54 protein-coding genes, 1 pseudogene and 2 riboswitches are annotated in these 57671 nt (G+C 42.8%); of the genes and pseudogenes, 28 read left to right on the forward strand and 27 right to left on the reverse strand.

What is annotated here, in order from left to right:
- The first annotated feature begins 453 nt into the window (after positions 1-453).
- Positions 454-576, forward strand: a complete 123-nt coding sequence (locus tag FS666_RS05250; RefSeq protein WP_120074395.1) for a small acid-soluble spore protein P — start codon at positions 454-456, stop codon at positions 574-576.
- Positions 577-691: 115 nt separating this feature from the next.
- On the opposite strand, the gene FS666_RS05255 is transcribed toward FS666_RS05250, so the two are convergent.
- Both FS666_RS05255 and FS666_RS05260 read right to left on the reverse strand, forming a co-directional pair.
- A complete protein-coding gene (locus FS666_RS05255; RefSeq protein ID WP_144460986.1) occupies positions 692-1510 on the reverse strand; it encodes an arylamine N-acetyltransferase family protein in 819 nt (272 codons plus the stop codon).
- Positions 1503-2318 (reverse strand): arylamine N-acetyltransferase family protein, encoded by an 816-nt coding sequence (locus FS666_RS05260; protein WP_144460985.1) that lies wholly within the window; start codon positions 2316-2318, stop codon positions 1503-1505. Before FS666_RS05260 ends, FS666_RS05255 begins: the two co-directional genes overlap by 8 nt.
- Positions 2319-2531: 213 nt before the next feature.
- On the opposite strand from FS666_RS05260, the gene ectA reads away from it, so the two are divergent.
- From ectA to FS666_RS05290, 6 genes are all read left to right on the forward strand, one after another.
- On the forward strand, positions 2532-3098 hold the full coding sequence (gene ectA / locus FS666_RS05265) for a diaminobutyrate acetyltransferase (RefSeq protein WP_244943850.1): 567 nt from the start codon (positions 2532-2534) through the stop codon (positions 3096-3098).
- Positions 3099-3124: 26 nt separating this feature from the next.
- Positions 3125-4405 (forward strand): diaminobutyrate--2-oxoglutarate transaminase, encoded by a 1281-nt coding sequence (gene ectB, locus FS666_RS05270; RefSeq protein WP_144460984.1) that lies wholly within the window; start codon positions 3125-3127, stop codon positions 4403-4405.
- Between the two features lie 17 nt (positions 4406-4422).
- Positions 4423-4809, forward strand: coding sequence for an ectoine synthase (locus FS666_RS05275; protein ID WP_144460983.1), 387 nt, complete (start codon positions 4423-4425; stop codon positions 4807-4809).
- A gap of 136 nt (positions 4810-4945) precedes the next feature.
- Positions 4946-5974, forward strand: a complete 1029-nt coding sequence (locus FS666_RS05280; protein ID WP_144460982.1) for a LytTR family transcriptional regulator DNA-binding domain-containing protein — start codon at positions 4946-4948, stop codon at positions 5972-5974.
- A gap of 241 nt (positions 5975-6215) precedes the next feature.
- Positions 6216-7064 carry an ABC transporter ATP-binding protein gene (locus FS666_RS05285; RefSeq protein ID WP_144460981.1) on the forward strand — a complete coding sequence of 283 codons (849 nt, stop codon included), beginning with the start codon at positions 6216-6218 and terminating at the stop codon, positions 7062-7064.
- The gene (locus FS666_RS05290; RefSeq protein WP_144460980.1) at positions 7061-7768 is read left to right on the forward strand and encodes an ABC transporter permease; all 708 of its coding nucleotides are present in this window, start codon (positions 7061-7063) and stop codon (positions 7766-7768) included. The genes FS666_RS05285 and FS666_RS05290 overlap by 4 nt, the downstream gene beginning before the upstream one ends.
- A gap of 569 nt (positions 7769-8337) precedes the next feature.
- Here FS666_RS05290 and FS666_RS05295 read toward each other — a convergent pair.
- Complete coding sequence (locus tag FS666_RS05295) at positions 8338-9612, reverse strand: ArgE/DapE family deacylase (protein ID WP_186306515.1); 1275 nt, start codon at positions 9610-9612, stop codon at positions 8338-8340.
- A gap of 243 nt (positions 9613-9855) precedes the next feature.
- Positions 9856-9973, forward strand: a riboswitch (SAM riboswitch).
- 203 nt (positions 9974-10176) lie between these two features.
- On the opposite strand from FS666_RS05295, the gene FS666_RS05300 reads away from it, so the two are divergent.
- The 5 genes from FS666_RS05300 (at position 10177) to FS666_RS05320 (ending at position 15038) form a co-directional block, all read left to right on the forward strand.
- Positions 10177-11016, forward strand: coding sequence for a MetQ/NlpA family ABC transporter substrate-binding protein (locus tag FS666_RS05300; protein ID WP_120074376.1), 840 nt, complete (start codon positions 10177-10179; stop codon positions 11014-11016).
- A 60-nt stretch (positions 11017-11076) separates the two neighbouring features.
- Positions 11077-12114: a methionine ABC transporter ATP-binding protein gene (locus FS666_RS05305; RefSeq protein ID WP_144460978.1), complete on the forward strand. Its 1038-nt coding sequence runs from the start codon at positions 11077-11079 to the stop codon at positions 12112-12114.
- Positions 12089-12760, forward strand: a complete 672-nt coding sequence (locus FS666_RS05310; protein ID WP_186306516.1) for a methionine ABC transporter permease — start codon at positions 12089-12091, stop codon at positions 12758-12760. Before FS666_RS05305 ends, FS666_RS05310 begins: the two co-directional genes overlap by 26 nt.
- 56 nt (positions 12761-12816) lie before the next feature.
- Positions 12817-13653, forward strand: a complete 837-nt coding sequence (locus FS666_RS05315) for a MetQ/NlpA family ABC transporter substrate-binding protein (protein ID WP_144460977.1) — start codon at positions 12817-12819, stop codon at positions 13651-13653.
- 137 nt (positions 13654-13790) lie between these two features.
- On the forward strand, positions 13791-15038 hold the full coding sequence (locus FS666_RS05320) for a cysteine desulfurase-like protein (protein ID WP_164876373.1): 1248 nt from the start codon (positions 13791-13793) through the stop codon (positions 15036-15038).
- A gap of 43 nt (positions 15039-15081) precedes the next feature.
- Here the strand turns inward: FS666_RS05320 and FS666_RS05325 are convergent, their stop codons facing one another.
- A complete protein-coding gene (locus FS666_RS05325; protein WP_120074367.1) occupies positions 15082-16425 on the reverse strand; it encodes a DUF4910 domain-containing protein in 1344 nt (447 codons plus the stop codon).
- Between the two features lie 240 nt (positions 16426-16665).
- Here FS666_RS05325 and FS666_RS05330 point away from each other — a divergent pair, with 240 nt between their 5' ends.
- A complete protein-coding gene (locus tag FS666_RS05330; RefSeq protein ID WP_120074365.1) occupies positions 16666-17232 on the forward strand; it encodes a biotin transporter BioY in 567 nt (188 codons plus the stop codon).
- An 18-nt stretch (positions 17233-17250) separates the two neighbouring features.
- On the opposite strand, the gene FS666_RS05335 is transcribed toward FS666_RS05330, so the two are convergent.
- On the reverse strand, positions 17251-18228 hold the full coding sequence (locus tag FS666_RS05335) for a M20/M25/M40 family metallo-hydrolase (RefSeq protein WP_120074363.1): 978 nt from the start codon (positions 18226-18228) through the stop codon (positions 17251-17253).
- Positions 18229-18365: 137 nt separating this feature from the next.
- Positions 18366-19772 carry a vWA domain-containing protein gene (locus FS666_RS05340; protein ID WP_186306517.1) on the reverse strand — a complete coding sequence of 469 codons (1407 nt, stop codon included), beginning with the start codon at positions 19770-19772 and terminating at the stop codon, positions 18366-18368.
- A 270-nt stretch (positions 19773-20042) separates the two neighbouring features.
- On the opposite strand from FS666_RS05340, the gene FS666_RS05345 reads away from it, so the two are divergent.
- The 4 genes from FS666_RS05345 to FS666_RS05360 are packed head-to-tail and all read left to right on the forward strand — an operon-like array spanning position 20043 to position 23419.
- Positions 20043-20945 (forward strand): ABC transporter ATP-binding protein, encoded by a 903-nt coding sequence (locus FS666_RS05345; protein ID WP_144460974.1) that lies wholly within the window; start codon positions 20043-20045, stop codon positions 20943-20945.
- Positions 20946-21680: an ABC transporter permease gene (locus FS666_RS05350; protein WP_144460973.1), complete on the forward strand. Its 735-nt coding sequence runs from the start codon at positions 20946-20948 to the stop codon at positions 21678-21680. It abuts the gene before it with no gap.
- Positions 21681-21686: 6 nt separating this feature from the next.
- Entirely contained in the window at positions 21687-22817 is a 1131-nt protein-coding gene (locus FS666_RS05355; protein ID WP_144460972.1) for a sensor histidine kinase, read from the forward strand.
- A complete protein-coding gene (locus FS666_RS05360) occupies positions 22817-23419 on the forward strand; it encodes a response regulator transcription factor (protein ID WP_120074351.1) in 603 nt (200 codons plus the stop codon). Before FS666_RS05355 ends, FS666_RS05360 begins: the two co-directional genes overlap by 1 nt.
- A 192-nt stretch (positions 23420-23611) precedes the next feature.
- Here FS666_RS05360 and FS666_RS05365 read toward each other — a convergent pair whose 3' ends face one another.
- From FS666_RS05365 to FS666_RS05375, 3 genes are all read right to left on the reverse strand, one after another.
- Complete coding sequence (locus FS666_RS05365) at positions 23612-24187, reverse strand: hypothetical protein (protein ID WP_120074349.1); 576 nt, start codon at positions 24185-24187, stop codon at positions 23612-23614.
- Positions 24188-24199: 12 nt separating this feature from the next.
- Complete coding sequence (locus FS666_RS05370; protein ID WP_120074347.1) at positions 24200-25375, reverse strand: ParM/StbA family protein; 1176 nt, start codon at positions 25373-25375, stop codon at positions 24200-24202.
- Positions 25376-25809: 434 nt separating this feature from the next.
- Positions 25810-26544, reverse strand: a complete 735-nt coding sequence (locus FS666_RS05375) for a gamma-glutamyl-gamma-aminobutyrate hydrolase family protein (RefSeq protein WP_186306518.1) — start codon at positions 26542-26544, stop codon at positions 25810-25812.
- Between the two features lie 139 nt (positions 26545-26683).
- Between FS666_RS05375 and FS666_RS05380 the strand changes: the two genes are divergently transcribed.
- The 4 genes from FS666_RS05380 to FS666_RS05395 all read left to right on the forward strand — a co-directional run bounded on the left by FS666_RS05380 (position 26684) and on the right by FS666_RS05395 (position 29832).
- Entirely contained in the window at positions 26684-27370 is a 687-nt protein-coding gene (locus tag FS666_RS05380) for a Crp/Fnr family transcriptional regulator (RefSeq protein WP_144460970.1), read from the forward strand.
- Positions 27371-27564: 194 nt separating this feature from the next.
- On the forward strand, positions 27565-27687 hold the full coding sequence (locus tag FS666_RS05385; protein ID WP_120074341.1) for a cytochrome C oxidase subunit II: 123 nt from the start codon (positions 27565-27567) through the stop codon (positions 27685-27687).
- 22 nt (positions 27688-27709) lie between these two features.
- Positions 27710-28183 (forward strand): cytochrome c oxidase subunit II, encoded by a 474-nt coding sequence (locus FS666_RS05390; protein WP_144460969.1) that lies wholly within the window; start codon positions 27710-27712, stop codon positions 28181-28183.
- Positions 28180-29832, forward strand: coding sequence for a b(o/a)3-type cytochrome-c oxidase subunit 1 (locus tag FS666_RS05395; protein ID WP_144460968.1), 1653 nt, complete (start codon positions 28180-28182; stop codon positions 29830-29832). The genes FS666_RS05390 and FS666_RS05395 overlap by 4 nt, the downstream gene beginning before the upstream one ends.
- A gap of 165 nt (positions 29833-29997) precedes the next feature.
- Here the strand turns inward: FS666_RS05395 and hprK are convergent, their stop codons facing one another.
- A complete protein-coding gene (gene hprK, locus FS666_RS05400; RefSeq protein ID WP_120074335.1) occupies positions 29998-30918 on the reverse strand; it encodes an HPr(Ser) kinase/phosphatase in 921 nt (306 codons plus the stop codon).
- A gap of 323 nt (positions 30919-31241) precedes the next feature.
- Here hprK and FS666_RS05405 point away from each other — a divergent pair, with 323 nt between their 5' ends.
- Both FS666_RS05405 and FS666_RS05410 read left to right on the forward strand, forming a co-directional pair.
- Positions 31242-31685, forward strand: a complete 444-nt coding sequence (locus FS666_RS05405) for a DinB family protein (protein WP_164876370.1) — start codon at positions 31242-31244, stop codon at positions 31683-31685.
- A gap of 195 nt (positions 31686-31880) precedes the next feature.
- Complete coding sequence (locus FS666_RS05410; protein ID WP_244943851.1) at positions 31881-32741, forward strand: fructosamine kinase family protein; 861 nt, start codon at positions 31881-31883, stop codon at positions 32739-32741.
- Positions 32742-32798: 57 nt separating this feature from the next.
- On the opposite strand, the gene FS666_RS05415 is transcribed toward FS666_RS05410, so the two are convergent.
- The gene (locus tag FS666_RS05415) at positions 32799-34649 is read right to left on the reverse strand and encodes an SLC13 family permease (protein WP_144460967.1); all 1851 of its coding nucleotides are present in this window, start codon (positions 34647-34649) and stop codon (positions 32799-32801) included.
- A 165-nt stretch (positions 34650-34814) separates the two neighbouring features.
- On the reverse strand, positions 34815-35522 hold the full coding sequence (locus FS666_RS05420; protein ID WP_144460966.1) for an MOSC domain-containing protein: 708 nt from the start codon (positions 35520-35522) through the stop codon (positions 34815-34817).
- Positions 35523-35709: 187 nt separating this feature from the next.
- On the opposite strand from FS666_RS05420, the gene FS666_RS05425 reads away from it, so the two are divergent.
- Complete coding sequence (locus FS666_RS05425) at positions 35710-35919, forward strand: hypothetical protein (protein ID WP_120117816.1); 210 nt, start codon at positions 35710-35712, stop codon at positions 35917-35919.
- A 131-nt stretch (positions 35920-36050) separates the two neighbouring features.
- Here the strand turns inward: FS666_RS05425 and FS666_RS05430 are convergent, their stop codons facing one another.
- From FS666_RS05430 to FS666_RS05445, 5 genes and pseudogenes are all read right to left on the reverse strand, one after another.
- Complete coding sequence (locus FS666_RS05430) at positions 36051-37037, reverse strand: IS3 family transposase (protein WP_313957126.1); 987 nt, start codon at positions 37035-37037, stop codon at positions 36051-36053.
- A 122-nt stretch (positions 37038-37159) separates the two neighbouring features.
- Positions 37160-37504: pseudogene (locus FS666_RS20175) on the reverse strand (transposase); the annotation flags it as partial.
- A gap of 456 nt (positions 37505-37960) precedes the next feature.
- Positions 37961-38560 (reverse strand): class I SAM-dependent methyltransferase, encoded by a 600-nt coding sequence (locus FS666_RS05435; protein ID WP_144460964.1) that lies wholly within the window; start codon positions 38558-38560, stop codon positions 37961-37963.
- 2 nt (positions 38561-38562) lie between these two features.
- Positions 38563-39180 (reverse strand): class I SAM-dependent methyltransferase, encoded by a 618-nt coding sequence (locus FS666_RS05440; RefSeq protein WP_144460963.1) that lies wholly within the window; start codon positions 39178-39180, stop codon positions 38563-38565.
- A gap of 129 nt (positions 39181-39309) precedes the next feature.
- Positions 39310-41268 (reverse strand): sensor histidine kinase, encoded by a 1959-nt coding sequence (locus tag FS666_RS05445; protein ID WP_144460962.1) that lies wholly within the window; start codon positions 41266-41268, stop codon positions 39310-39312.
- 353 nt (positions 41269-41621) lie between these two features.
- On the opposite strand from FS666_RS05445, the gene FS666_RS05450 reads away from it, so the two are divergent.
- Both FS666_RS05450 and FS666_RS05455 read left to right on the forward strand, forming a co-directional pair.
- A complete protein-coding gene (locus FS666_RS05450; RefSeq protein WP_144460961.1) occupies positions 41622-42308 on the forward strand; it encodes a response regulator transcription factor in 687 nt (228 codons plus the stop codon).
- Positions 42309-42523: 215 nt separating this feature from the next.
- Entirely contained in the window at positions 42524-42646 is a 123-nt protein-coding gene (locus FS666_RS05455) for an anti-repressor SinI family protein (protein WP_306428779.1), read from the forward strand.
- Positions 42647-42761: 115 nt separating this feature from the next.
- Here the strand turns inward: FS666_RS05455 and psiE are convergent, their stop codons facing one another.
- Positions 42762-43199 (reverse strand): phosphate-starvation-inducible protein PsiE, encoded by a 438-nt coding sequence (gene psiE, locus FS666_RS05460; RefSeq protein ID WP_144460960.1) that lies wholly within the window; start codon positions 43197-43199, stop codon positions 42762-42764.
- A 561-nt stretch (positions 43200-43760) separates the two neighbouring features.
- On the opposite strand from psiE, the gene FS666_RS05465 reads away from it, so the two are divergent.
- Positions 43761-44375, forward strand: a complete 615-nt coding sequence (locus FS666_RS05465; protein WP_144460959.1) for a superoxide dismutase — start codon at positions 43761-43763, stop codon at positions 44373-44375.
- A 102-nt stretch (positions 44376-44477) separates the two neighbouring features.
- Here FS666_RS05465 and FS666_RS05470 read toward each other — a convergent pair whose 3' ends face one another.
- From FS666_RS05470 to FS666_RS05480, 3 genes are all read right to left on the reverse strand, one after another.
- Positions 44478-45929: an alanine/glycine:cation symporter family protein gene (locus FS666_RS05470; protein ID WP_144460958.1), complete on the reverse strand. Its 1452-nt coding sequence runs from the start codon at positions 45927-45929 to the stop codon at positions 44478-44480.
- A 405-nt stretch (positions 45930-46334) separates the two neighbouring features.
- On the reverse strand, positions 46335-47696 hold the full coding sequence (locus FS666_RS05475; protein WP_144460957.1) for a PFL family protein: 1362 nt from the start codon (positions 47694-47696) through the stop codon (positions 46335-46337).
- Positions 47697-47711: 15 nt separating this feature from the next.
- Positions 47712-47987 (reverse strand): ACT domain-containing protein, encoded by a 276-nt coding sequence (locus FS666_RS05480; RefSeq protein WP_120074315.1) that lies wholly within the window; start codon positions 47985-47987, stop codon positions 47712-47714.
- A 94-nt stretch (positions 47988-48081) separates the two neighbouring features.
- Positions 48082-48158: riboswitch (glycine riboswitch) on the reverse strand.
- Positions 48159-48580: 422 nt separating this feature from the next.
- On the opposite strand from FS666_RS05480, the gene FS666_RS05485 reads away from it, so the two are divergent.
- Complete coding sequence (locus tag FS666_RS05485) at positions 48581-49180, forward strand: 3D domain-containing protein (protein WP_144460956.1); 600 nt, start codon at positions 48581-48583, stop codon at positions 49178-49180.
- A 296-nt stretch (positions 49181-49476) separates the two neighbouring features.
- On the opposite strand, the gene FS666_RS05490 is transcribed toward FS666_RS05485, so the two are convergent.
- The 6 genes from FS666_RS05490 to FS666_RS05515 form a co-directional block, all read right to left on the reverse strand.
- Positions 49477-50238 (reverse strand): SDR family oxidoreductase, encoded by a 762-nt coding sequence (locus tag FS666_RS05490; RefSeq protein WP_144460955.1) that lies wholly within the window; start codon positions 50236-50238, stop codon positions 49477-49479.
- 38 nt (positions 50239-50276) lie between these two features.
- Positions 50277-50912 carry a GTP cyclohydrolase I FolE gene (folE, locus tag FS666_RS05495; protein ID WP_144460954.1) on the reverse strand — a complete coding sequence of 212 codons (636 nt, stop codon included), beginning with the start codon at positions 50910-50912 and terminating at the stop codon, positions 50277-50279.
- Positions 50913-51232: 320 nt separating this feature from the next.
- The gene (gene speB / locus FS666_RS05500; RefSeq protein ID WP_144460989.1) at positions 51233-52090 is read right to left on the reverse strand and encodes an agmatinase; all 858 of its coding nucleotides are present in this window, start codon (positions 52088-52090) and stop codon (positions 51233-51235) included.
- Positions 52091-52210: 120 nt separating this feature from the next.
- Positions 52211-54088, reverse strand: coding sequence for a molecular chaperone HtpG (htpG, locus tag FS666_RS05505; protein ID WP_120071426.1), 1878 nt, complete (start codon positions 54086-54088; stop codon positions 52211-52213).
- A gap of 134 nt (positions 54089-54222) precedes the next feature.
- A complete protein-coding gene (locus tag FS666_RS05510; protein ID WP_186364683.1) occupies positions 54223-55617 on the reverse strand; it encodes a polysaccharide deacetylase family protein in 1395 nt (464 codons plus the stop codon).
- A gap of 835 nt (positions 55618-56452) precedes the next feature.
- A complete protein-coding gene (locus tag FS666_RS05515; protein WP_120076025.1) occupies positions 56453-57628 on the reverse strand; it encodes an IS256 family transposase in 1176 nt (391 codons plus the stop codon).
- Positions 57629-57671: the final 43 nt, after the last annotated feature.

Consider the following 57671-nt stretch of genomic DNA (forward strand, 5'->3'; position numbering starts at 1 on the left):
GCGGTCAAGCGTGGATCCACCCGCTTTTGGGTCTCCCCCGCCTGTGCTTTCGCTGCTGTTTCCACAGGCGCTAAGCATTACCAACAAGCCGACAACGGCTATAAAAAACCACTTCTTCAAAAATAAAACCCCCTCATTTTTTCTTTTATTTCGAAAGATTCCAATAAGTGAAAGCGTGATTCTACCTTGTTTCCGCCACTATTTAAGCATGATTTTTTGCCTAAACAGAAAGCGGAAATTGGAAGCGCTTTGTATAACAGTCTACGTGAACAGGCAATGAGGTTCAAACAGCATAATATTGCTTTAATTGCGGTTATACGGGCTCTCGTTGCGTGAGCCCAATATCGTACAAGAGATACTCAACATTCATGGAGTATGCTCCCATTTCCTCACTCATATGGTTTGAAATAAAACGCTCGGAAGAAGACATAATAACGAATGGAGGTGTCTAAAATGGGAAATGAATCTAAGGGTAAAAAGCAGGAATCGAATCAGCCAAAACCGTTAAGCGGCTCCCACAAAGTAAAAAACAGGAACCATTCAAGGCAAAACAAAAACCCCGGGCATGGAATGTAATGTAGCAGGAAAGGCGAAGGCGCTGCCGGACAACATCGTAACGATGGCTACCACATTAGCCAAGCGCCGCATATAGAAACCCTCATCAAGTACTCATGCAAAAAGCCACGTTCACTTAACAGTTCGTGGCTTTCTTTTCAATATTTTTTTCAACATACTTGCAAGCTGCCCTGTAGACGGATGGATGAAAATGATGTTTAATTGCTTCAAGCATTTCATCAGGTGACGCAAATGGAATGCGCTGTTCCTTCCCATCTGTCCATTTCCTTCGAAGCCGCTCTTCGTTCACTGAAATGATTCCGTCGCTTAATGATTGAGCAATCAATAAAGTTTTATTAAACGGAGATTCAGGATGGTGATGGATCATTTGTTTCACCCGGTTATAGTCATCCCAACCAACATTTTTCAGAAAAAAAGCGTACCTTAACTTCCACTCCCCCTCTGAAAGAACCTCGTGTACAACCGTCCCCCTCTCGGTTTCTTCCGTTCTGAGACGATATACACCTGCCGGAGATGTGACTGTACTTCCGTCCAGTTCAATCGGCTGGCGCGCCAAATTATTCCCGGAGCCCGCATCAATCAAATAGATTTTCCCCTGCTTGTTTAATAAATTAATCGAGTGGGTGCGGTCTATGATCCAGCCATCATCTGACCATACGGTTGCGCAGGCTGGAGTAACATCAAATCCAAGTTCCTTCAGAACAACATGGAGCAAGGAATTCAGCTCATAGCAAACCCCTCCGCGGCCCCCTTCCAACATTTTTTCCACAACATACTCGGGAGTGATCGGATCCTCCGCTTCCAGCAGGACATCCAGATTTTCAAAGGGATATAAAGCAGAAAAAACTTCTTGCACAATTTGAATTCGCTTCAGATCATCTCTCACTGAAAAATAATCCTTTTCCCGCAAAAACCGCTCCAACTTTTTAAGCATTTTCCCGTCCTTTCTTTTTCATGCGCACGTATTGTCCAGCAGCCTGGTAAATAGACTCAGAGAATCTTATTTTAATGTTTCTCAGCATCTCATCTTCCGTCGTAAACATGATTCTTTGATCTTCACCTTCAGTTCCCTTTATTTGAAGACGCTCTTCATTTACGGAAAGCGTTGCTTCCGGCAGCATCCGGGCGATCAGCAGTTCCCGGTTAAACGACGATTTTGGGCTGTTATGAATTTCAGTTTTAATTCGGTTCAAGTCCTCCCATCTTACCTTCTCCGGAAAAAAAGCATACCGCGTATTCCATCCTTTATCATTTTCCGCTTGAAGCACAATGGAGCCTTTCTCCGTTTCACATGTTCGCAGGCGAAAGTTCCCGGCGGGAGAATGGACGGGGGGACCATCCAATTCAACCGGCTGTAACGGCAGATTGCTTCCGAACCCGCTGTCTATCAAATATAACTTCTCTTCCTTCCATAAAAGGTTCATTACGTGGGTGCGGTCCGTTGCCCAGCCTGTTTCTGTTGAAACGGTGGCAGTGGCCAGATAAACATCAAAGCCAAGTTCTTTTAAAAGAAGATGCTGCAGCGCATTCAATTCATAGCATAGGCCGCCGCGTCCCTTTAGCAACATTTTTTCCACAATAAATTTAGGCGTAATGGGGTCCTCCACTTTTAACAAGACATCAAGATTTTCGAAAGGAAATCGCTCAGCCAACAGCTCCTGAACCATTTTTATACGCTGGAGATCATCTTCAGCCGAAAAATAATCCTTTTCCTTCACAAGCTTATCAATTTCATTTCTCAATACTCCTCTCCCCTTTTTGCGTTTTAACCCATCATACTACTGTTGCTGGTTAATGGGGTAGGAATTGTTTCAAATTCTTATCGGGGTCCATATCAGACCATTTGGAAGGAAATTGAAGGAAACCGAGCATTATGTAAAGCAGTCCGTGACTCAATACGATTAAATCGCTTACAACATGCCTGATTGGTTTTGATTTTACATGTTGTGCCCGATATGATTATATACATCTTGCAAAGAGGAGGTGAACAAACAATCACTAAGGTAATAGAAAAACCTTCTGCAAAGGGCAGGAAATCAGCCGCGATTTATTTTCGGGAGCCGACAGCCGACGACGGCAGTGAAATATTTGAACTGGTCAAAAAGTCCAAGGTTCTTGACGTCAATTCGTCATACAGCTATTTAATGTGGGGCAAATATTTTAATAAGACATCCATTGTAGCAGTGGCCGACCGTAAAATTGTCGGATTTATCTCCGGTTTTCTCCAGCCAACCGCACCTGATACGCTGTTTGTATGGCAGGTCGTTGTCGACCGATCCCAAAGAGGAAAAGGATTGGCCACAACATTATTGCTGAAGCTGATCAAAAGGCTCGAACATACAAACATCCGCTTCCTGGAGGCAACTGTCACTCCTTCAAACGCGCCTTCCAATAACCTTTTTAAAGGATTGGCAAAAAAACTGGAAACCAGGTATACGAAATATGAATGTTTCAGCGAAGAACAATTTCCGGACCCTTCGCATGAGGCTGAAATTGCGTACAGAATTGGACCATTGAAATAAAATTTACTGGAGGTATGTGTACATTTATGTCGACTACTACTGACAGGCCCGCTATTGCCATGGATGTTTTTGAACGGTATGAATCGAGAGTAAGAAGCTATAGCCGAAGCTTCCCCACCGTTTTTAAAAAAGCCAAGAACTACAAATTATGGGATATCAATGATAAGGAATATATCGACTTTTTTGCAGGCGCAGGCGCCTTGAACTATGGGCATAACAATGAGAAAATGAAAAAGCTTCTCATTGAATATCTTGAAGAAGACGCCATCACCCACAGTCTGGATATGGCCACTGTCGCCCGAGGAGAATTCCTCAAAAAGTTTGATAAAGTTATTTTGAAACCGAGAAATCTGGATTATAAAGTGATGTTTCCCGGACCAACCGGCACAAACACCGTGGAAAGCGCATTGAAAATTGCAAGAAAAGTCACAGGAAGAAATACGGTCATCAGTTTTACAAACGGATTCCACGGAATGACGATTGGTTCTTTATCCGTAACGGGAAATGCGTCGAAAAGAGGCGGTGCTGGCATACCGCTAAACAACAGTGTTTTCATGCCATTCGACAATTATGTGGACGACACAAGCTCCATCGACTATATCGAAGCCTTTTTGGAAAATAGCAGCAGCGGCATCGACCTTCCGGCGGCCATGATTTTGGAGACCGTCCAAGGAGAAGGCGGGATAAATGCTGCCAGCTATGAATGGCTGAGAAGTATAGAGAAAATATGCAGAAGATTCGGTATATTGTTGATCATTGATGATGTTCAGGCAGGCTGCGGAAGAACGGGAACATTCTTCAGCTTCGAACCTGCGGAAATCACCCCGGATATCGTCTGCCTTTCGAAATCTATCGGAGGCTATGGCTTACCGATGGCATTGACTCTGATCAAGAGTGATTACGATATTTGGGAGCCCGGCGAACATAACGGGACTTTCCGCGGAAACAATATGGCTTTCATTGCGGCTGCTGAAGCATTGGGATACTGGGAAACAAATAAATTTTCTCAGGAAATAGCCGCAAAAGCCGAAATGATGAGTTCATTTGCAGACTACATCGTTCATGAATATCCTGAGTTAAGTGCCGAAAAAAGAGGACGCGGGCTCATGCAGGGTGTAGCATGTGAAGTGGCGGAAACTTCGGAAGAAATATGCGGAGAAGCGTTTAAACGCGGACTGCTCATGGAGACTTCAGGCCCTGAAGGAGAAGTATTCAAGTTTCTGCCTCCCCTGACAATTGACCAGGAAGGACTTGAAAATGGCTTCCAAATCGTAGAGGATAGTATTAAGTCTGTTCTAAATAATTAGATAAAGGGGATGGAGAAATGATTGTAAGAACATTGGAAGAAGTAATTGGAACTGAAAACGAAGTAAAAGCCGACACCTGGGCAAGCCGCCGCCTGCTGTTAAAAGATGATAACATGGGCTTCTCTTACCATGACACGATTATATATGCGGGAACTGAAACGCATATTTGGTATAAAAATCATCTGGAAGCAGTATACTGTGTCGGCGGAGAAGGTGAAATTGAAACCGTATCCGACGGAAAAGTATATCCGATCAAAGATGGGACGATGTACGCACTCGATAAAAATGATGAGCACTATTTGAGGGCAACAAAAGACATGAGAATGATCTGCGTCTTCAATCCGCCACTGACCGGAAGAGAAACGCATGACAAAGATGGGGTATATCCTTTGGTGGAGGATTGATAGAAAATATCAGCGCCTGCCATCTACGCTAAAATCAACTACCTATTTACAGCCCAAGCCGGGAAAATCAGCTTGGGCTGTTTATTTTTTTGATATAATGGAAATGTACAGAGGTTTAAAGAAATGAGGACTCATAATGAATTTACAATTTGTGGATGCTGAAAAAAGGGTTCATGATACAATTATTTTCCCCTCCTTTGACCTGTCAGTCAATCCCGGCCAGGTTTCCGCTCTTTATTCGAGCGTGAATGCCAGAGAGCAGATCATTAATCTGCTTCTTGGAAAAACGGCGCTTTCCCATGGGGAAATCCGCGTTGGCCATAAACTGTTGCAGCATCCTTCCAAAGATATCGGCTTTTTATTTTTAAACACGGCACTGTACGAGCGGCTTTCAATCGAAGAAATGCTCAAGTTTATAAAAAATTTATACGAATCGGAACAAAATATTGATCGGGCAATAAAAGCAGTCCGCCTTGATGAAAAACGGAAAACAAGGATAAATAAATTGTCATATTCAGAGAGCAGAAGAGTTCAGTTTGCCTGTCTCCTTTTGCAAAACCCTGCCATTTATATTTTGGAAGAACCCGATCAAAACCTGGATTTGGAATCAAAACAAATCTTCCTTTCTCTCCTTCAGGAACTTCGGCACTCGGGCAAAGCCATCCTGATCCTGACAGGCAACATGGAAAGTGCGGTTACGGCTGCCGACGAGGTGTATAAACTCGACGTTTACGGGTTATCCCCCATTCAGGTTGAAAACAATGACCCCGAAAAAAATGAGGACCAGTTGGAAAAAGAACAGCAAACGGATACAGCACAGCCTATTCAGTTCAAAAAAATCCCAACAAAAGTAAAAGATAAGATTGTTCTCTTCAATCCTCCTGAGATAGATTATATTGAAAGCAGAGAAGGACAATCCTTTATACATATTAAAGGTGAGGCATTTCCAAGCGACTTTACTCTTCAGGAATTGGAGAACCGGTTATTGCCCTTTGGCTTTTTCCGTTGTCATCGCTCCTATATCGTCAACCTGCAAAAAGTGCGCGAAGTGATTACATGGACAAGGAACAGCTACAGCCTTGTTTTGGAGGATACAAACAAATCAACCATTCCCCTCTCAAAATCAAAAATGTCTGTATTGAAGGAAATGCTTGGGCTCAAATAATGTAGAAATATCAATTATTTCTCGGGAAATATGTCGATTATTTTCCCTGTTTGCCTTCCATTTACGCTGCTTGTCTTCTTCGTCTTAACCAAACAGGCAAAAGTGAATTGATTCAGCCTTCCTTTTGCTCCGTTCATCCTTTATATAACTCTTTTCATTCGCTATTTAATGCCTGGTGCATTATTTCCCTGTAAGCTGAATATAACAAACGAATGACATTACGTTTTTGAGGTGAAGGGACATGGAAAATATTATCGAAGTGAAGGATTTGGTTAAAACTTTCTCCAATCAACCTGCTCTTGAAGGAGTTAACTTTCAGGTAAAGAAAGGAGAAATATTCGGTTTCTTAGGCCCGAGCGGATCCGGTAAAACTACAACAATTAAAATCTTAACGGGTCAAATGAACCCTACAACCGGTTCTGCGGCGGTTTTCGGCGAACCTGTCTCCAAATTAAAACAGCCGGACTACAGGAAGCGATTTGGCGTATTGACCGACAACAGCGGTTTATATGAAAGATTATCCATTAACGATAACTTGAAGCTTTATTGCGATTTATATGATGTTCCCCGTTCAAGGATAGAGGAATCTTTAGCAATCGTTAATCTTACAAAAGAGAAAAACAAAAAAACTTCTGCACTGTCCAAAGGAATGAAACAACGGGTTATTTTGGCACGTACACTGCTCCATGAACCGGAGCTGCTTTTTCTGGATGAGCCTACTTCGGCTCTGGATCCTACAAATACGCTTCATATATATGAGGGACTGCGGGCGCTGAACGCCAAAGGAACAACCATTTTTTTAACAACGCACGATATGTATGAAGCGGACACCCTTTGCGACCGTGTTGCATTTTTAAACAAGGGGAAAATCCAGCTGTTGGATACGCCGGATAATCTGAAAAGGAAATACGCTGATGAAACAGTAACAGTCGAGATGGCAAATGATCAGAAGATTGTCGTTCCGATAGGTGCAGAGGGCGCACAGCAGCTATTTGAATTGATGAAAACAGATCAAGTGGCAAGAATTCATTCGAATGAACCAACGTTAGGAGATATTTTCATACAAGTGACAGGGAGGAAATTGGCATGACATTTTCTTGGAGACGTGTGAATGCAATTTTAATAAAGGATTACAAGGATTTTTCACGGAATTTGGCTGTATCCTGCGTCATATTTTTGCCGCCGATTCTGGCCGCTTTTTATGGCCGTATGGGTGTCGATTCCATTGAAACACATTACATGGTTTTTAACTTGGTACTCGTCATGGTTGCAGCCTTTGTTCAATGCTGCCTGATTGCCGAGGAAAAAGAGAAGAACACATTGAGGGGATTGATGCTGTCACCGGCAACCACCGCAGAGATTCTATGCGGAAAAAGCTTATTATCTTTCCTTTTTACTATTTTTGTCATCGCATTAAGTGCTTTCTTATTAGATTATAGCCCTAAGAATATTGGAATTGTGGCTGTCGCAATCATTCTGTCATCGCTTTTTTATCTGGGCTTGGGGACATTATTAGGCCTGTATGCAAAATCGGTTATGGAGGCTTCCGTCCTGATTCTTCCATTCATGCTCGTTTTTTCATTCGGAACATTTATCAACGCATTGGCGGAAAAATATCCCATTTTAAAAGCAGCCGAATACCTGCCAAACGTCCAACTGCTTGAAATTGCGAAAAACGTGGAAAATAAAGCAGGCTTTACAGATATTCTATTAAACTTGGTGATTATCGTTATTTGGACCATTGTCATTTCCGCTCTGACCGTTGTGGTCTTTCGCAAGCGGATGGTGGATTAAAAATCAGAGGAGGCATTCAAGATGAAACAAGCATTAAAGCTTGTGATCGCAATGGCATTCGGAGCAGCCGTGGTTTTCGCCTTTAAAACTTTTCTTTAAATCAGTACCTAGGTGAGCTTCTTTAAAGGCCTCCTGTTGAAAGGAATCAACGGTAAGGAATGTGTAGCATTCCTTACCAAAGATCGCGCTATCCCTCCTATTTGGGCAGGTATGTGCGGCTTTCCTTACCGAAGATGCCGCCATCCCTCCTAATCGGGCAAGTATACACGGGATCCCTTACCGTAGATGCCGCTATCCCTTCTAATTGGGCAAGTATACACGGGATTCCTTACCGAAGATGCCGCCATCCCTCCTATTTGGGCAGGTATGCGCGGCATTCCTTACCGAAGATGCTGCAATCCTCGAACTTGGGCAAGAATCTTTATATTTTAAGCAAAGCAATACTCTCAGCGAAAATCTAATTCAATAAACCCCTGGCCACAATGTGAATTGCCCCCTTTAAGTTGTCCTTTTCACCTGACTACCAAAAGGGGAGCATAACACAAAAAATCAGAGGTTTTCCGTATTAATCATTCTTCTTCAATTCCGCACCAGTCAATAATGTGTGCAGCAAACACCTTCGCTGTCTCAATAACACTGTCGATTTCAACATATTCGTCCGGTCCGTGCATGTTCGAGCACCTTGGTCCAAACACAAGTCCAGGCTTGCCATAGTATTGGGTAAACCGTGCATCATTCCCGGCAGCACGTCCGGCAATTTCCACTTCTTTGCCCAATACGTCTTCCGCCGTCTTTTTAAAAGCTTGGACATACGGATCTTCAGGGGCCTGATTCCACGCCTCGGTTGTCCAGCCGTACCATTCCACTTCAGGCGGATTCTCTTCGAGCCATTCGTCGCCTTTTGCGGCTCCCTGAACCGTCTTTTCAATCAGTTCCTTGATTTCGGCGCGTGTCTCAGATGGGATGAAACCGATTCGGCATTCAAGTACTGCTTCACCTGGAACATTGGATGCCCAGTCTCCCCCTTTTAACGTACCAAGATTCATATGGACAGATTGGCCGGAACCTTTATGGAACAGCTCAAAATAAACCTCCTTAGCCCTCTTTTCAGCGAGCTCTTCAAGTGCATTGTAAACCTTGTACATTTTACTGATCGCATTCACGCCCAAATGCGCCATGCCCGCATGAGCTGTTTTGCCCAGCACCCTTACTCGGAAATACATGACCCCGGCATGAGCAACAGTCAATCTCAAAGCATGGGGCTCTGTCGCAATAAAACCGTCGGTTGTATATCCGGCTTCCAAACAGGAGAGTGTACCGCCTGCCCCCCCTGCTTCCTCTTCGATCACGCTTTGAAGCAGGACTTTGCCTTTCGGCTTGATTCCCAGGTCCAACAGCGCTTTCAAAGCGAACCAATTGGCCATAAGCCCGGCTTTCATATCTCCCGAGCCGCGCCCGTACAATTTATTGCCTACAATCTCGCCGCCCCATGGATCTTTTGTCCAATTTTCAACCGGTTCCGGTGAAACAACATCCATATGTCCATTTAACGTTAATGAAGGCGCATCGTCATTGCCTTCCCAAATGCCGATAATGTTCTTTCTGCCTTCAAACGGCAAATCAGAGCTGCTAAAAGCAGGATGGTTTTGGATCTTTTCATACTCAGGATGAACCTCGGCCACTTTCAATCCGATTTCTTCATACTTTTTCCTCATATATTCCGCCATAGCATTTTCGTCGCCGATCACGCTCGGAATTTGGACCGCCTTCACAATGGCTTCCACAAGTTCATCTTTATTTTCTTCAATATAGTCTTGGACCTTCTTCTTCGCATCAGTTGACACTTTGCTGCTCCTCCCTGCATTAAAGTATATATAATAAAAATAAAAAAACATATATTCATACATATTATAAATCATAATACAAAAAATAGTTAGTATTTTTCTTGTTTTTCCGGTATGGAAGAAAGGTCTATGAAAAAATTTCAAGGGGCCTTTGATCATAGATAGATCTGAAAAATGAACAGACAGTATTGACATTTCTTTTAGATAGGTATATTATCATTCTTAACAATTTCATTTGGAAATCTCTTATTGAGAGCGGTGGAGGGACTGGCCCTGTGAAACCCGGCAACCATTCTTGTTTTACCAAAACAGGAACAGGTGCTAAATCCTGCAAAATACTTTGTATTTTGAAAAATAAGAGAGTGCGTGATACTTTCGTGTATTTCCATGCCTCTCTGTGCGAGAGGCATTTTTTGATGCACAAGGGATTTCCATAAGGAATCTTGAAGGGAGGAACACGGAGGTACGATAAATAGAAATTGTATTGGCAATAAAAATAGGAAGATGATTAATAGCAGTAAACTCGACTAAAAAGATAAATATACATTGAAATGGGGAAGCAGCATGAAAAAGTGGGTATTATCCAGTTTAATTATTTTAATAATCGCCGCTCTTGCAGCATGCGGCGGTGGCAATAAAGAAGCAGCCGGCAGTAAAGGCGAAAAAGCGGAAGGCCTTCTTGACGACGGCAAACTGACGGTTGGTGTAACAGCCGGCCCGCACGAACAAGTTTTGGAAAAAGTAAAAGAGCTTGCAGCCAAGCAAGATTTGGATATCGAAGTCAAAGTGTTCACGGATTACATTATGCCGAATATCGCTTTAGATGAAAAAGAGTTGGATCTCAACTTATTCCAAACGATTCCTTATTTGGAGCAGTTTAATAAAGACCGGGACATGGATCTTGTCGAAGTAGGTAAAGCACTCACTTTTCCAATGGGGATTTACTCATCCAAAGTGAAAGACGTTAAAGATCTGCCAAAAGGGGCGAAGATTGGACTTCCTAACGATCCTACAAATGGAGGACGTGCCCTTGTTTTGTTTGAAAGTGCCGGATTAATTAAATTGAAAGAAGGCTCAGGGACTGCCCCGACTGTCAAGGATGTTGAAGAAAACGAAAACGATTATGAGTTAGTAGAATTGGAAGCCTCCCAGCTTCCCCGTCAATTGGAGGAGCTTGATGCAGCTGCCATCAATACGAACTTTGCGATTGAGCATGGACTTAAGCCTGCCAAAGATTCCATCTTTATTGAATCAAGCGACTCTCCATGGGTGAATGTTGCAGCGGCCAGGCCTGAATCAAAAGATGACGAAGCGATTCAAAAGTTTTGGGATGTTTACCGTTCTGATGAAGTGAAACAATATATTGATGAAACATTCGAAGGATCAGTCATTCCCTCTTGGTAAGAAAACTGAACCAGGCAGCCGTCACGGATTTTTGAAAATAAACATGAAGGAGCAATACACATGATAGAACTCGCGGGAATCTCTAAGACATTTCAAGGTAAACAAGGTCCGATTCACGCATTGAACAATGTATCGCTTTCTGTTAAAAAAGGTGAAATATATGGAGTCATCGGATACAGCGGCGCTGGAAAAAGTACATTGATCCGCTGCGTCAATTTATTGGAAAAACCTGACGCAGGTTCCGTAGTTGTAAAAGGGACAGATTTAACAAAACTGTCTACCAAAAAGCTTCGCGAAGCCCGCACCAACATCGGAATGATTTTTCAGGGATTTAACCTTTTAAAGACGGCCACTGTTTATGAAAATATTTCCATTCCACTGAAACTTTCCGGATTTAGCAAAAAAGAAGTGGAAGAAAGAGTCGTGAAGTACCTAAAAATAGTCGGCCTTGATGAAAAATATCATGCCTATCCTTCCGAACTTTCCGGCGGGCAAAAGCAGCGGGTGGCTATCGCCCGCGCGCTTGCTTTTGAACCCGAAATCCTTTTAAGCGACGAAGCGACCAGCGCTTTGGACCCGGATACGACGGAAGCCATTCTCGACCTGCTTTTGAAAATCAATAAAGATCTCGGTATTACCATTTTGCTCATCACACACGAAATGAACGTCATTCAGCGCATCTGTGACCGCGTAGCTGTAATGGAAAATGGTGAAGTCATTGAAGAAGGAGCAACAAAAGACATTTTCACCTCACCGTCGCACCAAACTACGAAGCGATTTGTAAGCAGCCTGTTTACTCATAAAATACCGGATGATCTTCTGGAAAAACTCAACCAGACCGGGCAGGTGTTCACCCTTTCCTTCTTCGGGGATTCAAGCGGCGAACCTGCTTTGGCGACTGTGACAAAGAAATTTGATATTTATCCGAATATCTTGTCAGGAAGCATTACCCATTTAAAGGATGAAACTTTCGGACAGCTGGTCGTCCATTTAAAAGGAGATACGGCCGAGATTCATAAAGCGGTCCGGTACCTGGAAAAAGACCAGGTTCATGTGGAAGGTGTGAATATAAGTGACAAAAATAAGCGAGTTTCTTGATAACTGGGGCACTGATATTTGGGAAGCCATCATCCAAACCTTCCAAATGGTTGGAATCTCCCTCGGAATATCGATTTTAATCGGTCTTCCACTCGGGATCATGCTGGTTCTTACACGTCCAGGCAAGGCATTTAGCAACAAATATGTCTTTGGTATATTGAATATATTTATAAATATTGTACGGTCTGTCCCGTTCATCATCTTGTTGTTCTTTATTTTGCCATTCACAAAGTTTGTTGTCGGAACAACGATTGGTGTAAAGGGCGTTATTGTCCCTCTCGTTATTTATACGGCTCCATACATTGCCCGTCTGATGGAAACAGCCCTTCTGGAAGTAGATCGTGGAGTGCTTGAGGCCTATGAAGCGATGGGCATGAAAACGAGACATATCATTTGGCACGTTCTTGTAAGGGAGTCCCGTTCCTCGATTATTCTTGGACTGACCATTGCAACGATTTCCTTAATTGGCGCTACAGCGATGGCAGGACTTGTCGGAGGCGGAGGCCTTGGGGACCTTGCCTATCGCTACGGCCACCTCCGTTACGAAGTCGATGTCATGTATGTAACAGTCATCCTCCTGATCATCCTTGTCCAAGGATTGCAGTCACTGGGCAACCGGGTAGCTGCCAGATTGAAAAAAGATTAGTTGTGTATAGGGTGTTTAAATATTAATTATATCTATAAGAAAAGAGGAATTGCATCATGAAAAAATGGATATTATCCAGCGTGTTGGTTTTATTGATTGCAGCTCTTGCAGCATGCGGCGGAAGTAAAGAAGAATCAGCGGATAAAGGTGAAAAAGCCGAAGGGCTGCTCAGCGACGGAAAGCTCATTGTAGGTGTTACAGCCGGTGAACATGAGGAAATCATGGAGCAGGTAAAAGAACTCGCTGCAAAGCAAGACCTGGAAATTGACATTAAAACTTTTTCTGACTATCCAATCGTGAACGAAGCATTGGAACAAGGGGATCTTGATCTGAATGTATTCCAGCACGAACCTTATTTGAACGAACAGAAAAAAGACCGCGGATATGATATTGTCCCGGTTGGAAATACCATCACAACTCCGATGGGTGTCTATTCCAACAAAATAAAAGACATTAAGGATCTCAAAAAAGGTGCAAAGCTCGGATTGCCGAACGACCCGACCAACGGCGGACGCTCCCTTCTTTTATTCGAAAAAGCAGGTTTGATCAAACTGAAAGAAGGTGTCGGTGAGACTCCATCCGTCAAAGATATTGAAGAGAACAAAAACGATTATGAGTTTGTTGAGCTGGAAGCAGCGCAAATTCCACGCCAATTGGATGAATTGGATGCAGCAGCCATCAACTCCAACTATGCAATAGAAAGTGGACTCGTCCCTACTAAAGATGCTATCTTCATTGAAGATAAAGATTCTCCCTGGGTGAATATTGTAGCAGCCAGAGCAGAGAACAAAGACGATGAAGCGATCAAGAAATTTCTAAGCGTATATCAATCAGATGAAATTAAGCAATTCATCGAGGAAACTTACAAAGGTTCTGTAATACCTGGATGGTAACAATTGGGAAAAGCTCAATGGAAACATTGGGCTTTTTTTATTTGTCAAAAATTGAAGATGAATTATTCAAATTTTTCTAATACATACAACTTAATCATGCTAATATTATTATAAGCGATGAAAAAGGAGGCAGCACAGTGCAAAATATCAAAAACAAAGTAGCCATAGCGAATATACGCGAGCAATTTCCGGCATTGAACCGAACTTTTAAAGGCAAACAAGTAGTCTACTTTGATGGACCCGGGGGTACACAGATGTGCAAGCCGTCTATTAAGCGGATAATGGACTATATCGAAAACGGGATGGCAAACCGGGATGGACTTTTTCCCACAAGCGAAGAGACGGAAGCCATTCTTGCTCAGGCTAGAGCTGAAGTTGCCGTGCTTATTAACGGATATGAAGATGGCGTCTTTTTCGGAGCTAACATGACATCGCTCGCCTACGCAATTTCCAGGATGATTGCACGGGACTGGAAGGCTGGAGAGGAGATTGTCGTCACAGAAATGGATCACTCAGCCAATGTTGACCCATGGGTTCAGATTGCTGAAGATAAAGGCATGACTATTCAACGGATTCCGGTGAATGTGGACTCTCTCACGCTGGATCGGGCCGTCATTGAAACGATGATCCATCCCAAAACAAAAGCAGTATTCCTTGGACTTGCCTCTAACGGCGTCGGCACGATCAATAATGTAAAACCATACATAGAGGCGGCCAAAGCTGTGGGGGCACTCACCGTCATTGATGCGGTCCAGGCAATCCCTCATATCGCCGTTGACCAAAAAGCGCTGGGAGCGGATCTCGTGCTTGGTTCAGGGTACAAGGTTTTTGGCCCTCATATCGGCTTCGCATCCATGAACCCTGATTTATTTTCCAAATATAAACCGTATAAATTGATTCCCGCACACAATGAGCCTCCTTCCTCCATGGAAACAGGCACTCAAAATCATGAAGGGATTGCCGGCATGATCGGTGCAGTTGAATTTATTGAAAGCATTGGTAAAGGGCAATCAAAGAGGCAAAGAATCATAAATGCCTACCAGCTATTTGAGGAGCAGGAACATCAAATGGCTTCCTTTTTAAAAGAAGAAATCTCAAAAGTAGAAGGAGTAAAAATGTTTATTCCTGCAACCCATGTTCCGTCGACACCTACAATTTCATTTGTCGTTGACGGAGTCCCTTCAAGTACTATCAGCAAATATTTGGCAGACGAACACGCCATTTTTGCCGCCAACGGGCATTTTTACGCCTATCAGCTTGCCAAAAAGCTGGATGTAATGAAATATGACGGCTGGCTCAGAGTCGGCCTATCACCGTATAACACGCTGGAGGAATGCGAACGATTTATAGATGGATTGAAAGAATGCCTAAAAACAAATCTTTAAAAGGAAACAGAAGCCATTATGCACAGTGGCTTCTGTTTTATTATTATTTTCTAATTAAGCTGTAGATGGATGCCCCAACAAGCTCCCCTGCCTCTTGGAGACGTTCTTTGCTAATATGTTCAATGGTATCTTGAGGTGTGTGGTAATACGGCTCCAGATTCGCCGTACCCGGTTCGCGCCTGATGAAATTGATAGCCGGTATGCCTGCATCGTGGAAGGATACATGGTCTGATGACCCGCGCTGGTACAATATCAGTTCGGACGGAGTGCCGATTCTTTTTGCCGTTGCCAAGGCGGTATCGCTCACGATGTTCGCTTTGCCGTCAACTGCGTTCATAAATATGGCTGTGGCCTTATCCCAGTCCGTTCCGACCATATCCATGTTAAAATTCGCAATGCTCCGGTTAATCTCATCTTGACTCAATTGGCTTACGTAATACTCCGATCCGACGAGTCCAATTTCTTCTGCGCCAACAAATACAAAGCGCAGTTCCTTATCAATAGGATAGCTTTTCAGAATACGCGCAAGTTCAAGAGCAACTGAAGTTCCCGAAGCGTTATCGTTTGCACCCGGGGCAAATGGGACGCTGTCAAAGTGGGCCGATACATGAACTATGTCATGTCCCGAACCTTTTTTAGGCGCCCTTGTTGCAATGATATTCTGTGATGTGGCACTTCCCAGCTTTTCAACTGTAAATGTTACTGTTTTCCCCTGCGAAGCAAAATCATTCAGCAAAGAAAGCCCGCTTGCTTTTGATATTCCGCCAACGGGAACCGTTGTTTCCCCGCCAATGGAGGGGTTTAAGGGACCGGGCTGGTCAATATTATCATAAATAAGCACACCTGCTGCACCAGCAGCCACTGCATTTGCAACTTTTTCTTGGAAGGTGAATTCCCCTCTGGAGATAAGAGCAATTTTACCGGATGCTTCCGCTGTAAAATCTTCCGGACTTCCCAGCTTTGCATCATATAATTCTGCAGTCAGTCCCTCTTCTGCTGTTGCTGCGGAACCTGCCGGAATATTGATGTCAATTTGTTTTCCATCTGCCGTTAAATTGCCGATCATTTGATCAGGAATTTTAAATTCCTGAGTTTCAACTTTATATCCATAAGATTGGAGCCGTTTTTTTATAAACTCTGCTGCCTGCTTCTCCTCCTTTGTTCCGGTTACCCTTGGCCCGATTGTTTCGGAGAGATAGTGGATATCTTTATATATCCGTTCTGAATCAACCCTTGCGATGACTTTTTGATCAAATGCCTTTGCGCTTGGGTTCGCTTTTTCCGGAGCTGCCTGGACGAATGCTGTTTCTGGAGGAAAAAAATAAAAACTAGCGGTTAATAGAAACGCTGAGAGCAAAAGGGAAAATCTTTTTCTTCCTTTTTTCAATTCTATTACCTCCTTTAATATTTCGATTCACAGCACTATATTCTCTCTCTGTGCTTCCTTTCCTTTCAAGTACCGCCAAAATGAATCTATTCACCTATTCATTTTTCAAAAAGGCATGACATACCTCTCACTCGTTTTCTTCATTTCCTACCAAAGAATCGGATTGACAAATCGCCCATTTAATAATAGATTAATATTGTCAACCAAAAATAATAAACGTTGACAATAGGAGGGAGCGCTATGCTTCAAGAACAGCAAAAGCTAAGAATGATGATTATAACTGCACTTTTTTCAGCCATTATCGGGATTTTGGCCCAGGTCACCATCCCATTGCCTCTTGTCCCAATTACAGGGCAGACACTGGCGATCGGATTGGCCGCAACCATTCTGGGGTCGAGGCATGGTACGGTTTCCGTCCTTCTCTACATATTGCTCGGTGCAGTCGGCATCCCTGTGTTTGCTGGGTTTTCTGCAGGTTTTTCCGTTCTGATCGGACCAACCGGCGGGTTTATCGTCGGATTTATCCCAACCGCTTTCTTTATCGGATGGTATTTGGAGAAAACATCCTTTAATTTTATCCATGCAATGGCCGCAAATACGATCGGCATGCTGATTACATTGAGCTTTGGAACAGCCTGGTTAAAAGCAGGGGCCAGTTTGAGCTGGGGCGCGGCTTTCGCCGGAGGGTTTGCTCCATTTATCGTTGTAGGATTGATAAAAGCGGCACTTGCCTCATGGATTGGGGTATTAGTTCGCAATAGGTTGGCTAACGCCAATATTTTATTTACAGCAAAAAAGTCAGCATAAGCAGCTGACTTTTTAATATTATTTAGATGTACTTGTCTTGCCGAAGAACTTCAAAAGTTCAGTCAAAGCCTGGCTGAATGTCTCCAAATGCTCTTCAACTCTGCCCGGAAACTCTTTTTCTATAAATTCCAGTGTATCATTTGGCGTATGCCACACACTGCCATGTTTAACGGTTTGTGTATAGCCATCAATATCACCGATTTCCCAATTGGTAGCTTCGAAATAACCATACGGAATTCCCAGGCGTTTAAATGGCGCATGATCACTCCAGTCCCCTGTCGTTCCAGCCGGATAAGTCGGATTCAAGCCCGGGTTCGTTCCAATATCCAACTTCTTCTTTTCTGCAATTTTCAGGGCCTGATCCCTGATAAACCCTTTCTCTCCTGTGCTTCCATACACATACATATGATCACCGACGGCCAAGCTGTCCAAGTTAATCATTCCTACTGTATTTTCAATCTCTTCTGCTGTCATTTGGCTAGCATAGTAATTTGACCCTCTCAGCCCTGTCTCTTCTGCACCAAAAGCAACAAATTTAATAGAATAGGGAGTATTGATTTTCTTTAATACCTCAGCTGCCTCAAGCATGACGCCTACGCCTGAAGCATTATCGTCCGATCCTTTTCCAGCAGCAACAGAATCATAGTGTGCTCCGACAATAATTTCCTTGCTGGACTTCCCTTTCTTATAAGCAATCACGTTAGAGGAATGGACTACCGTTCCCCTGTTGGTATATGAAAAAGGCTGGACGTTGGTAGTATAGCCCATGCGCTTGAACTGGCTCTCAATATAATCCCTTGCCTCTTCTTCTTTAGCCGATCCTGCCACACGTGCCCCCACCGTATACGTTAAATACTTTGTATGCTCATATGCCATTTTTCCAGTCTTATGAGCGAGCGACGGATGGTAGGTCACAGTTGAAGCTGTGGTACTGCCTGCAGCAGTGAATAACAGCAGAAGAGCCATAACTATTGAAATGAAAATGCGGTTTCTCACATCAATCTCTCCTATCCCTAGATTAGTAGTTTTATACTATTAGAATCTTTTGAAAGCGTCAACCCATCTTTAGGACCGTGCCCCTTGACATGTTTTTCATTGAAAAACCAAAGGGACTGTCGTATCCCTTTGGTTTTCTACAAATCAAGATCCTTTGTTACATGGTCCACTTTCTCTTTCAGGCTTTCCGCCGTATCAAAGATTTCATTATGTTTTTCAGATTTAATGCCGTCTGCATAATCTTTGATGGCATTAGTTCGTTCAAATAAGATGTCCGAGATTGCAGATTTAGTGTCCAAGTCAACCAAATCGCTGCTCAGCAGTTCGTTCAAGGCAGCTTTCATGCGATCATGCTCCCTGTTGCGCGAAGTGATGTGGTTGTTCTCCAGGCCCCGGAGTTCGTTGGACATTCCAACAGATGCCCAGTTGATATTATTGATGTTCCCGGCAAGCCAGAAGCGCCATGTCGTTTTGCCGAGGCTTTCCTTCCAATTTTTAGTGATCTCATCATCCAGCTCCTGTTTGTTTTTCACAGAAGTATACTCTCCGCCTCCTGCACTCGCCACCTCTTTCAACTGGCGGTCCGCTTCATTATCGACATCGAATCCAATAATATTGATTTGCAGGTCCGTCATTGACTTCTTCGCATTCTTCGCCGCCTGGACAGGGTCTCCATCGCATGTTTCCACTCCGTCGCTCACAACATATATAAGCGTTTTTGTCTTGTCGCCACTGGCAGCTTTCAACTCTTTTTCCGCCTGCTGTATAGCTGAAGCAAGCGGGGTCCATCCACTTGCGTTGAATTGATCAAGCGCATTGGAAAACTCTTTTTGATCATAGGGCTTTAATGAATAGACCGTTTCGATGCTTTCACATGAAAGTTTTTTGTCCTTATCGGAACCCGTCCCTTTGTGTCCAAAAACAGACAGGGATACATTGACATTGTCAGGCAGGCTTTCAGAAAATTGTTTGATGCTTGATTTAGCCAAGGCCATTTTATTTCCTCCCGGAACGTCAGCCTTCATGCTTCCGCTCGCGTCAATTAAAACGGCGACGTTCACTTCATCGGCCTCTTCGTTAAGCTCCTCTTCGCTGACATCCTGGAGGAGCCTTCCGTCAGGCAGCTTCAGCTCATTATATTTTACCTCAAAGTCTTTCAACGGCTGTATTGTGCCACTGACATCCGTACGAAGGCTTAAAATGATCGATTTGGCCCACTGTTCCGCATCCCAATCTTTTGTATCCATGTTTTTAATCTCTTTCATATACTCGGCTACGGCTTCTCCGGCTGCTTTGGAATACTCTTCATTATCTGCGAATTCTTTATCGCCTATATACTTTTGAAACAATTCCCCTGCGGGTTCTTTCTCAATTTCTTCCCCTTTCAGGCTGTAGGAGGCTTCTTCTTTTTCCTTGCTCTCCTTTGCATTTGCTTCAACAGCTTTTTCCTCTTTCTTCTGTTCACTTTTTTTCTCTGTCTGTTGGCAGCCTGCCAATGCCAAACAGAACAAAACTATTACGATAAAAGCCTTCTTCGGCATCATCATCCACTTCCCAATTCAAGTGTTTGTCTTTTGATTAGTATAATGATTTTTTGAAAAAGTTGAAATTGACCTTTTTACCCAGCCCTAAATAACCAATCTCCAATATCACTTTCATGCATCCATCCATGAAAGGTTTCGCCCACCGAAAAAAGCGGCCATCGGTACCATCAACATAGAGGTGACATTTGTCACTATGAAATGATGACAGAAGCTACTGATTTTTACAATTAAATGTTAATACAATGACATTAGATTATGGGGGTGAGCCTTTTGGAAAAAGTAGTGGAAATCAATCGGTTGACAAAGGTATTTAAACATAAGAAGGCGGTAGACGATGTATCATTTGCGATAAGTAAAGGTGATGTGACAGCTATTCTCGGTCCAAACGGTGCAGGGAAAACAACAACGATGTTAATGATGCTCGGTTTATTGAAGCCGACGGTAGGTGAAGCTCTTCTTTTTCATCAAAGCCCCACGGAACGGGCAGTACGGGAGAACTTGGGTGTGATGCTGCAGGAAGTGAGCCTTATGGATGGCTTGAAGGTAAAAGAGCTGATTCAATTGTTCCGAAGTTATTATCCAAATCCAATGAAGATGAATCAACTGATCGGTTTAACCGGTCTGAGAGAAGATGATTTGGAAAAACGTACGGAGAAGCTCTCGGGAGGGCAAAAGCGAAAGGTTTCGTTCGCGTTGGCGCTCGCAGGAAATCCGCAACTTTTATTTTTTGACGAACCGACGGTCGGAATGGATATTACATCAAGAAGGCTTTTTTGGGGGACGGTTCAGGGATTTGCCCGCGAGGGAAAAACAATTATTTTCACAACACATTATTTACAGGAAGCGGACGATTACGCGGACAGGATCATTTTATTTAATAAGGGAAAAGTTACCTCCGATGGAACTCCGGATGATATGAAAAAGAAACTGACGAAACAGTTCGTTTCTTTTATAACTCCGGATGAAATACCAACAGAATTATTTTTACAGCTTCCGTTTGTTTCAGACGTATATGAAAAAGAAGGCAGGACTTATATTATTTCAGATGATACGGATTCTGTGCTTTATATGATATTTGAGAAAAACTTGTATGTCAGGGATATACGGGTTGAAAAAGGCCGGCTTGACGAGGTGTTTGAACAGCTGACGATTGACCAAAGGGAGGCGATATAAATGAAGGTGTTGACGAACCAGTGTAAGGCAGAGATACTTCGAGTTTTTCGAAATCCTTATTTTATTTTTTGGTCCCTTCTTATGCCTATTGTCTTTTACTTTGTTTTTACAAGAGTGATGCAAGTTGGCGCGGATGATCCTGTTTGGAATGCACACTTCCTTATGTCAATGGCCGCTTTCAGCGTGATGGGAAGCGCGATTATGACATTGGGGATTCGTATGGTGGAAGAGAGAGCAAAAGGCTGGTCCAACTTTATGAGGGTGACGCCGTTGTCCGGTGCGGTGTATTTTTTTGCAAAAATGATCGGACAGTCGCTAGTTCATGTTTTCTCGATTATAGTTATTTTTCTAGCTGGAGGATTAATCAACGGGATATCGCTCCCCTGGACTGAATGGATCTTGGCTGGTGCTTGGATTTTACTTGGTTCACTTCCTTTCTTGGGGCTCGGTGTTCTGGTGGGTTCAATGAAACGGGTGGATACAGCAGCGGGTGTGAGTAATGTCATTTATATGCTTTTGGCGATTACAGGCGGTATGTGGATGCCGATGGAAATCTTGCCAAAGGCGGTTCAGGCCGTTGGCAATTGGCTCCCCGCATACCATTATGGAAGCGGCGCGTGGGAAATCATACGAGGGAACCTTCCGAATATGAAAAATGTTTTCATTCTTGCCGTTTACCTTGTTTTGTTTATGATACTATCGAGTTATATCAGAAGGAAGCAGGAGGCGGTGTAATCCAGAATGAAAAATAGGTTTCGGGTTTTTCCGAAAATGTTTGGATTTTTTCCTTACATCTTCTTAATTTACTTGTTCATGCCTGCTGTTTATATTTCACAAGAAACAGGAATGAAAATGGTTTTTGGGTTTGGTTTGCTCCTTCTGTTTCTTGTTTCATACAGACAGCTCTATTGGCAGGGTCAGGTGGAGACGGGGCTTACCATCTGGCTTGCCATTCAGATCATCATTATGGTGATTTTAAGTATTTGGTACAATCCATATCACCTATTCATGGGCTTCTTTTCCGCGTATTTTATCGGATGGTACAAGAATAAGGCGCACTTTTACTTGGCTTTAACCGGATTTGCAGCTGCCCTATTCATTGGCATGGTGGCCGCCTTTTTTCAAGATTCAATCGAAAGAATGCTCTTTTTCATTCCTTTCTTATTAGTTATGGTGATTTCCCCCTTTGGCATCAGATCCATGAACCGGTCTATGGAGCTTGAAAAACAGCTGGATCAGGCCAATGAACAGATTAAAGAGCTGGTTAAACGCGAGGAAAGAATCCGGATTGCACGGGATCTGCATGATACATTGGGACACACCTTATCACTTATTACGCTGCAGAGTCAGCTTGTACAGCGTTTTGCCGAAAATGATGCTGTGCTGCAGGCAAAAGCAAAAGCGAAAGAGATTGAAACTACTTCCCGTTCGGCCTTAAGGCAGGTACGTGAGCTTGTCTCTGACATGCGGTCCATTAGCATAGAAGAAGAATTGGCAAACATGAAAAACATTATACAAGCGGCTGGCATGTCGTATGTTTGTGAGGGAGAGCAGAACGTTTCTGACATTCCGCTACTCCAGCAAAATATTTTAGGCATGTGCCTCCGGGAAGCGGGTACGAATATTGTTAAGCACAGCCAGGCAAAAAATTGCCGTATCCGCATTGAGAAAAGAAGAGAATGTTTTATGATCACAATATCAGACGACGGGCAGGGCTTGGGTCAGCAGCTTAATGAAGGAAATGGGTTGAGGGGGATGAAAGAGAGGCTTGCATTGATTGAAGGTGAGCTTGTCATTGATCATAAAAATGGCACTACCCTCACCATGAAAGTGCCGATTGTTAAGATACAGGGAAAGGAAGGGACTGCCTGATGATCCGGATTATGATTGCCGAAGACCAGGGGATGCTGAGGGGTGCGCTTGGATCCCTTCTGGATTTTGAAGAAGATATGGAAGTGATTGCTCAGGTGGAAAATGGGGAAGATGCCTTGAAAGTGGCGACAGAGTTACGGCCTGATGTATGCCTGTTGGATATCGAGATGCCGTTAAAAAGTGGTTTGGAAGTGGCAGCAGAATTAAAAGAAATGGCGTCTGATTGCCGGGTCATCATCTTGACGACGTTTGCAAGGCCGGGGTATTTCGAAAAAGCACTTAAAGCAGAAGTGCATGGTTACTTGCTAAAAGATGGCTCGGTTGATGACCTTTCAGATTCAATTCGCCGGGTGATGAAAGGCAAAAGGGAATACGACCCGGAGCTTATGGTAGCTTCGTATGAAGGCGACAATCCTCTCACCAAGCGGGAACAGGAGATTTTAAAGCTTGCAGCTCATGGAAAAACATCCAAGGAAATATCGGCAGCATTATTTCTATCAGCAGGAACCGTCCGTAATTATATGTCGGAAATCCTCTCAAAACTTGATGCAAAAAATAAAATTGAGGCCATATCAAAAGCGGAGGAAAAAGGATGGATATGATAGTTCGATCATATTTGATGAACCGATGATTCAGCGCTGCGAATCATTGGTTTTTTCCAAAAAGCCGCCTTTTCTATACGTACATAAGCTATTGGGATGGATAAAAAGTAAAAGGCCCCCAATAAATGGGGACCTGATTCATAATACATGACTGGCATTTAGCCGGCAGCGCATGATGTAATACTTTATGTTTCATTTATTCATCTGTGCCAGAAAATCCGCCAACGGATCCTCTTCAAATTTTTCCTCTTTGGCATCCTTTGGTTCCTCGTCGATTTTAATTTGACTCCAATCAAGGTCATCTAAATCGTCGATATCAGATTGGCGGCTGCTGACTGTGAGCCGGTCTTCCTCGGAATGATCCGGTTCAACATGCTCTTCTTCTATCGCTGCGGCCTCCTCCTGCAAGTACAGGGCATCGTCGATTTCCAGTGCGTTGCTGTTGAGTGATGCCAGAATTGATACAGCTCTTACAGGATCGGACAGTAATTGGTATACGATGTTGCCGAGTAAAGCTTCCGAATGCTCATGCTTTAACCAATCGCGCTGTTCCTTCGTCAGACCCCTTGGCAGCGGAATGGTAAGGGTTTCCCTTTGCTTTGTCAAAGATTCGCTTATTCCGTCCATTACAATGGAAGCTATTTTGCTTGAAAAGTTTCTCCGCTCTTTTTCCTTTAGCTTTTGCAGCTGCTTTAAAATATGGTCAGGCGTGTCGGAAGGTATCCTGAATGTGATCGGCTGCCCCCTTTTCATCCCTGTATCCTTCATGGTATCACCCTATTAATTTTTAACCGCTTTTTTCTCTTCTTTAGTTTCCTTTTGATTCCTTTTTTCAAAGTCGGCGATCAACTTATAGTATGCATTTGCCATCATCCAGACGCTTTCTTTTTCATCTTCAAAAAAGTCGATATTATACCCGTCAAGATTATTGTTCAATGCTTTCAAGTAATCTTTCAAAACGATCGAGCCTCCGCCGATAAAGTAGGCGATTTCCGTTTGTGAGTTTCTTTGCCACACATTTCTTAAGTGGCGGTATTGCTTTTTAGCAAGGTCAAGAAGAATGCGGTCGACGATATCATGGACGCTCGTCCGGCTCCCTTTTACCATAATATGGTTTCTATCATTCTTTTTCGTAATGATTTCAACTACATCCCGGCGGCTGTCGAGTTCAACGCCGTATTTCGAACGGATCTCCTCACGAATCGCATCAAGTGACTCGGATACTCCCAGATTGAAGCCCTGCGCACGGTCATCATCCACTTTTCTATTCTTAATTACCGCAATATCTGTAGATAATCCGCCGATATCCTGGATAATGATCCTTCGGTCAATCAAATCCTTATTGATAACTTTCAAATCATTATCCATAACAAGATTGATAAAAGCGGCAAACCCTTCAGGATAAACCTTCACTTCTTCAAATTTAATATTTACCTTGACTCCTTGGTATTTTGGAGTGACCAAAAACTCGACCTGATGCACAGAGCCAAGCAATTTAGAGCGGTAGCCCACATCTTTTCCTTCCTTCACTTCTCTTAAAGGAAGTCCTGTGCCCAAAGTGTAAGTGGCTTCGACCACATTATTGCTCCGTTTGAAAATCTTCTTGTTCTCCTCGCGAACAGCATCAAGTGCCAGCGCGGCAAACAGCATGACAAGCGTCTGGTCTTCTTCCGATTTGCTGCTTCCGGGGTCCAATTCAGTGGCATTGCCGCTTCGCGTCGCCAAATGGCCCACCCGGTAAACAGCGTTATTTTCCTGAAGAGAAGGAGAATGTAAACGAATATGTAATCCATCAAGAGGCTCTTGGTTGTCCAACTCTTCCAATCCGATGACCGGACGGTCTTCGACATCTCTAGCAATAATATTGGGGATATTCATTTCATACTCCATTTTACCGAAAATGCCTTTTAAGGAGTCATTTCCAACATCAATCGCTGCAAGTCTTGAATTTTCCATATAAAAACTATCATCCTTTCTTTTGTGAAACTGCCAAATGGAAATTTCTATAAGTATGATTAAAGATTACCTGAATTTCTTTTTCCGGTCAATGATACATTCACCGCCAATAACACGTACACATTTTCCGTATACTTGTATACATGTTTACTATATTTGTACACAAGCTGATTAATCAGCATGTACACACATTTGTAAACATGTATACTTTTTCCGTACACAACAATACTTATTTTGTTTACATGTTTACATTTTTGTTTACTTCCAAATGTGATCTTATATTCAAATAAAAGCGCTGTCTGATTTTTACTCTTGAAGCTCCCTTAAAAGAAAATAGAGCGATAGAATTAGTGGATAAAATGCAAAAAGAAGGAGAGAAACCCTACAATAAAGGTAGGGTTTTTTTGAAGTTTCAACGAAGAAACGACGAAGTGTCAGAGTCGCAGTTTTTTCTGGATCCGGCAATTGTCAATGAATACTCTCATGAAATCGTGCATCCGGCGGTCAAATTTTCTCAACTCTTCCGGATGGAACTGGGTCCCAATAATATTTCCGTCTTCGCTTTCAAATGCTTCCTTGACTCCGTCAAAAGCATAAGCTGTACATCTCAGGCCGCTGCCCAGTGTATCGATCGCCTGATGATGGAAACTGTTCACCTGCACTTCCTCTTCCCCGCAAATCGAATAAAGGATACTATCGCTTTCTATTTTAATTTTATGGCTCAGCAAAGAACTGCGGTTTCCTTTGTCCAAATGTTTTTCCGGATTCGCCACTTTGGAATTGATGTCCGATAACAATGTGCCGCCGAGAGCCACGTTGATAAGATGGGACCCACGGCAAATCCCAAGCATCGGGAGCCGCTTTTCATATGCTTTATTAACAATCATCATATCCGACTCATCCAACTTTGGGGTAAGAAGGCCAAGCTTTGGATGTAAACTGCCATCATAATGCTTAGGGTGAATGTCATTCCCACCAGTTAGTAAAACCCCGTCAACCATATCCGCCCATTCGCTTGTCATTTCCTCATTACCAAGAGTTAAAACGATCGGGATGCCGCCTGCTTTTTTTACCGCCTCGAGATAGCTGTAATACAATGTATAACTGATATTATCCCTGACAAATTCAAGGTTTGATGTAACTCCAATCATCGGCTTTTTTTCATTCATGGACGTCACTCCCTGCATAAAAGTTCATACCCGTTCAAAAGACCTGAAAAACAACAGTTTGAATAGTGGATTTCGCCCTTTCCATGTTATAATAAAGATATATTTAAAATGTATTTTTAAAATTGGCGGGAGGACTTCCATGAGTTACAATTATTTAGATGATTTGAAGGAACTCCTATTGATTGAACATAAAGAACAAACATTTAAAAAAGGCAGCTACCTGTTTCGCGAAGGGGATCTTGCCGACGGCATATTTTATATCCGTTCAGGGAAAGTCCGGATTGGAAAAATAACGCCCGATGGCCGGGAGATCACCTTTCACATTTCCGGCGAGGGGGATTTTATAAGCGAAATCCGGCTGTTTTGTGCGCTATCCACCTATAGGGTCCAAGCGAAAGTGATGGAAGACTGCGATTGTATAAAAATCGGGAAAAAAGAGCTGGAAGAGAAGCTTTTTCTAAACCCAAGCCTTTCCGCCGGTTTTTTAAAAATGATGGGCACCCAACAACAGAAGACCCAGTCCAAATTCCGGGACCTTATATTGCATGGAAAAAAAGGAGCCCTTTATTCGACCCTGATCCGGATGACGAATAGTTACGGTGTTCAAAGAAATGACGGGATTCTCATTGATCTCCCTCTTACAAACCAGGAGCTTGCCAACTTTTGCGGGATGAGCCGCGAAGTCGTCAACCGTTTGTTGAACGGCTTAAAAGATGAAGGCATCATTAAAATGGAGGACGGAAAGATTTTTGTCTGCAGCCTGCAATATTTAAAAGACGAAATCCACTGTGAAAATTGCCCGGCGGAAATTTGCAGGATCGACTAGGACTAACGACGTTATGCCTATTTAATAACTAATCAAGACCGCGACTTATGTTGCGGTTTTTTCTTTTTGTCTAAATTTTGAAGTACTTATGAAGGTCTTGTGAATTCGGACTGAAGTGTGACTTTTATCACAGTAGCAATATTCCGGCAGGGGTACGATTTAAGTAAATCATGAGCGCATTGGAGGGTGTCAATATGGCTAAAAACAAATATGGTGCGGAGCCCAATCTTAAAGGAACGCTTGTCAGTGTTTTTGGTGTTGGAATCATTATGATCATTATGTGGTTTGCGACATATTTTCTTTATGTTGCCAGATAAAAAGAAAAGAAGGTGAGTGTTTATGCATTTTCACAAGTACGAGAAAATATGGTTGATTTTCGGGATCTTATCACTGGCCGTATTTTTGAGCATCGTCGGGTTCACCGCCTTTGCACACGGACATGAGCCTGCAGGCGGGATGGACATAATTGATCCGGAAAAAGTCAATGAAACGGCTCCTTTTAATAAGCCGGGAGTGCGACAGATCGATGAAAACAGGTACGAAGTGGTAGTGGTCGCCCAGGCATTTGGATACGACCCTCCGGAAATTAAAGTTCCTGCAGGAAAAGAAATCATTTTTACCTTAACGAGTACAGATGTAGTGCACAGCTTTACAATCGACAACACGAAAGTGAACATGATGGCCGTCCCGGGAAGGATCACCCATAAAAGCTATACTTTCGATAAACCCGGAAAATATTTGGTTCTCTGCAACGAATATTGCGGAACAGGCCACCATTATATGTCTACAGAGATCGAGGTGTATGAACCATGATTGCAGTAAAAGACAGAAAGCTTGCGTTATGGAATATCGGGATTGCCTATATCGCTTTTATCATCGGAACGTTTTGCGGTTTGCTCCAAGTTTTCATCAGGAATGATGCATTGCAGCTTCCCAAATTTCTGGATTACTACCAAATCTTGACGGCACACGGCGTGTTACTGGCTCTTATTTTTACAACGTTCTTTATCTTCGCCTTCCTGATTGCCGGCATGAGTAAAACGCTTGGAGCCTTCGGACCAAAGGTGAGTCTGTTCGCCTGGCTCGGCCTTTGGGTCACAGCCATTGGAACAACGATGGCAACCGTCATGATCATTGCAGGAAAAGCATCTGTTCTTTATACATTCTACGCTCCATTGAAAGCAAGCGGCTGGTATTATCTTGGATTGGCTTTATTCATCATCGGAACATGGTTATCCAGCTTTGCGCTCCTCGGACATTTTGTCGCATGGAAGAAAAAGAACAAAGGAAAATTCAGCCCGCTGTTTGCTTACATGACTGTGGCAACCCTGCTTTTGTGGATTATCGCCTGCCTTGGTGTAGTGGCAACGGTTGTCTTCCAGTACCTGCCATGGGCATTTGGTTTTACGGATACAATCAATGTTGAATTGAGCCGCTCTTTATTCTGGTATTTCGGACACCCGCTCGTATATTTCTGGCTGCTGCCTGCTTATATGGCCTGGTACGTCGTCATGCCAAAGATTATCGGCACAAAAGTTTTCAGTGACTCACTCGCAAGATTTTCATTTATATTGTTCATTCTGTTCTCATTCCCTGTCGGCTTCCACCATCAGCTGACGGAGCCTGGGATCGACAGCTTCTGGAAATTTTTGCAGGTAGTATTGACCTTCATGGTTATTATTCCGACACTGATGACTGCCTTTTCCATGTTTGCTACATTTGAAATCTCCGGACGGGAAAAAGGCGGTACAGGATTATTCGGCTGGTTAAGAAAGCTTCCTTGGAAAGATGTGCGATTTTCTTCCCTCTTCATTGCGATGCTGTTCTTTATTCCAGGAGGTGCAGGCGGAATCATCAATGCAAGTTTTCAATTGAACGAGCTTGTACACAACACACTTTGGGTTGTAGGACATTTCCACATTACAGTAGGAACACCGGTTGCCATGACATTTATGAGTGTGACATTCTGGCTGATCCCGTATTTGACAGGCAGAGACTTTCCAAAACACTTGCAAAAGCTTGCCCACATTCAAATCGGATCTTGGGCGATAGGAATGCTGCTGATGTCTACCGCTCAGCATTTACTGGGACTGCTTGGTGCACCGCGGAGAACAGCCTACTCAGGGTATAACGGCAACGAATCTGCCGCTGAATGGTTCCATGGAATTCTATCAAACCACGTTACTATGGCCGTCGGTGGAACGATATTATTTTTCTCAGCCATGCTATTAGTCTATATCGTAGCAAACTTGATGTTTGTTTCTCCTAAAGTGCAGGAAGAGAAAGATCTTGTTGAATTTCCAATCGCGGAAAGCGATACATCTCATACTTCTAAATTCTTGGAAAACTGGGGAATATGGGTCGGTATTGCACTGGCACTCATTGTTATGGCATATGCCCTCCCGCTTGCCGACATGATCCAGCATGCACCTCCGGGTTCCAGAGGATTCATCACTTGGTAAGGAGTTGATATTATATGTTCATGGTTGTATCTTCGATGCTTATCGTCACAATGGTCACCATGGTGATTGGAGTAGAAATTAAAAATTCAACGGATTGATTGGGGTTTTTTGGAAACAGAGGTCTGACCCCAAAAAAAGGCGGAGCAATGCTCCGTCTTTTCTTCTCTAATATGAATGATCGATTCCCAGCCGCTTTGAAAATTCCTCTGCCGCACTGTATCCCTCACGCTGGAGGTACCAGTTAGTGGCAGCGGCTTCGATGAGACCCGCCACATCGCGGCCCGGCTGGAGCTGGATTTCAATATGGGGAATTTTGACCCCCATATAGTCTGTGAACTTGGGCTCGTGCTCCAATTCATTGTTCAGGGAGTCTTCCTGCCATTTCGTCAACTCAATATCCAGGACAATTCTTGACTGGTCCTGGAACGCTTCCCTGCCGTACAGGCGGACTACATTGACAAGTCCTATGCTTCTTAAGGCGAGCAGTTCCCTCGTATGATTGTCGTGCGTGCCAAGGAGCGTCTGTGGCCCAAGTTTTTTCAATGTGACAATATCATCCGCTACAAGCCGATGCCCCCTGCGTATTAATGTATGGGCAGTCTCGCTTTTTCCGATGCCCGATTTTCCCCGCAGCAGGACCCCGATACCCGAAACATTGACACAAACGCCGTGGATGGCCATTTCCGGAGCCAACGCCTTTAACAAATAGGCATCCAGCTTCCTGATGAACTCGGAAGTCGGATCATCATCTGTACGAAGCAGGGGAATCCCTTCCTGAACGCAGTATTCCGTCAAATAGTTCAGGCTATCCTGCTGCGCCGTGATGATGAAGCAAGGAGGATGATAATTCACGATATTCCCTATCCGCAGCTTCTGCTCCTCATCGCTTAGCTTTTTTAAAAAGGTGAGTTCTTTTACCCCAAGCACCTGCACGAGCTCGGTAGGGAAAAAGTCGAAATAGCCGACAAACTCCAAACCCGGGCGATGTGCTCGATTCGTTGTGATTTTTCGGTCCAGGTGGTCTTCTCCAGCCAAAACCTCCAACGAAAATCTATTGATTAATTCCTTAACTGTTATCGTTTTCAAGTCGATGCACTCTCCATATCTAATACCTTATGATTCAGGATTATACTTGAAAAAAGAGGAAACGTCATCATCATAATTCCCTAATTAAAGCGCTTGCATGCTTTTGTCGAAAAATCTCTAAATAATTGTCATAATTGTCCTTTGCCGGAAATAAGCCGGGAATTTTTTTAAAAGCACAACGGGCTGGAAATATTTCCGGTCAATATCCTAATGAGAAATATGGAAAGGGTGAATAAGTCAAATGATTGGAAGTACCTGTACCACTGGAATATAATGTTGTAAAACAAGGATAAAGGGTGTGGAAAGAGATGGAGACATTACATATGTTCGAATATTCTCGCGCCGCTTTATTGATTGCGTTGGGGAATACGAAAGAAGGCACTTGGGACGAACGGATTAAAGGCTTTCCCAATACGATCCGGTGGAACGCCGGCCACATGTACGTAACGGCAGAAGATTACCTAAGCAAAGCCGATAAAACTTACGAAATTATCCACCCTGAGTGGTTCGACTTTTTTATCGATGGGACAAGCCCGTTTAAATGGGACAAAGAACCTCCTGCTGTCGAGGAAATCATGGAAGCATTAAAAAATCAGGGTGAGCGAATAATGGAGTTTTTTAATGGAAAGTTGGATAATGCGGCGTCCGAAACGGTCGACATCCGCTATTTAAAGCTTGATACAGTTGACGCGGCCCTGCAGTTCGTCACCTGGCATGACGGCATTCATTTGGGAATCGTCAAGTCCATGCAGTATGTGATGAAATGAAGATTATTGGGAAACAAACGCCTTTTCGCAAAACTTGCAGCTTTTTTCATGAATAGTAATCACGGGAACTCATAATAACCATCATAAATGCTGTCAGCCTTTTCTTTGCTTGCGCGGTTCATCCTGCCGCCTTCCCCTTGCTATACATCTTTATCCGCCATGTTACCATTGATTGCAATGAGGAGGCGATATTCCGTGAATCAAATCATTCGGCAGTCTTTATACAAAGCAAATGATCATTCTTCAGTCAAAAAAGTAAAGCGGGTTGCAGGCGGCTCCATCAATGAAAGTTTTTTTGTGGAAACGGAGAGAAGCAGATATTTTATAAAGTATCACGTGAATTCGCCTAGCGGCTTTTTCGAGTTGGAGGCAGACGGCTTGCGGCTGATCAAATCGACCAAGTCCGTCTCTGTCCCTGACGTGCTCGCCTTTTCTGATAAGAAGGGGGAAGCTTTTCTGGTCATGGAATGGTTGGAGGGGCGGGAAACTTCGAAAACACAAATACAACTGGGAGAACAGTTAGCGGTAATGCACCAAAATTACGGAAAAAAGCATGGTTTCAATAAAGATACGTTTATCGGAACGCTTCCTCAACCGAACGGACTTTTTTCCAGCTGGTTGGATTATTATCGCGACAAGAGACTTAAAGCCCAATTTGAACAAGGGATTCGGCAGCAGACAATAAAGGGAAAGCGACGGGATCGTTTGGAAAGGCTTCTTGAGCGGCTGGGAGATTGGATTCCCGATGAGGTCCCTCCTTCTTATTTACATGGCGATCTTTGGGGCGGAAACTGGCTGTCGGGTCCCGGCGGTAAGCCTTATTTAATAGATCCGTCCTTTCTATACGGAGACAGGCATTTTGAATTCGCCTTTACTGAACTGTTCGGGGGGTTCAAACCGGTATTTTATGAGGCATATGCAGGTGAATTTCCAATTGCTGACTATTATGAGGAGATCAAGCCTTTGTACCAGCTCTATTACCTGCTCGTGCACTTGAACATTTTTGGAGAAACGTACGGCGGGCAAGTCGATGCCGTGTTACAGCGTTATGTGTAAGGGGTCAGGCCCCCACTGCGTTAACGCAGTGGGGGCCTGACCCCTTTTTTGACCTTTTTACAATGGGAAGAAAAAGGGGATTGCAAACAGCATAATGACAAAAACAACTGCCATCAACGGCACTCCGATTTTGACGAAATCAGAGACCTTGTAGCCCCCCGCCGTCATCACCATTGCGTTTGTAGGGGATGCAACAGGTGTCGCAAAGGCCATGTTCGACGCGACGGCCACCCCTATTAGAAATGTGTACGGGTTGGCATCGATGGTTAGGGCCGCATTCATTGCAATAGGTGCAAACAGGACGGCCGTTGCTGTGTTGCTGATGAATTGGCCGAACGTCATGGCCAGCAGATAGATGCCGGCAAACACACCCAGACTTCCCAATCCGCCGAGCGTCTTGATGATCCCTTCCGACAGAATCATGATTCCGCCCGTTTTTTCCAAAGCTGTAGCGATCGGAAGCATGGCGGCAACAAGCACGATGGTTTCGAAGTTGACCTGGCTGTAAGCATCATCCATATTTCTGAGACAGCCTGTCAAAATCATTAATACTGCTCCGATTAAAACTGAAATCACTGTAGGAAAAATATCAAAGACCATTAGAAAAACCATCAATAAAATAATTCCCGCCGCGATCGGCGCCTTGCCGCTTGCAGCAGCCGCACTAGCATGCTCTTGTGGCTGTCCCACAACGACTACGTCGTTCGTTTCTCGAGCCAGTAGTTCTATTGAAGACCAGGACCCCTGAACAAGCAACGCATCCCCGAAACGAAGCTTCTGTTTCGACGGCTCTTTCAAAACATATTGCCCCTGGCGGTTAATGCCTAGGATATTTAGGTTATACTTTTCCCTAAATCCGATGCTTTTGGCAGTCTGATTAATTAAAGTGGAATGCGGAGTCAGCAAGACTTCCGCGATTCCGAGCTGCTTTGACACCAGCTCATCGGCCTCAGACTCCTCTTCTTCAAACATTAAACCGAAGTCCTCCACCATTCTTTCCACGTTTTCCAAAGTTCCCTGCAAATAAAGAATATCCTTCGGCTGGATGACACTATTCGGACCGGCCATTTCATGGTAGGTCATTGGCAATAAATTCAGACCCTCTGCCGATTTTCTCACGATTTTTAAAATATATACTTTATAGCTAGCCGGTGTTCCCAATTCCGTTAGCTTTTTGTCGACCATTTCTGAGTCTTCCGGCACCCTTACTCGAAACAGTTTTCCTCCGAGCTGATAGTCATCCGCGAGTTGTTCCGGAGATAATTGATGCTCGTCTTCTGCATTTCCCCTGTTCTTCCCCTTAGGAAGCAACTTATTGCGAACCAAATATAAATAAATAATGCCTGTAATGACACCAACAAGACCCACTGGTGTAATGTCAAAGAAGCTTAGCTTTTCATATCCGTTTTCAGCAAGCGTCTCGCTGACAATCAGGTTGGCAGGCGACGCAATGAGCGTCAACAGTCCGGAAAAGCTTGCCACGTACGACAGCGGAATTAAAAATTTAGATGGTGTACTTTTTATGCTAATAGCAATACTCACGACAATCGGCAGCATGATGGCAACCGTACCTGTATTGCTCATAAATGTTCCGATAAACGCTACAATAATCAGCAAAATGACGAACAGTTTATTCTCATTATCCCCTGCGGAACGAAGCACGAAGTTGCTGGCCATTTGTGCAAGCCCTGTACGTAAAATCCCCGCTCCAATAATAAACAATCCGGCGACCATTATGACAACCGAGTTGGAAAAACCAACAAGGGCTTCTGTCGGACTTAAGATTCCCGTCAGAACAAATGCCAACAATGCCATGACCGCCACTAAATCCGCCCGTATCCGGTTGGACATGAATAAAATGATCGTGATAGCCAAAATAATGAATGTCAAAATAAGGTCCAAAGTCATCTGAATCCTTTCTTAGAAGCTTATTGTCAATTGTATAGCAAAATGTTGAGAACCGCTCACGAAATTCGCGGAAATTTGTGATGAATTCGTGTAATCACGGCCTCGATTCGAGCATTTTGAGCGACAAATTGACGCAGTATGTAACAGATGCTCCAATCTATAATATTATTCGTTCGGCCCAATCACTCTTTTTCTAACATCCGGGTCTTCCCCTTTTTCAATCCGCTTCTCCAAAGTGGTTCTCCAATTTAGCGATAGAGCTTCACATTGAGATAGTAATTTTGCCTCTTCTACATTATATTTCTCCACGTGCATGATTGTATTACATTTTTCAATCGTCCAATGAGGATATGGCCGATCAATTAGTGCCAGTTCCTGTCCGGCTTCAACGCGCCCCACTTTCAATACACGGTAGTACCAGCCTGTTCGACCTGAATTTTGCAATAGCAATGCCAGATTCTTTACTTTGAACCGGCGAGCAGGCTTCCAACACGGCTGCCTCGGCTGTGATACCTGGATCACAGCATCGCCGATTTCGTAAATATCTCCGATTGAAACAGAGTTTTCAAGCTGATTTATCAAAGAAAAGTTTTCTCCCATCCCGCCTGGAAAAATTTCTGTATCCGGAAGCTCTTTTCGCCAAAATAAATAGTGTTCCGAAGGATAAGCAAATACTGCCTTTTCAGGTCCGCCATGATGTTTCAAATCTGCCTGGCCGTCTCCAACCAAGTTGGTTTTCTCTAACCATATAGGACCTTCAACAGGCTCTTTAAATATCCCGCTCCTCCACTCACGATCCATTGGAAGAGCAGCATCCTTTTCTCCGACAGTCTTCGGCTGCCCAACATAGATTCGTTCCAGCAATACGTCCATTACAGTATCCCCACCTATAGTTATATTTTAGCTTTCTTTTAACATCATTGCCAAAAAAAGAGCAGAGCACCTTATTAGTAGTAGGTGGGATTGATCAACAATAAAAGCAAAATAGTCTAGTGAAGCAAAATAAGAGCGCGTATAGTAAAGTAAAAAGGAATCTTAAAATAAAAAGGGATGGGATTCAATGGGGCTGAAAAAATTAACAATTCCACAACGGTTATCCATTATAGTTACATTAATTATCGTAGTCGCATCGTTCTTAATTTCTTCTAAAATTTATTTTAATAGCAAGGAAATTAGTGCTCTTTCTGAAGGCTGTCTTGATTTAGATGGTGAAATAGCTGTAGAAATGACATTTTTTAACTTAGATTACTCTTTTTCGTGTGAAAAATAATTAAAAGGGAAAGACAAAGACCTTTTCTCATCTTGCAAAAAAACGTTTTTTCTTTACAAGTTCGATTGCTATGCACCTGGCCAGGAAAGTCTTGGTGCATTGTACTGAACCCCAAAAGTTAGACTTAAATATTAAGCAGCTAGTTGGCTGGTATGAAGACGGTATTCAACCGGGCTCATGCCAGTCAACTTTGCTTTTATCCGTTCGTTGTTATAGTAAAAAATGTAATTAGTCACTGCTTGCTTCAACTCTTCAAATGAGTGATAAACTTTCCCATAATACATTTCCTGCTTCATTATGCCAAAGAAATTTTCCATGGGCGAATTATCCAGGCAGTTCCCTTTTCGGGACATACTTTGGAATATGTCATGATCTTTTAGTTTCTTTACGTATGCATTCATTTGATAACCCCACCCCTGGTCAGAGTGTATGGTCGTTCGATAGGGGCAATCTTTTGCTATTTCAATTGCTTCTTCCAAAGCATCCAAGATCGCTTTTGCGTTCGGACGTTCCGAAAGCCTATAGGATAAAATTTCTCCGTTAAACATATCCAAAAACGGATCTAAATAAGCCTTCTTGATGATTAACTTTCCATTCGTATCGGTTGTGCAATATTTGAATTCGGATGTATCCGTCGTTAATTTTTGGTATGGGATGTTTGTATAGAATCTACGGTTGACAAGGTTCTTCGAAATTTTACCGACGGTTCCTTTGTACGTACTATATTTACGGGACTTACGTGTGTATGATGTACAAATAATGCCAAGTTTGTTGGTAATCCGCAGGATTTTTTTGTGATTTACGCAATAGCCCCTCTTGCGTAATTCCATATCAATTCGACGATAGCCATAATTTCCATTATGCTTGTCTACGATTTCCTTGATAATCTTCTCAATCTTTTCATCTGGATTGGGATCATCAAATCGTTTTTGCCAATACATATAGGTTGCCTTTGGGAAGCCTGTTGCCTCAAGGATAACAGCTAATTTGAATTCTTTCCTGAGTTCGTGGATGACTCTGAATTCTGTTTTAGCAGTCGGCTCGGAATATTTATCCCTGAAGCTCGGAGCTTTTTTAAATAGGCATTCTCTGCACGAAGTAATTCTATTTCTTTTAATAGCTGTTGTTCTTTCGTCAACTTTTTCTCATTCTTTTTCTTCTTTGGCTTGTTGGACATGGATGGACGCCCCTTTGTTTTAGAGAGTCCTTCAACGCCTTGATTTTGCCATTTCTTCAACCAATTAAGAATCATAGGCGGTTCAGTAATGCCAAATTTCCTGGCCACTTCTTCAAAGGAATCTCCTGTTCTTAATTTATAGTCTATGACATCTAATTTAAATTGAACAGGATAAGTCGCGCTCGCCTTTTTGGTAACCAAGCCCTGTTTCCCAAACTGTTGGAACGCACTGACCCATTTTCTTATATTCGTTTTACTTTGAATTCCAAATCTATTAGCCAATGAACAATATCCACCTTCACCAGCTAAATAAGCATCAACCACTTTTTGTTTGAATCCTTCATTATATTTAACCACAAAAACACCCCAAAAGTTAGAATTGATTAGTCTAACTTTTGGGGTGCACATCACATGGGAGTCTTTTTATTATTAACAAAACCACAAAAATCCAAATGTAAAATAAAAAAGCTTGTGAGAAAATACACCTACTTTCTCTACAAGCTGATCACCCTTTAGAGCTTAAGTGTTTAAGCATCTAAGATTTAACGGATAGTGCTTACCCTGAAAAATATCTCATTAGCGTTAGAATATACAAAGAGGTTTATCCTCTGCTCTATAAATATCATGGAATGGAATTGGTTTCCCGGGAATGAGGATGCAAAAACACTCTCTCTTTTTTTAGCAAAAAGATGTATACCTTTAGCGGGATGGGAAAACCCTCTCTTATAGGAAGCTTATAGTACCCCTTGAATGAGGACAAATTCCGCTATTTGTACTAATGCAGAATAGTGGAGTTTATTCATTTAAAACATTTACGACGGTTCTTATAAATTGCTCCCGAAAGATCAATAGAATAACATGCAATCAGTTCTTTTTTAACACCAATTGGATGACGTGTGCTTTTCCTGTATGAAGTATTCCTTCCTCCCTGACCTGTTCTCCATAGAAAAAGTGTATGATGTGGTGGCCGCGGCTCCATTCAAGCATATCTTGAGGATCATACAGCATCTCCACATCACGAGGGCCGCCTGTTCCATATTCGATCTGCTCTTTTGAGTACACTTCTAACATAATGATTCCACCAGGCTTGACCGCTTTCAGTAGTTTTTCAAAGACGTTCTTTTGGTCTTGTCCATAAAAATGGCCGAATACCATGACTGCCGCATCAAATTGGTCAGCTTCTGCCTCGTATTCTAAGAGGTTCGCCCTTTGGGTCTCCACTTTCACCTGATTTTTTTCAGCCAGCTTCTGAGTTTTCTGAAGACCGCTCTCCGCATAATCTAGAGCCGTCACTTTATGCCCTTTTTTTGCTAAAAAGACAGCATTCCGCCCTTCTCCTTCGGCGAAACAAACTACAGCCGGGCAATCCCTCAGCCGGCCTGCTTCACTTTTGATAAAAGAATTCGGTTCCTCACCGTAAATATATTCTTCCGTATCAAATCGCTCATGCCACTTGTTTCCCATTTTTAAAGTCCTCCTTTGTTCATTCGATAGATCAAAATTCGTTCATGATCATTACGTTCATAAAAGCAATCCAGCCGGACTTCCTCCACAAGCTTGAACTGAGTGTGATTCAACAAATAATATACATATTCGTTGGATGAGTAATACAAAATCAGGTCGATTGTGCGAGGATATTTTTCAACGGACTCCAAAATATGCTGTACAACCGTCATAAAAATTTGTGCAGAAAAGGGATTAAAAAAGAAAAATACATTATCCCCCGGTTGTATATTATATTCCTGTGCCAGTATACAATGAAATTCAACGCTTCCTCTTCTACGCTTTGCCTTTCTGCTATAGCTTGCTTTGTTCTTAAGCGCATCCTCATACAAAGCGGGATTCATCTCGATTCCAACGGCAGAGGCCTGAAAATGATAATGAACATAAAAGGGGACTCTTCCCTTTCCGCAGCCCATATCCACAAGGCAAGCATCCGCTGTCAGTCTGTACCGCGAGAACAATTGATCCAATGCCTCATAAGGGGTCGGTTCATAAGGGTTATAATGCGGTTCCGCTGGAAATATCCGCTGTTCATCAGTAGTCTTTATAGATAAAAGTTTATCTTGCTTATAATCAATCATCAAACAGCTCCCGAAAATATTTTATTCATTAAATACAGATAACCCTTCAACATTTCCCATTTTCCTCATCTTACTATATTCAAAGACGAAAAAATAATTTAAGGTTCCATACAAAAACACACGAACTCCTTATTTTCCGTGTGCCTTTGAAACAGTGGAGACAATTGGAAGCTTAAAGTAAAAGCAGCTTCCCTCCCCTTCTTTGCTTGTAGCACCTATCGTTCCCCCATGATAATCAATAATTTCCTTTGCGATCGCCAAGCCTAGTCCAGAGCCGTTCTCCACATCATCATGACGCCTGCTTCGAAAGAAGCGTTCGAATACGAGATTGATTTCGTTTTCATTTATACCTGCTCCATTGTCCTTAACTTTGATAACGAGCTGTTGGCCTTCGTCCTTTGTCACTGCTAATTTGATAACTCCGTCATGCTCAATAAAATTTTGAGCATTTTTTAGGAAATTGACAATTACTTGTTCAATCCTGTGTTTATCTATCAACACAAAAAGATCATCATCTTCGGAAATCGATTCTTCATAGAGAAATAAAATCCCCTGTTTTTCTATATCTATCTTGTATTTGTCATAAATTTTTCTCAAATACTCACGTACGTTGACTTTCTTCCTGTTAAATGCAATCTCTCTATTCTCTATTTCCGTCATGTCATGCAAATCATTCAGCATTCGAGAAAGGTACAAGCTTTGTTCGTGAACAAGCTGAATGAACTTCTTATCGGAATTAATAACGCCATCCAATATTCCTTTCGTATAAGCCCGTATAGTTGTCAGCGGAGTTGCAATCTCATGGTAAATATTCCGTATCCATTTGCTTCTTGATTGATGGGCCTCGTTTAATTTTTGATTGGCCGTTTGAAGATCCCTGTTCATTTGCCGGAGCTCAATCGTCCGTTCATGCACTTGCTGTTCCAGCGATGCATTCAGCTTCGCCAAATCACGCGACAGCTTTTCCGTGTGCTTAAAGGATTTTGAATAGTGCCGTGAAATAATAATAGATTGTGTAAATAAAAAGAAAAACAGCCCGACAGATGCCAACTCAGTCGTTTTGATCAAATGATTATAGAACAAGACATCATTCATAATCGCCAGAAAGAATAATAGATTGGCTATAGCATTCAACAAGGAGCTCTCTCGTTTTTTTATAAGCGCTCTCATATCGACATGGATTAAATAGATCAATATAACCACGATGAGTAGTTGAAGAAGCTTCATTGTATTTGTAAAAACAATGGCCGGCGTCAAGATAACAAAAAGACCATAAGACGCCAGCGTAGCAACAATAATATTTCTTATCTTCCAACTCATGTCTTTAGGGAACTGCGTATATGTATACAAGACAAAAAATAGGATACCGAGGGATGCCCCCAGATACTCAAGCTTCTTACCCCAATCCCAGCTTAAAAATGGCAGCGTATAAAAGGCAAGAATTCCGTCCAAACGTACCGCTCTTATCGACACGAACAAACAGACCAGCCCGAAAAAAATCAGCGGCAGTTCACTTCTGCGCAAACCAAATAAAGCTACATGATACAGCCCCATCACCACCAAGCACATCACAATCATCGACCGAAAAAGAAGTTTCTTTTCCCGATATTGGGCAATGACCTCGGGCTCTCCGATTAAAATAGAGTCAACGATCCCCGCTTTCCATTGATAAAAGTTGGATACTTGCATCACGAGTTCAATTTTCTGATCGTTAACCTGAAATTGAATCGTTCTGGGGATGCTTTGTGGATTCATTAAACCTGTGCTTTTCCCAACCTTTCCATTTACAGCCTTAGGTTCATCGTCAATCCAAAGTTTATAAGCCGATGAAACTTCTGGTATATAAAGGGCCTTGGCTGTTCCTACTTCACTTTGTGGAAATTCCATTTGCAGGCGGTAGGTCGCATATCCCTGTTGGGGCAGCCGCTCTCCATCCAGCTCATAGCTGCTCCATGGATTAGGGTCCTTCATCAAATGGGGAGACGGTTGATCCCCACTTTTAAAATCATCAGGTGAAAGCAGCTCATGCCAGTAGAATTCCCAATCCCCATTCAAATTTTCTGTATCGATCTTCGAAAAGTGGTTCATGATATATAACCCTTGCTGTGTATCATCTCTCTCCTCTTTCACTGAACAGGCTACTAGAAGAAAAGTTATAGCAAAAAAAGGATTGTTTGTTTTATTTTCATCACGAACACCCTATCACATCCAAACTTTAGTCCCAATTTTACTTGATTAATCCCTACTTTTTTCAGAAATCGTTCGACAATATTTGTAAAGTTATGAATAGAGGGAACTAAATTGATATAATAATTAAACACTAATTTAATTATTTTTCGTAATAAGAGGATTATGGATTTGTATCCTTCCCCAAAAACTCTTTAATGCCTTTATCCCATAGATAAGGGTTATCTCGTAGCTGAAATAGGAAGGGGATTGCCATGAATACAATTAAAATATTAATTGTTGAAGACGAGCACTCCATTATCACTATTCTCCGTCTTTATCTCGAGAAGGAAGGATTTATCGTCCTTTCATCAGCAAGCGCATCTGAGGGGATGCGTTTAATTGATGAAATGACACCTGACATTCTCCTGCTTGATATTCACCTCCCGGACAAAAATGGCTTTGATGTTGCTCGGAAGTTCAGAGAAAAGTCCGATGGCATCCTCATATTTATTACTGGTGAAAAGTCAAAAAACATCGTGCTTGAGGGTTTTGAGATCGGTTGCGACGACTTTATCATTAAACCATTCGACCCTGTTGAATTGATTGCTAGGGTTAAAGCGAACATTAGAAGAACCGGCTTGGCAGCTTCCGAAATTTTAAAGCTGGGAGATTTGACGATCAACCTTATGAATAAGACGGTTCATAAAAACAACCTAAAAGTCGACCTATTTACTAAAGAAAAGATGCTCCTCTTCTACTTGGCCCAAAACCCAAACCAAGTATTCAGCGCAGAACAGCTTTATGATCGTATATGGGGAATGGATTCAAATGCAGACCTGAAAACAGTCCAGGTTCATTTAAGCACCCTGAGAAAAAAGATTGAGGACAACCCTAAAAAGCCAAAATACATTCAGACAGAGAGAGGATTCGGTTATAAACTCTCTATAGGAAATCACTAAATTAAGCATTTCATCTTGAATTTTCCCAACAAAAAGTATCGTTTTCTCTGTCTTAAGGCTGTCTATCTCCTGTTTGAGCCCTAGACAGTCTTTTATTCTTTTAAAAAACAAATAAATTTTCCCAATAATTTATTTTTTTAACTTCATTTTAACCTATGTACGATAAAATGTTTTTAATTGCTACAGATACATAAGGAGGGGGCCTTATTTTGAAAGTGGCATTAGATCCAGAATGGGTGGAGTTGATTACGCTAGCTAAGCATATGGGATTGACATTGGAAGAAATCAGAGAGTTTTTATTAAAAGAACAGATAAGAACAGAAAAAAACACGGGTTAATTGATTAGGACTGGCCTAATCAATTAACCCGCGTTTTTTTCTCTATTCATTATCGACACCAATGATAATCAAAAAATCCTTAAATCGATTCCCAAATTAATGGTCATTCAAAAATTTAATTTTTAAAAAACCACCTGCTATCAGGTCTTTCACGAGGTGTAATATTCATAATGAAATAGCCAATAATTAGAATAAGAATGACTAGCGAATAAAGCAAAGTATTGATGGGATGGTCGTGATCGACGATGATCAATCTGATCATCGCTGTGATGCCGATGTAGAGAAAGTATCTCAGGGGAAAATGATAATCCTCTTTAAAATATTTGACAATCATGGTGATGAACTCAAAGTATAAAAAGAAAAGAAGGATATTCGCCAGGAAAAGCTTATAATCATTGTTTTCTTTTTGCAGCAGAATTTGGCCGAAAATGAACAGCTCTTGAACAAGTAGCGCGGATAAAATGATTGCCAAGAAAATGAGTGAAATATTAAGTACGGCCTGTAGCACTTTCGGAATCAACTGTTCCAAAGTTAAACTCTTTAGTTTATTCATCTACGCCTCCTCTGACTTTTCTACTTTTATTTTAAACGATTCCTCCTTTGAGATTTATTTAGAAAATGATCGATTGTATGACAAATTAAGGCTACTTGGAATTGCTTATTGGGGCCTATACACACCACTTGGACTCAGGATTCAAATTGCCATTTTTTAACCTTATCAAATGCGCCTTAGCGTATTTGCGCCCAGATTTTATCGAGCTCCGCTCGATAAATTTCCTCTGAAAATCTGTAGCATCCGCCGGAGGCTTTGACTTTATTCAGCCGGGGTTTGCCCCCCCCACTGAATGGAATACCAATAGGCATTCATCTCACCACTTACAGAAGTGGGAGATTTCTGCTGAACGAAGTTAAATACGACTCCCTTCATGCGGAAATGCGATTGAAGTCAAGAAGTTCACTCTTTAAATAGCTTATCCCGATATCAATGTCATACTAAATTCCTATTTTTTCACAAGTCAATTGACTTTTGAATATAGATATTGTAGATTTTGCATTAGGTAAACTTTTTTTACCATAGTAAACTTAATTGAGAAAAAAGGAAGGAGATATCGGAATGTCTTCATTTGTTTTACCCGCGCTAAGCTATGATTATGATGAACTAGAGCCATATATTGACGGACGAACATTGGAGATTCACCATGATAAACATCATGCTACATACGTCAATAATTTAAATAATGTATTAGCCGGGTACGATGATTTAAAAAGTAAGCCTGTTGAATACTTGCTCAGCAACTTAAACTCTTTGCCTGAAGAAGTGCAGACAGGTGTAAGAAATAACGGCGGAGGGCATTATTGTCATAGCCTATTTTGGGAAGTGATGAGTCCTAAAGGAGGTGATGAACCAAAAGGAGATATAGCCAAAGCCATCGACTTTTACTTTAAAACCTTTGATGACTTTAAAGATAAGCTGTCCAAAGCCGCCATTTCCCGGTTTGGCAGTGGATACGGCTGGCTAGTACTTAATGGGAATGAGTTAGAAGTCATAAGTACAGCAAATCAGGACACTCCATTAATGGCCGGGAAAAAACCGCTGCTTGTCATTGATGTCTGGGAGCATGCTTATTATTTAAAGTATCAGAACAGACGACCGGAATTCGTCACGAATTGGTGGAACACTGTGAATTGGGATAAAGTGAATGAATTGTATTTGGAAGCGTTGAAGTAAGTTAATAGTTGAAGTCATTCGTATGCCATTTAGCTCCCGGACTGGTAACCCGGGAGCCTTTTTATATAATCCTGCCCTGAAGAATACCCCACGTTTTACAAATTAGCTTACATCACGTTTATCAAAATCTTCGCTTTCCCAAAAGTCCGCATTTTTAATTCCGATTTTTTCCGGATCAAAAACAGGATCCTTTCCTTCTTTACGCTGCTGTTCATAGTCTTTTAAAGCGAGCATAGCCGGTTTGTAGAGAATCAAGATGGCTATTAAGTTTAGCCAAACCATTATTCCAAGACCAATATCTCCGAGATCCCACGCAACTTTCGCTGTTTTTACACTTCCATAAAAAGAGGCAGCTAATAGAACAATCTTAACAACAAACATAGCTAGCCTTCCGTCTCTTCCCCTGGTGAGATAAGCTATATTCGTTTCAGCAATATAGTAATAGGCCATGATCGTTGTAAATGCAAAGAAGAAAAGAGCAATAGCAACGAAGCCTGCACCAAATCCGGGCAGAACTGTTTCTACTGCAGCTTGTGTATAAATAGGACCCGGCTCGACATCACCCAATCGCTTAACAATGAATGTATTATCCGGCCGAACTGTATTATACATCCCCGTGATAATAATCATGAAAGCAGTCGCGGAACAGACGACAAGCGTATCAATATAAACGGAAAAAGCTTGAACGAGTCCTTGTTTTGCCGGGTGGGACACTTCCGCTGCCCCTGCAGCATGTGCTCCTGATCCTTGCCCTGCTTCATTCGAATAGATTCCGCGTTTCACTCCCCAAGAAATTGCCATCCCAATAATTCCGCCGAAAGCAGCATCAAAGCCGAAAGCACTTTTAAAGATCAATGCAAGAATTGCTGGTAATTCCGTTATGTTAAAAGCAATGACAATTAAGGAAACGAGGACATAACCGATTGCCATGAAAGGAACAATTAATTGTGCAGCTTTTGCAATTCGTTTAATACCGCCAAAAATGATAAATCCCAATAATAATACGATAATGATACCTGTAATGAGTGTACTTAAACCAAATGCATTATCAAGTCCCATCGCAATAGAGTTTGCTTGGACACCTGGCATAAGCAGCGACATGGCAATTGCGGAAGCCACTGCAAAAATAACCGCGTACCACTTTTTTCCCATCCCTTTTTCAATATAATAGGCTGGCCCACCGCGGTATTGACCATCCTGCTTCACTTTGTAAATTTGCGCCAACGTAGATTCAACATAGGCTGTGCTTGCACCAAGGAAAGCAATTGCCCACATCCAAAAAATAGCTCCGGGGCCGCCAAAGGCAATTGCAGTCGCGGTGCCGGCAATATTACCGGTGCCGACTCGACCGGAAAGTGCGACAGACATTGCCTGAAAAGATGAAATTCCTGCGTCTGAACTTTTTCCTGAGAAGAGCTGACTCACCATATCTTTAATCAGCCGAAGTTGCAAAAACCGAGTCATGATTGAAAAAAGAACCCCTATTCCTAGTGACAAATAAATAATTGGAGAACTCCATAACACATCATTAAGCCATTCAACAAACAGTTCCATTCCTTCCCCCTCCTTGGATTTTGTTATTTTAAAATAATGAAAGCGTTTACCAAATTATACATTCAACCTTCGCGAATCTCAATATAATTTTTTTAAAATTTAAAAAACAAGGTGTTTATTTTGGCTAATTGCATAAAAAAACATCGGAACTGCCGGCTCTAACCAACAGTACCGATAGGGCTATTTCACATAAGTTGTAAAAATTGGGTTTCCACTATCAAATGCGCCTTGGCGTATTTGCGCCCAGATTTTATCGAGCTCCGCTCGATAAATTTCCTCTGAAAATCTGTGGCATCCGCCGAAGGCTTTAACTTTATTCAGCCGGGGTTTGCCCCCCACTGAATGGAATACCAATATGCATTCATCTCACTACTTACAGAAGTGGGAGACTTCTGCTGAATGAAGTTAATTAATCAATGACTGCAATGGTGCAGGAATACGTCCGCCGCGGCGGATGAATTTTTCCGAACTGAAGGCATTGACTCCCAATACGGGTGCACGTCCGAGCAGTCCACCGAACTCTACCATGTCCCCCTCTTTTTTGCCCGGAACAGGGATGACACGGACGGCTGTCGTCTTTTTGTTGATCATGCCAATGGCCGCTTCATCAGCTATGATTGCCGCCAGGGTTTCTGAGGAAGCATCACCTGATAGTGCAATCATATCTAACCCAACAGAGCAGACGCACGTCATGGCTTCAAGCTTGGATAAGGTTAGTGCATCATCCATGATTCCACGGATCATCCCTTCATCTTCGCTGACAGGGATGAAAGCCCCGCTCAACCCGCCAACATAAGAACTCGCCATGGCGCCTCCTTTTTTGACCGCATCATTCATCAAGGCAAGCGCAGCAATCGTTCCGTGGGTTCCAACCCGCTCCAGACCGATTTCCTCTAGAATTTCCGCCACGCTGTCATTGAGTGCATTTGTCGGTGCAAGCGATAAATCCATAATTCCGAAAGGCACATCCAGGCGGTCCGCCACGACCCGTCCGATCAATTCGCCGGCACGTGTAATTTTAAAGACGGTTTTCTTGATGACATCCGCCACCTGTCCAAGATCGGCATCAGGATGGCGCCTCAAAGCATTCAGAACAACGCCGGGCCCGCTGACCCCGACATTAAGGACAGCCTCGCCTTCGCCTGTTCCATGGAAAGCGCCCGCCATGAAAGGATTGTCTTCAACAGGGTTGCTGAAAACAACAAGCTTCGCGCAGGCAAGTCCGTTTTGGTCTTTCGTCCTTTCCGCAGCCTCTTTGATGATTTTTCCCATCAGGCCCACGGCATCCATATTGATGCCCGTCCTCGTCGTTGCCACTGAAATTGAAGAGCAGACCCGCTCTGTCACGCTCAGCGCCTCCGGAAGCGCATCAAGCAGCGTTTGATCTCCTTTCGTGATCCCCTTATGTACAAGAGCCGAATACCCTCCGATAAAATCTATGCCAAGCGTCTTAGCTGCTCTATCAAGCGTTTTGGCCAGTTCAACCGCCTGCTCTTTTGTGGCATTGCCTAAAATTTCCGCAATGGGCGTTACGGAAATACGCTTGTTGACAATCGGAATCCCGTATTCTTTTTCCACTTCTTCAGCAACGCTTTTCAAGCGGCCGGCATAACCCGTGATTTTCTCGTATACGCGCTTGTTCATTTTTTCAAAATCAGAATCTGCACAATCCGACAGGCTGATTCCCATTGTAACCGTACGTATGTCCAGGTTTTCCATCTGGACCATTCTGATTGTTTCCATCATTTCAGTCAAAGCTATATTCATGGTCAAAACCCCTTCTTATATCCGGTGCATGGATTGAAATATTTCTTCCCGTTGAATATTGATCTTCTGTCCGATCTTGTCTCCAAGTTCGTCAAATTGTTTCTGCAGAGAATCCAGGTTTTCAATTTCAGATACATCGACCACCATCATCATTGTAAAAAAGTCCTGCAAAATCGTCTGGCTTATATCAAGGACATTCACCTGATTATCGGCGAGTATATTTGTCACACTTGCAATAATGCCGACCTGATCTTTTCCCACAACACTTACTACTGCACGTCTCTTCTCCATTCGCAAGTCACCCCAAATGTATTTTTAAAAACAAAAAAAGATTGGATTTGCTCCAATCTCAAAGATAGTAGAATAACATACAAAAATGTTCGTAAGTTACTCTTCTGTCCTTTTGCCTGAGATTGTGAATCCTTCGGCGCCGCGCATTGCGGTCTCTCCAGAAGCTGCTCTTGTTATAGTGTTACCCATAACCCTCATCGCTTATTTTTAGATGCTAAGTTATTTTATCAATCAATATAAAGGATGGTCAATAAGTTTTTCCTGATTCACAAGTATTGCGGAGAAATTGTTAATTGAGACTTCCACCGTAAACGGGCAAGCAGGCTTTAACCATTGGGATTCTTAAATGGCTAATCGTTCGCAGTCCATTTCTGTTTGGACAATCTTTACTGGCTTTCCTTCAAATCCCATCCTTACCTCCGTTCCAGGCAAATTTTAATAGATTATGTCGTATTTGAGTTATTATTCGTTCCAAGATTTATGAAAATAAACCATTATTCACCATTTGTAACACAAATACTATCCCTTTGAAACATTCTTGTTACATTCGCTTGTTATACTGAGCCTACCAAGAACAAAAGGGGTACGTTATTTTGAAGAAAATTGTCATATCAGCCTTAACAGCTTTATTTCTAGTATTTGGTTTTACAGGAGCTTCCTCAGCCGCCGGCACTACATATAAAGTTCAAAAAGGCGATACATTATGGAAAATTGCTACTAAACATAAGGTATCCGTCAATCAGATCAAAAGCTGGAACGGCCTGAAAAGCGATACAATCAGGATAAACCAAGTTTTAAAGATTACTAAACCTGCGGCAAAGTCCACAGCAAAAAAGGCACCGGCCAAGAAGGCACCGGCTAAAAAGGCACCCGCCAAGAAAGCACCGGCTAAAAAGGCCGCCTATAAAACTATGAAAGTAAGAGCGACCGCATATACAGCGAAATGTAAAGGATGCAGCGGCATTACCGCTACTGGCATCAACCTGAAGAAAAATCCCAATGCAAAAGTCATTTCTGTTGATCCAAAGCAAATTCCTCTTGGATCCAAAGTCTATGTTGAAGGATACGGGATGGCAATTGCAGGAGATACTGGCGGCGCCATTAAGAAAAATAAGATCGATCTTCATATGCCAACGAAAAAGAAAGCTCTGAATTGGGGCGTAAGAACTGTAAAAATCAAAGTCTATTATTAGAACTTCCAAACCCGAATGCATTTCTGCATTCGGGTTTTTCGTTGTGCGCCCGGCATGGGCGCAGTAAGAAAAGCGCAAGCGCCCGTTTAGCGACGTACAAACTGGAGCACTCCGCAATGAGATAAAGGAAACACGGCGAGGTACGAGCCGATGTTGACTTATCGTAGTGGAGGAGTGTGAAGTTTGCTAGTCGCTGGGCGCTGGAGCTAGACAAAGAAAGGCTTCTTTTGAAAAAAATTTTCATATCAGCTTATACTTTCTTTTACTTGAACAAAAGGCCGGGACCGCAGCTTATCCTAATTTTTATATCGATTGACAACATGGATCCCGCCTGAAGCGGAAATAATGCTGCCGGTAATCAAATCTGAATCGTCATCGCATATAAAACCGATCAGCCGTGCAATATCCTCTCCCGTACCGGATCTGCCGATCGGTGTCTGCTCATCTTTTATTTGCCTGGCCATCTCAATATCCGCTTCTTTCATCTCGCCGACAATGTCTCCCGGGCAGACCATATTGGCCGTAATTCCATATTCTGCTTCTTCAAGGGCAATCGTCCTCGTCAGTGACGCGAGCCCCACTTTGGCTGCACTGAATGCGGAACGGTACATCCATCCAGGGGAATGCTCCGCATCCTGAAAACCGTATGTGATGATTCTGCCGAACTTTTGCTTCCTCATGACAGGGATGGTTAATTTTAAAAAATGGTAAACAGCATTTAAATTCCCGTCAATCATCTCATACCATTCGCTGTCTTCGTAATCCATCAGCTTTTTCCGCTCAAAAATATACGGCCCGGCATTATTGATCAAATAATCGATTCTGCCGAATCTGCTCACCGCCTGCTCAACAATGTTGGCGATATCTTCCTTTTGGGTTACATCCCCCTGTACAAATTGTAACTGCCCCTTATAAGGCTCCCATTCTTTTATGAGCTCTTTTATCCTGTCTTCATCGCTGTAATAATTCACGGTCACACTGCAGCCCCTCCGAAGGAATTCCTCGGTAACTTTACGGCCAATCCCTTTTGAGCCTGCCGTGATAATTGCATGTCTCATTTCCCTCACCTCTTCACCCTTTCACAGCATTGCGGCGATTACCGATTGATCAGAGATAAAAATTCCATCCGGGCATCCGATCTTTCTTCAAACAATCCCCTGACAGCTGTTGTTGTCGTTGATGAGTTTGACTTTTTAATCCCTCTTCCGCACATGCACATATGTTTCGCTTCAATCACCACCATGGCTCCCTGGGGCTCCAAGATTTCCTCGATTGCATCCGCAATCTCGTTTGTCAGCCTTTCCTGAACTTGGAAGCGTTTCGCATATCCTTCCACCATCCGGCCGATTTTGGATAACCCTGTAATCTTGGCGTCAGGCATATAACCGACATGGGCTACGCCAAAAAACGGCGCAAAGTGATGCTCGCACATGGAGTGGAATTCGATATTTTTAACCAAAACCAATTCTTTATGTTTTACATCGAAGGTTTTTTCCAAGTGGACAGCGGGATTTTCCTTATATCCTTCCGTATATTCCAGGAAAGCTTTTAAAACCCTGTATGGTGTTTCTTCGAGGCCTTCCCGATTCGGATCATCGCCGCAAAGCTCGATAAGGTTTCTGACACCTTCCATAAAATCTTGAGATTTATCTATTTTTTCCGCTATATCAACCGAGTCCCCCGAAAAAAGATCCGGAAGCTTTTCGGAAATTAATTTCATATCAGCAGGCATTCTTTTTGACCTCCTTTTTTACATACAGATCTATTATACATTAATAGGCTGATTTGTTCTTTTTTGAAAAATTGTCTAGCCAATTTGAAAAGCCGCTCAGAGCGGAGCGGCTTCAATTTCTTCCTTATTTCACCTTTTCTTGAAGCTAAAGAAAGCATAAAATTTTACCGAATTTTCTCTTCAAACAAAGATTACATAATGTCCAGCTCCAGGCGCCATCGGCTCGAGGTCACAAGCCGAATTGCTGTGGTGGCTGAAAAGCTGCCTCATCAAAATTCGTCTTGTGCTTGTCGCCTAAGGCTGCGCGCCTTGCGCTTTTCTTAATTCAACTGAACGGCTGCAAGGCTTCCAAAGTTGTGCACAATGGTTGCTGCCAACAGAGCCGTTATTTGGGTTGGATCGAAGGACGGCAGCACTTCCACAAGGTCAAAACCTATAAAGTTCATGTCTGTCAGGGAACGGACCATTTTTAGTGTTTCATGGCTGCTGAAGCCCCCAACCTCTGGAGTTCCGGTACCCGGCGCATAGGCTGGGTCAACAAAGTCAATGTCAAAGGTTAAAAAACAAGGTGTATTACCAATGATGTCTTTAACTTGTTGAACAACATCGTCAATTCCCCGGTTGAACAGCTCATCCTGTGTAACAACGTTGTAACCCAATTCCAAGCTGGAATCAATGTCCCAGCCACGCATGCCGATTTGAATCACTTTATCCGGCTGGACAAGCCCCTCTTCATGTGCCCGGATAAAAGGAGAGCCGTGCCAGTATTTTTCATCCATATATGTATCCCATGTATCTGTATGAGAGTCAAACTGAAGCAGGGCGACAGGTCCGTAAACCTTGGCAGCTGCACGCAGACTTGCTAATGTGATGGAGTGGTCTCCTCCCAGCCCGATAGGAATGATGTTTTTCTTCATTAGTTCCAACATGGCTTTTTCCATAATATCATAACTTTTATGAATATTTTGGGTGATAACAGGCAAATCCCCCATGTCAATAGCTTGCGTATCTTCAAAAGGCGAAACTTTCAGCAATTCATTCTGCGGTGATAAGGTCAAAGATGCCTGACGTATCGCCTGCGGGCCAAACCTTGCGCCTGCCCTGTAGGAAGCCGCCGTATCAAAAGGCATTCCCAAAATGGCCACTTTGGGGTTTTCCCTTTCGGAAGGCAGCCTCATAAATGTGCCTGACGTGCAAAAATCCGGGGTAAAATTTTCAAATGGATTCGACAATGTCCATACCTCCTGCAAATAATTTATATGAAGAGGGCAGCCCCGTTTCTTGGGACTGCCCCATGTTTATACCATAACCTTGCAAATATCATTTGTAAATTCTATTGGATCTGCAACCGGCAATCCTTCGATGAGCAGCGCCTGATTATACAGGAGATTTGTATAAAGGGCAGCCTTTTCTTTATCTTGTTCGAAAGCGGCTTTCAATGACCTGAATACGTCGTGATCCGCATTGATTTCGAGGATTTTATCCGCTTTTACTTCCTGGTTGTTCGGCATGGCGCTGAGGATCTTTTCCATTTCAATGGAAACCTCCCCGTCAGCCGTCAGGCACACCGGATGGTTTTTAAGGCGTGTGGAAATTTTGACATCCTTCACTTTGCCGGAAAGGGTCTCTTTCATATAATCCAGAAGGTCCTTGTTTTCCTTTTCTTCCGCCTCAGTCTTCTCCTTGGTTTCCTCATCAATGCCCAGGTCACCGCTTGCGACAGATTTAAATTCTTTATCTTTATAGGACATCAGCATTTTAATCGCAAACTCATCGACATCTTCCGTAAAGTATAGAATCTCATACCCCTTGTCCGCCACAAGCTCGGTCTGCGGCATCCGGGCGATTCTTTCATTCGTTTCGCCGGTCGCATAGTAAATATATTTCTGGTCTTCCGGCATTCTTGATACATATTCATCGAGTGTGACAAGCTTCTCTTCTTTGGAAGAATAGAACATCAACAGATCCTGCAAGACGTCCTTATCCTGGCCGAAATTGTTATAGACGCCGAATTTAAGCTGACGGCCGAAAGATTTGTAGAACAGTTCGTATTTTTCCCTGTCGTTCTTTAAAAAGTTCTCCAATTCCCGTTTGATTTTGCTTTGGATATTTTTGGCGATAAACTTCAACTGCCGGTCCTGCTGTAAAATTTCCCTTGAAATATTCAGCGACAAGTCTTCGGAGTCAACCATCCCTTTGACAAAACTGAAATAATCGGGCAACAGATCCGGACATTTCTCCATGATCAGTACGCCGCTGGAATACAGCTCAAGCCCTTTTTCGAATTCTTTCGAGTAATAGTCAAAAGGAATATTTTCTGGGATAAATAGGATTGCATTATACCTGACAGTGCCGTCGACTTTAATATGGATATGCTTGAGGGGCTTGTCAAAGCCATAATGTTTTTCCTGATAAAAGTTCACGTAATCTTCGTCAGTCAGTTCGCTTTTGTTCTTTCTCCAAATCGGAACCATGCTGTTGATCGTCTGTTCCTCTTTGTATTCCTCGAATTCATTTTCGCTGCCTTCTTTCAGCCTGCTTTCGGTGACTTCCATCTTGATTGGATAGCGAATGAAATCGGAGTATTTTTTGATGATTGATCTTAAGCGATATTCCTCTAAATACTCATCATAATTTTCATCCTCGGTGTTTTCCTTGATCTTCAAGAGGATTTCAGTGCCGACGTTCTCTTTTTCATACGGCTCGATTGTATAGCCGTCCGCGCCGGTGGATTCCCATTTAAAAGCCTGATCGCTTCCGAAAGCTTTTGTCAAAACCGTCACCTTGTCAGCCACCATAAAAGCCGAATAAAACCCGACGCCGAATTGGCCGATGATATCATGGCCGTCTTTAATCTCATTTTCGCTTTTGAAGACATGCGAACCGCTCTTGGCAATGACCCCGAGGTTGTTTTCAAGCTCTTCCTCTGTCATTCCGATCCCGGTATCCATTACTTTCAAGGTCCGGCTCTCTTTGTCGGCATCAATTTTTATGTAATAATCCTCACGGTTAAACGTCAAAGAGTCATCCGTAAGCGCCTTGTAGTACATCTTGTCAATTGCATCACTCGCGTTTGAGATCAATTCCCGCAAAAAGATTTCACGATTGGAGTAGATGGAATTGATCATCAAATCAAGCAGTCTTTTGGACTCAGCTTTGAAAGCCTGTTTTGCCATCTGAAAATCCCCTTTCCATTGGTACTTGGCACTCTGTCCTCATGAGTGCTAATATTTAATTTAATAACATATAGAATGAAGGCATGTCAATACAAACACCAAAGGAGCAGCTCGTGCTGCTCCTTTCAAATTGATTATTTCAAACTTCCAAAATGCGGCCCTGTCCCCTGCTCTTCTTTCCAGTTGAGAAGCTGGGACACCGTGACAAATTGATAGCCTTCCTTTTCCAATTGAGTCAAAAGATTCGGCAATGCATCTGCCGTTGAGGAATGGATATCGTGCATAAGGACCATTCCCCCCGGAGCAACGCTGCTTTCGACTTTCTTTTTCACCGAAAAAGCATTTCGGATCTTCCAATCCAAAGAATCCACTGACCAAAGAATGATAGAATCGCCGTTTTCTTTTGCGTATTTTACAAAATGATCGTTATAGGCGCCATAAGGAGGACGGAGCAGATGAGGAGTTATTCCGGTTGCTTCCACAATTTTTTCCTTCGAATAGTCCATTTCCTCTTTTATTTTCTTCGGCCCTAATTTCGATAAGTTCGGATGACTTTTAGAGTGGTTGCCGATTTCATGTCCCTCTTCCGCCACTTTCCGGGCAAGCTCAGGATAATAATCCACTTGGTTTCCAAGCATGAAGAAGGTGGCTTTTGCATTGTGTTCCTTCAATGTTTTCAGTATTCTCGGCGTTACATCTGGACTTGGACCGTCATCGAATGTCAGCGCCACATATTTACCATTCGTATCCAGTTTCAATTGTTCCTGCTGAATGATTTTTTCTTTTTCAAGCTTCTGCTCTTTTGGCATTTTTAAAAATGAATCAACGTCTTTTTGGAGATAGATATACATCTTTTCAACGGGGACATCAATTTCAATAGCGCCAGCCGCTCCTGCGGCAATTTTGTATTCATCTATGTATAAGGAAAAGTTCTTGCGGTCGATGGACCATTCCCAGTTTTCCGGATGCTTCACCCACTGATTAAAATCTTCAACAACCAAATACGGCTGGATTTCTTTATTGTTATGAAGTTCATCCCAAACAACCTTTTGAATGCCTTCCAGGTTGTCTTTATTCAAATCCAAAATATCGCCGATTTTTAGAAAGCGGTCATTTTCAATATCGATGTTGAAAACTTTCACCGTATTCTGTCCGTTTGCTCCGCCGTTTATCATATATTTCCGGAAAACAAGGCTGTAATAATCTTCCGTAATCCGATTGGTCTCCATCTGGATGTTGAGATCGGCACGCATGCCATCTGTAAGCTCCTCTTTGTTTTGTACGGCTTCCTCTATAAATTTCTCTTTCTGACCCTTGATCCATTTATTAATGGGTTTATTGACATTCTCACTATCTATGTCAGGTTCGTTGATAGAATATGTATATTCATCCGTCTGCTTTGTTACAGTCTTCAAGTTAATCTTAGGATACTTGCTGACAACTTTCTCCTCTTGGATTTCTTCCTGGCTTTTCGCCTTGATTGAGACGTTTACCAGTCTGTCAATTCCCCCAATTATAAGGAAAATCACCAAAAACAATAGAATCCACCCAGGTAATTTGATCCGTCCAGCCAATTGAAAAACTTCCCTTTTTATAAAGTTTGCCCGACAAAAATATGTATCTGCAACTCTTTTAATTTTACACCGATGTTTCAATTATTACAATTGGATTACGGAGTTTTTCACAAAAAATGAACACTTTAAGAAGGAGCGCTTCATGGAGCTTTTTTGGGGGGATGGGCGGGCGGAGCCAGTGACCGCGTTACGCACTTTTGCCTCTTCGCGGGCATTGGCGAGCGGCTCCAGTGTCCGCGTTACGCGCTTTTGTCCTTTCGCGGGCATTGGCGGGCCGCTCCAGTGACCACGTTACGCGCTTTTGTCCCTTCGCGGGCATTGGCGGGCGGAGCCAGTGACCGCGTTACGCACTTTTGTCCCTTCGCGGGCATTGGAGAGCGGAGCCAGTGACCACGTTACGCGCTTTTGACCCTTCGCAGGCATTGGAGAGAGTCAAGTCCTTATTTATGTGTAAAAATACATTAATGTTTTCGACCTTTGTTAAGGTATAATCTCTATTTGAATATTCAGTCTGGGTAGGGGCGGGGGAGCCCCCTACCCAGACTAGAATTTTTTAAATTCTTGCTGAACTCTCCATCAAAGCACAGCCACAGCGTAGCTGCTTGCCATTGACCGCAGCGCCCGATTCTTAGTAGGCGCTGGAAGGGGGCGGGGCCCCGCCAGCGAATGCTTAGAATCGATTTGTCCGTGTTACCATACATTGCAGGTTAGCCTTCAGGCTTTTCTTTTCGCTAGCCTGCGTGAATCCCACTACACGGACAAAAGCAAGGTCAATGGTGGCGTTCTCCGGTTATGCTCCCCCGTAGCCCTTCAAATACTGTTTACCAGCCCAATCCTCGTCTATATCCATCAGGACTGAGCCAATTGTCCGGATAGCCGATTGATCATTGGGAAATATTGAAATCACCTTTTCCCTTCTGCGGATTTCCCTGTTTACGCGTTCCAGCATATTAGTGGTGCGCAAATGCTTATGATATTCGGCGGATTGGGAGTGAAATTGCATCGCGTCCTCAAACCCCTCCTCCAGCTTCGTGATAGCCTTTTGAAGGCCTTTAGAATCCTGATGTTTCTCTACAAACTGATTCTTTAACTCCCGGGCATGGGACAGCTTAGATGTTTTAAAAATGTCCTTGATTTCTTGGCGGATCTCCTGGGTGTTCTTTTTTGGCAGTGCATCTATGATATTTCGCAAAAAGTGTACACAGCATCTTTGCCATGATGTTCCAAGAAATGATTGTTTAATGGATTCTACCAGTCCGGCATGGGCATCTGAAATAACCATTTTGGGAGACTGGAGCCCCCGTGATTTTAGGTAGTCAAAAAAAGCAGACCAACTTTCCGTGGACTCTTTATGGCTAACCTGTAAACCAATAATTTCCCTATAACCATTTTCATTGACCCCACATGCCACATGAACACCTTTTGATACAACTTTGTCATTCTCACGGACTTTAATATACATGGCATCCACATACATATACGGATAGTATAAAGTGTTCAGGGGGCGGTTTCTCCATTCATTAACAATGGGATCAAGCGATTTGGTTAACTCTGATACAAATGATTTTGAAACGCTTTTTCCGCATAGTTCCTCCACAATTTTACCTACTTTACGCGTAGAAACACCATTGACGACCATTTCCATCATGGAGACGATTAACGCTTGTTCCCAGCGCTGAAACTTTTTAAAAATAGTGGTAGAGAATTCACCATCCCTGGTACGGGGAACTTTTAATTTTAAAGAGCCTGCGCCGGTGACCAGCTCACGCGTATAATAGCCATTCCGAGAGTCTCTCCGCTCCTCATTCCTTTCGTAGGGAAGAGCATTGATGTACTCATCCCTTTCCTTTTCCATCAAAGAATTTAAAATGAGAGCAAGGGAAGCCTTCACAGGCGATTCTAGTGAACTGTTTTCAACTTTCGCTTTGAGATCTTCCAGATTTATAGTAATATTTATTTGGGTCATCATCATGTCCTCCGTTTATGGTTTTCTTGGTCGAAAAACATTG

It is taken from the genome of Siminovitchia fortis (assembly GCF_007681465.1).
In the GTDB taxonomy this organism is placed as follows: Bacteria; Bacillota; Bacilli; order Bacillales; family Bacillaceae_C; genus Siminovitchia; species Siminovitchia fortis.

Coding starts and splice junctions, on each gene's coding strand:
- FS666_RS05445 (WP_144460962.1), bottom strand. CDS start 41,268: ATGAACCACTTTTCGAAGATCGATACAGAAAATTTGAATGGGGATTGG.
- ectB (WP_144460984.1), top strand. CDS start 3,125: ATGTCGACTACTACTGACAGGCCCGCTATTGCCATGGATGTTTTTGAA.
- FS666_RS05350 (WP_144460973.1), top strand. CDS start 20,946: ATGAAGGTGTTGACGAACCAGTGTAAGGCAGAGATACTTCGAGTTTTT.
- psiE (WP_144460960.1), bottom strand. CDS start 43,199: ATGAATAAACTAAAGAGTTTAACTTTGGAACAGTTGATTCCGAAAGTG.
- FS666_RS05405 (WP_164876370.1), top strand. CDS start 31,242: ATGTTCGAATATTCTCGCGCCGCTTTATTGATTGCGTTGGGGAATACG.
- FS666_RS05395 (WP_144460968.1), top strand. CDS start 28,180: ATGATTGCAGTAAAAGACAGAAAGCTTGCGTTATGGAATATCGGGATT.
- FS666_RS05435 (WP_144460964.1), bottom strand. CDS start 38,560: ATGGGAAACAAGTGGCATGAGCGATTTGATACGGAAGAATATATTTAC.
- FS666_RS05415 (WP_144460967.1), bottom strand. CDS start 34,649: ATGACTTTGGACCTTATTTTGACATTCATTATTTTGGCTATCACGATC.
- FS666_RS05515 (WP_120076025.1), bottom strand. CDS start 57,628: ATGACCCAAATAAATATTACTATAAATCTGGAAGATCTCAAAGCGAAA.
- speB (WP_144460989.1), bottom strand. CDS start 52,090: ATGAGGCTGCCTTCCGAAAGGGAAAACCCCAAAGTGGCCATTTTGGGA.
- FS666_RS05285 (WP_144460981.1), top strand. CDS start 6,216: ATGGAAAATATTATCGAAGTGAAGGATTTGGTTAAAACTTTCTCCAAT.
- FS666_RS05370 (WP_120074347.1), bottom strand. CDS start 25,375: ATGGAAAATTCAAGACTTGCAGCGATTGATGTTGGAAATGACTCCTTA.
- FS666_RS05420 (WP_144460966.1), bottom strand. CDS start 35,522: ATGGACGTATTGCTGGAACGAATCTATGTTGGGCAGCCGAAGACTGTC.
- FS666_RS05315 (WP_144460977.1), top strand. CDS start 12,817: ATGAAAAAATGGATATTATCCAGCGTGTTGGTTTTATTGATTGCAGCT.
- FS666_RS05305 (WP_144460978.1), top strand. CDS start 11,077: ATGATAGAACTCGCGGGAATCTCTAAGACATTTCAAGGTAAACAAGGT.
- FS666_RS05355 (WP_144460972.1), top strand. CDS start 21,687: ATGAAAAATAGGTTTCGGGTTTTTCCGAAAATGTTTGGATTTTTTCCT.
- FS666_RS05280 (WP_144460982.1), top strand. CDS start 4,946: ATGAATTTACAATTTGTGGATGCTGAAAAAAGGGTTCATGATACAATT.
- FS666_RS05425 (WP_120117816.1), top strand. CDS start 35,710: ATGGGGCTGAAAAAATTAACAATTCCACAACGGTTATCCATTATAGTT.
- FS666_RS05465 (WP_144460959.1), top strand. CDS start 43,761: ATGTCTTCATTTGTTTTACCCGCGCTAAGCTATGATTATGATGAACTA.
- FS666_RS05475 (WP_144460957.1), bottom strand. CDS start 47,696: ATGAATATAGCTTTGACTGAAATGATGGAAACAATCAGAATGGTCCAG.
- FS666_RS05490 (WP_144460955.1), bottom strand. CDS start 50,238: ATGAGACATGCAATTATCACGGCAGGCTCAAAAGGGATTGGCCGTAAA.
- FS666_RS05390 (WP_144460969.1), top strand. CDS start 27,710: ATGCATTTTCACAAGTACGAGAAAATATGGTTGATTTTCGGGATCTTA.
- FS666_RS05290 (WP_144460980.1), top strand. CDS start 7,061: ATGACATTTTCTTGGAGACGTGTGAATGCAATTTTAATAAAGGATTAC.
- FS666_RS05440 (WP_144460963.1), bottom strand. CDS start 39,180: ATGATTGATTATAAGCAAGATAAACTTTTATCTATAAAGACTACTGAT.
- FS666_RS05275 (WP_144460983.1), top strand. CDS start 4,423: ATGATTGTAAGAACATTGGAAGAAGTAATTGGAACTGAAAACGAAGTA.
- htpG (WP_120071426.1), bottom strand. CDS start 54,088: ATGGCAAAACAGGCTTTCAAAGCTGAGTCCAAAAGACTGCTTGATTTG.
- FS666_RS05375 (WP_186306518.1), bottom strand. CDS start 26,544: ATGAATGAAAAAAAGCCGATGATTGGAGTTACATCAAACCTTGAATTT.
- FS666_RS05450 (WP_144460961.1), top strand. CDS start 41,622: ATGAATACAATTAAAATATTAATTGTTGAAGACGAGCACTCCATTATC.
- FS666_RS05360 (WP_120074351.1), top strand. CDS start 22,817: ATGATCCGGATTATGATTGCCGAAGACCAGGGGATGCTGAGGGGTGCG.
- FS666_RS05255 (WP_144460986.1), bottom strand. CDS start 1,510: ATGCTTAAAAAGTTGGAGCGGTTTTTGCGGGAAAAGGATTATTTTTCA.
- FS666_RS05480 (WP_120074315.1), bottom strand. CDS start 47,987: ATGGAGAAGAGACGTGCAGTAGTAAGTGTTGTGGGAAAAGATCAGGTC.
- FS666_RS05365 (WP_120074349.1), bottom strand. CDS start 24,187: ATGAAGGATACAGGGATGAAAAGGGGGCAGCCGATCACATTCAGGATA.
- FS666_RS05340 (WP_186306517.1), bottom strand. CDS start 19,772: ATGATGCCGAAGAAGGCTTTTATCGTAATAGTTTTGTTCTGTTTGGCA.
- FS666_RS05250 (WP_120074395.1), top strand. CDS start 454: ATGGGAAATGAATCTAAGGGTAAAAAGCAGGAATCGAATCAGCCAAAA.
- FS666_RS05470 (WP_144460958.1), bottom strand. CDS start 45,929: ATGGAACTGTTTGTTGAATGGCTTAATGATGTGTTATGGAGTTCTCCA.
- ectA (WP_244943850.1), top strand. CDS start 2,532: ATGATTATATACATCTTGCAAAGAGGAGGTGAACAAACAATCACTAAG.
- FS666_RS05300 (WP_120074376.1), top strand. CDS start 10,177: ATGAAAAAGTGGGTATTATCCAGTTTAATTATTTTAATAATCGCCGCT.
- FS666_RS05380 (WP_144460970.1), top strand. CDS start 26,684: ATGAGTTACAATTATTTAGATGATTTGAAGGAACTCCTATTGATTGAA.
- FS666_RS05385 (WP_120074341.1), top strand. CDS start 27,565: ATGGCTAAAAACAAATATGGTGCGGAGCCCAATCTTAAAGGAACGCTT.
- FS666_RS05330 (WP_120074365.1), top strand. CDS start 16,666: ATGCTTCAAGAACAGCAAAAGCTAAGAATGATGATTATAACTGCACTT.
- folE (WP_144460954.1), bottom strand. CDS start 50,912: ATGCCTGCTGATATGAAATTAATTTCCGAAAAGCTTCCGGATCTTTTT.